The sequence below is a fragment of the Candidatus Omnitrophota bacterium genome (assembly GCA_003598025.1).
Lineage (GTDB): Bacteria > Omnitrophota > Gorgyraeia > Gygaellales > Profunditerraquicolaceae > Profunditerraquicola.
The window spans coordinates 1-48,932 of record QZKH01000004.1; the positions used below are offsets into that span (position 1 = coordinate 1).

Annotated in this window: 1 protein-coding gene; it reads left to right on the top strand. The window is 41.3% G+C overall.

What is annotated here, in order from left to right:
* Positions 1-2,631: 2,631 nt before the first annotated feature.
* A partial coding sequence (locus C4533_05255; protein ID RJP28373.1) for a response regulator occupies positions 2,632-48,932 on the top strand: 46,301 nt, incomplete at its 3' end.

Sequence of the window (48,932 nt, forward strand, 5' to 3'; positions counted from 1 at the left end):
ATAGACTCAAACATATATTTTGATAAGAGCGGCCAGCTTGATTACTTTACAGGTACAAATTATGTTAAGAATATTGATGGTAAGGGACAGTTTATAACTTTAAATTCAACAGATAATGATGGTCAGAGGCGCATAGGTGGTTACAGATTCTCAGGAGTTCTTAAATTACAGCATAGCTTAGACAGCGAAAACAATGTTCGTCTTGATGTCGCAAATATATATGATCCGGTTGCACAGCAGTATAAAGACCTTACAATTTATAATACTTATTATAGTACACTTGACGGTGTAAATATTCAGAAAGCCGATATCAACACATTTTCAATAACTCCAAGGATTGATAATAAGGGTAAGACAATAACAGGTCAGGGAGATATACAGCTTACCATGGGTGGTATACCTGAAATGAATGCCCTGAATTCCGATAGGGGGGTATTTCAAACAGCGCTTAATTCTCCTTTTAGCGGCAGCCTCAAACAATTGATTAGAGAGCAAAGTACATTGGTGACGGACAAAGGGTTTACTCTTGTTACTCCCGATGGGCTTGTTATCAATATTGATAAGAATGATCCGAGAGTAAAAGATTTAATCAAGAGGCTTGATAAAAAAGCTATCTTGATAACATTAGATGATGGCACTCAAGTAGTTGCAAGCGAAGACTGGCTAAGCAGACCACGTTGGTGGAAACCTCATACTTGGGGTGATTATAAAGGAGAAGCTGCTGATGGTGAAAGGGTATCATTGGATAATAGCCGTCTCATGGAGGCATATTTAGAATTAAGAAATGGCGGGCAAGGAGAAATAGGTGAAGATTTAGATAAGCTTTTGCAGGGGGTGCCTGTAAAGGGGTTTATTGATGGGGTAGAGGTTATAGTAGATAGCGCAAGTTTAACCAGGACTGCCGGCGCTGGCTTCTGGAATTTATCTCTTGACGACAAGGTATTTATTGATACCAGGGGAAATCAGTATTATATAGACGAAGATAGAGTAATAAAGGCCCCATGGCTTGGAAAAGATGAGCTCGCATCGTATGGATATAGAGGAGATGATATTTTAAATGAAAGTAGCAATGATTGGCAACTAATAGCAAGAGATGATTATGGCGTGCCAAAAACAGTTTTTATAGATGGTAATCAGGCACAAGACTTAGTAGGTACTTATATTGACGATTTCCCTGATTTGTACGGCGCATGGAAAACAGCGACTAGGCAAAATATAGTTACAGGCATAGAGGGAACAGTTGATGGCGTATTTGCAGCGTGGACTGTGGTAGATGGGATTCTTATTATTGGTGGTGCGTTGACATCAGAAGTTGGTGTGGGTATCCCTGTTGCTGCTGGTGGCGTAGCTTTGGAAGGAGTAAAACAGGCATCTAGAGCAGGGATAACAAAAATATTGACCGGGACCGGCAGGCAGATAGGGACTAAGTTAGCAGAGAGATATTTGTTTTCACAAGGTATAGGCAAAGGAAGTTTGTATTTAGGCGGTTATGTTCTAGGGCAGGTCGGATTAGCCAATGCTGTCTCTATAGGTTTTAGCGGTGATCCTTTGCCATTGAAGGATAATTTGCGTATTGGCTGGGGAGCCGTATTAACTAGAGGGCCTTCAGCAGGCCTATTAAGTGGGGCATTAAGAAGTTCTATCCCGCAATTAAAAACGCTTGCTCAGATACACCCTGTTCTTTATAATGCTGGGATTTTCGGTGCAGGAGCTGGCGTGGGTGTTACTTCGGATTATGTTGCTACCAGTTTAACAGGCCAGGAATATAGTTTTACGAGGGGCACTGCGGCTGCATTAACTGGCGGTTTAATCTTTACTGGCGGCAGTAAAATAGGAAGTTTAGGAGCTTTGAAGAGTGTAGGTTCTGGCTATAAATATGCCGCTTTAGGCGCGCTGACTGGTATAGCAAGTAATTATTCAGCATATAAATTAGCAAGTATAGGTGGCCAAAGTTATAACTATGATTGGCGGTCGCCAGTTATAAGTGGTTTGACCGGATTGGGAATTACTAGTCTGGGTGGTAAATATTTAAATAAATGGAATGGTATAAGCCTAAGCGAAGTGTCTAGTCAGCAGGAAATGCAGGCAATCAAGAATTTTGGCCGCGATTTATTAAGAAGGACAGTCTATATAGGTATACCTGGAACAGCGGCTTATAATTATATCAAATATGATCCCGCCGGATTAGTTTCGGAATACCTCTTGCCTTCCCAAAAAGATATGTTAATGAATGGGATTAAAATTGCTACAGTTTTAGGTATGACAGTAGGGTTAGGCGGCATAGGCAGAGATAATAGCCAGGGGATAAAGGCGTTATTCAGTAAGCAGAATATGGTTAATTTAAGTAAGGATTTAGGTAAATCTATTTGGTCTAAATCCGGAGCATATTGGGGAGGAACCACTGCTTTTGTTTGGGGAGGAGATGCCGCGATAAGAAAATTTGATCTCGAACAGTATAGGCAAGCGCATACAGTAATAAGTATGGGATTATTAGCAGGCGGAATACTCGGGCCAGGAATAAAGAACTTCAAGTCTATATATTCACAAGCAGTGGGCAATGTCCATCCAATTATGTTAGCTTATCGCATTGCCAATACAACAGCCCATATAATGCCATCTGTTACATTGATGATGGGCGTTATGCCTGAAGTTGGTAATGTGTTATCTAAATACAAGGGCAAGGGAGGCGTGTTGGATTATATAGGCAGGGAGATATTAGGGAATAGTTCTTTTGTAGAACTTAAACAACAAATGTTAAGTGGTTTAAAATCCCAGCTGGCTCAAAACCCAAATAATCCAGAAATATTAAAGCGAATAGAAGAAATTGAAGTAATGGATCCGGGTGGGCTAAAATTCAGGTCTTTGATCGGTATTGGTTCTGGCGCTGATAGCGTATGGCAGAGTTTATTTTTTGGCGCAACTATGTATTTTGTCGGGCCAGTATTACATAAAGGATTAATGAATATGCCAATATTGGGTCCATCCCAGAAATTCCTTGCTCAAAAGATGGGGGACCGCTTTATAAGCTTCGGAAGTTTGGCTGACAGAAAAGGAATTATTGGCGGGTTAGCCAAAGTCGCAGGCAGAGCACAGGATTTCATATTTGAAGAGTATTTCAGGGAATGGATGTCAGGCAAAATTATACAATCTTTATTTATGAGTGCAGGTATTACAAGGAATAAAGTTTTTGGTGACGATGTGACAATTAAGGACGGTAGCCTACCGAATTTGGGTACAGAAGAAGGGAGAATAAAATACTCCCGTTTAATGGGTTACATGGAGTGGTTCCAGGAAGCATTTGATAATTTTGGTACAGGGAGAGCATATTCAAGAAAATATGTCCCTGCCAGCACAATGTATGATTGGTTAGGTAACGGCTTTGATGGTTCCGGAAGTTTAAGGCAGCGTTTGTATAGAGCCGCAGATAACAACGAAGAAATATTCTGGGATTCTGTTGATATGGCTTATGCGCGGGCAACTCGCCTGGATGTAGATAATTATATTGATTCTTTGACTACAATGGGAAGAATCGATGATTCCGGTAATCATACATTTGATGGGATAAAAGCAGTTAGGGTGGGTAGAGATTTGGAGGTTAAGGGTTCAGTGCCTGTTTTTGCTGCTGATGGAGCAAAAGGCTTAACTAGCAGCAAGGTGAAGCACAAAGTTGATACTAGAACAGAAGAATTAAGGGGGCAGGGAGTTGCTCCTGTTGTTTGGGGAAGAACCTTTGATGGGCAGAGGATCTCCAGCCAGGAAGAATATGATAATGCAGTCTCTTCTGGCAGGAAAGTAGACTATGTCCATTTTGAATATGTGGATAGAAATGCCAGCCAGACATTGGGGAGAAATGGCCTGGGTTATAGTGGTGTAGGCAGAAATGGAGAAAGAGTCACAGTGCTTGTTTACAACGGAGAACAATCTGTGCGTTTGCATGAATTAGGAGAGATGCGTCTAACTAGGCAGCAACAACTTATGCGGGTAGGTAGGCTTATACCAAGCTCTCCAGAGCTAAGACAAGCTTTGGGTACCATGACAGCACATAATATAACCGAGGAATTTCTTGGTTACGCAGGCCAAAGCAAAAATAGGGTTGCGCGGCCTTCAACAATTCCTGCAGCAGAAGCTTTAAGAATAGAGGGAGATGGTCATATCGTTTGGTTGGTTGATGCGAAAGGCAATCAGCTTGCTCAAGCAGAGATTGAACCATTTAGAGATGGCATTGCTATAAGGCTTATGGAGGCAAAGGTCAGGGGTTTTGGATACGGGCAACAGCTTTTAGACAAACTGATGGAGAGGTATAGGGTTATATATACAGGTAAGGATGGCGATCCAATCAGCGCTGATGCCCAGAGAATGATTTACCGTATGGCTGATAGCAGCCGCTATGCAGTTGAGGGGACAGGAGATTTTGTACGTAGGAGCCTTGCAGGTACACACAGGTTTTTAGATAAAAAACCAGCAGAGCATGTTAGGATTTCTTTAGCTCCTATGGGAGCAGTTCCTACTAATTTCAGGTGGGGACAGACTCCTAGAGAGAAACCAATTTCGATCGATATTAGTTTATGGACACAGAAGACCGGAAGAGTCTTCTTCCCTCGTCATACGTCAGTAAACGCTGATCAAACATATGCAAGTGATGGTTTGGTAGGAGAAGACATGTCTACACTGGAATCAAATCGAACTGTGGAAGTTCCGGCAGCACAGGCAGCTGAGGTTAATGCCAATAGCCCATATAAAATAGTCCGCGAGGCTTTTACCAAGCAGATCGGTCGCATTGATGATATGGTCGATGAACTGCGCGCCAGGCGCGAATTATTGCCGTCATTAGGTGGCGGAATTATAAAGACATTCCTGGGTTCCATGATGCTGAAGAATAGAATATCCAAGCTAAATGTAGTCAAGTCTTCATACGAGGATGCAATATCTGACTTAAATGAAGAATCTGCCAGCCAGCATCTTGTCGGTTGGTTAATGGGGAATCCTTTGATGTTCTCGGAAGATTTCCAGGAGGCTGCGAGGTTTAAACCTGAGGATTTTGTTGGAAGAAGGTCATGGGAAATAAGAGGTTCGCAATTTTTGAGTTATGCAGCTTCCGCTTTAAGAGGTTACGAGCTGAAAGAGAAAGAAGTAGAAAAATTGATAGGAGCGTTAAAGGGAAGAGTCGGTTCTGGAGTGATATCGCCGGAGAATGTCAAGTTTGCTTTTAGTAGGGCTTATGGCCTTTTATCTAGGCAAAGGATGTTTAATAAAGAGCAAGCATTAGGTATGATTGACACTTATGAAAGGGATTTGATGGCACGAGGAGTAAACGTAGATAGTTTACGCCAGCAAGTCTTAGAAACAAAAGGATACTCTTTTGAACCTTTGGTAAAAATAATGAATCCATTATTACAGATGGCAGCAGAAAGGCGCAAAGAACAAGAGTTTGTAATAGGTGGTAAAACTTTGTTAGGCCAGAATGCGGGAATAATTCCGGTAGAAGTCGTTGATGGCGAAACGCTTTCCAATACAGCAACGGGTGAAACAGTCAGTTCACAAGCGCAGCAAGATGGAGTTAAAATAAGCAGAACGGCAAATCATATGTATATACCTGACGAAAACGGAAATCTGTCAATCGGCTATGATTTAACCGGTGAATTTAATTTATGGTCAGGCAACCACGAGTTTTACCATCCTATACTTGCCAAACTTGCTAATGGCGAGGGCAAGGTTGACTTGGATAAAGTCGCTCAGCTTCCGGATGCTGATAAGCAGAGAATCATGCGTTTACTCAGGAAGGTTTCAGAATTAACAGGAATACGCGTTGAGGACCTAGATATATCTATGAGAGAGATGGGGGTAAATGAGCTTATTGATAGGACCATAAGTACCATGGATGCACTGGAAGCCTTAAAAAGCAATCCCGGATTAAGATTTCTGGACGGTGACATTTATTCCGATAGGCCAGAGTTTGGCTCGTTCTTTTATTATTTGCGTAATAAGGTATTAGGAGTAAGCACTCGAAATGTAAATACGCTTATAAAGAGAGCCTCGGCTTTAAGCGATGAGGAGATGCTTGAACGGATATTTAATAATGATAGTTTTGCCAGGCAGTTTGCTTTATCAAGAAAAAAGACGGAAACTCCAATACAGCACCACCCAGGGTTAGCCACTCAACCTGCTATGTCAGCACCTACGGGTTCTGTGAATGATGATGGGAAAACTATGGGAGAAGACCTGTTGAAATCTCGTAAGGTAGAAAATTCTTCACCCGTAGTTTTACCACAAGGTAAGATTAGTTTACCTGGATTGCTACGAGCTGGTGAAGTCGCAACTTTTAACGTGCCAAACATAAGTTCGCCGATTACTAATGAAACCGGAGCGCGTGCTCCTCCGGTTGCTGTACCGGAGATTGGAAATATCAACGCTATAACTACCCCTATCGAAGCTGCTAATATCCAGAATATACTTCCTACAACAATCGCTTTACCTATAAATAAAGCAGAGAAAGTCTTATTACCTCATGTTTCTACCGAAAAAGAATTAACTGGCTGGAAGAAAGCTGTTACAAGTTTAGCCGGGCCGCTGGCAAGCCTTGGTATGGCAGCTGGTTTAGGGTACGTGGCTTATAAAGGTCTGCCAGTAAACAGTGTTACAGATTATTATGCAATAACTCTTGCTGCTATATCCGGCTTACAGGCTGTCGTTGATACAATGCCGCGGGAAGCTACTGTCAGCAGTGTGGGAGTGAGTAACAGCAGATATGCCCAGGCAGTAACTGCCTTGATAGCACCTGTTTTGTTTGCCCATGAAGGAGCGCATTATTTAGCTAACCGTTTGCTTGGTAACCCCGCAAGAATGCATTTGTTCATGAAGACAGATGCCGGATTAGATCCAGATGTAAAGTTAGCTAATGATGGCTTGGCTGCGATTAGGGCAATAAGAGGTTTGGACCAGGAGAAAGTTTCTTCTCCTGTTAACCGATCAGAGATACTCGCCGCAGCATTGGGCGCTATAGCTAAGACAGAAGACATTCCTTCAGCAACTGAAGTCTCCTCACCGATAAAATTCCAGCAAGACACAGAAGATGGCCTGGAGATAACTGAGATTGTTGATAAGAGATATAGCACTGGTTTAATTACCCCGGATCAATATACATTCACAGTAATAAACCACGTGCAGAGATTGACGCAAGATAATATTGGTCTTAAGGAATTAACCGGTTATACGCTGCATGGAACATCTGTTGTTAATTTACGCAACATAGCAAGAGAAGGCAAGCTTAAGACTCATCCAGGATTCTCGGGTGCTGAGGCACCAGGAGTATTTGTTACCGTCGTAGATAGGAACACCAGACCAAGCCAGTTGTATTTAGGTAGAGGCAGGGATTACGGCTCAGTACCGGCATTATTAAGGATCCGCCATCAGGATGTAATGGATTATTTTGCCAATAGAGGAATTGAAAAAGTATTCATACCCGGAGGCGCGAATGCTTCTCAATATACCATAGATATACCTGCCCAGTTTATAGATTATTATGATTTTACAAGGGACAAGTGGATACCTGTACAGAATCATCTGTTGGGTAACATGGATACCTATACTTTAGCAGGTTATGATTATCAGGTTGAAGCTATTGAGGCTTTTGAGGGAGCCGGCCAGCAGGGTATAGCTGATAAGTTAAAGACCCTGCCTCCTTACGCAGAAAACAGCTATAACAGAGTAAGGGCAAGATTACAGGAAACAGGCTTAAAGGGCGATAGAGTAGATATACTGGCTCTTGCTAAGACTCTTGAAGTAGTAGCCGGCAACCAGCAAAAACAGGCTGCTGAAGCTGTTTCATCTCCGATAGACGCAAATATATTTGATTATGCAAAGAAAGTCAGAGAGGTAGCTAATTTAAGAGAACAAGTGAGAGTTTCTGGCGCCTTGCTTGAGAGCTTAGAATCTCATCATAGGGATCCTGCGGAGATAGAGCGTACCAAGGAAGTTTTGGCTGATTTTTCAACGCAGTTAGCTGATGCAGAAGCTGTTCTTTTAGCTGAGGCTGTTCCGAATCTTTCTATAGATATGGCTTCGCTTTCACCGGTAACAGTTGAGCAGATAGCAGTATTAAAGTCACTTAGCAATGAATACCAACAGATAGTATCAGCAAAGCCTCAAGGCTGGCAGGAACAGGCTATAAATGTTACAGATTCATTGTTAGCTATCGTTGATCCTTGGATTACAAATAGTGACAACCCCGAACTTAATATTATAGGTGATAGCATAGGCACAGGCGGTGATCTTGCGGTAATCGATATACGCAACAAAGCAGCCGCACTTAAGGCAACCAGCGAGAATATGGGTAAGGCTGGCAGAGATACTAAGGATTATGAGTTTGCTCAACGTATGTTTGATGCTAGCGTAGAAGCGCTTAGTTCCGTATTGAACAAAACAGATGTATTATTAAATAGCCAAATATCTGTACCGCTCAAGATTCAAAATGATGGCAGAGTTGCTTTTGACCCTGCTTTTGTGACTAGAGTTTTAGTGGGTATTGCAGAAGCTACCCCGAATATTACAGGCGCATCAGTCAGCAGCCCGTTAATCAAAACTAATATTGCTTTGGATTTGCCACAAACCCCAGCAGTCAATATCCAAGCCATACCTGCAGCTAAGGGAATTTCCTTAGACAGCCTTTTGGCATCAAGTGTCCCGGCTGAGTTAATAAAGACCCCAGTCATAGCTCCAATAGCAGTCAGCCCTATTGAAGAAGCGCCATTTAATCCTAATACTGCAGGTACATTAGGCTTTGGCATGGGCAAGACCCAGGCCTTACCTATAAATGTAGCAGGTGGTAGTGGTTCTGGAAATGGCGGCTCCGGGTTTGGCACAGGCTCAAACGGTTCTGGTAATGGCAATGGCAACGGCACAGGTACAGGTAATGGAGCCGGCGGCAGGCTCATAATAGAAGTAATGCCGGTTATACCTAAAGATTTGGGTTCGGTTGTAGGAGGCCTTTTAACCTCATCAGCCATTGGAATGGCAGCGGATGCGAATAATCAGGACATGAGCACGTTCGGTGTCCAGATGCTTGGCCAGGCCGGTGGTATTAACGTGGCGGCTGCGAATCTCCCATTCGCAGGTCGTGGTAGTGAAATAAGCGGGAGAGACAATCAATATAGCAGCGCAATTAGTATCGTCAATGGTTTATCCAGAGATGATACAAGGTTTGCCCAAGGCTTGAATGCCGAAGGCAAAGGTTCAATAGTTGTAACAACAACTAAACAGGAACAAACGAATGCATCACCTGCAGCAAAAGATGTTGCAAACGTAACAGGTTTTGGTAGCAAAACCAGTGGTTGGGCGAGTGCTACCTTAAAAGGTAAAGTAAGTTTAATAAAACCCGCATTAAATAACAGAATCCATGAATGGCTTCATGGATTATTCCTTATAAATCCAGTTGAAACCATAAGTGCTAGAGGTCCGCCATATCAAGTCACAAGGTCACAAGGTCACAAGGTCACAAATAATGTAAATTCCGCTTTAATCTCACCTATTGAGTTAGGAGCAGTGGATTTTGCTGCTTCGTCCGCTATTCAAGATATTAACAGGGAATCAACAGATAGATTAGTTCGGCCGCAGATTCCTTCCGTGGCAGGAGAAGATGCGGCTATTAACCCTCGTTACGCTCAGGATAATCCCGAGCGCAGTCGAGGGATTGTTGTTAATGAGGGCTCTTTGACGAGAGCCCCCCTCCAGGGAATGACCCCTCTTGCTGGAGCCCTCGTAACAACTACACCCCAAGTCACAAGGACACAAGGACACAAGAACACAAAATTATTAACCAAGCCGCTGTCTGTTCCTACCGTGGCAGGTGAAACAGAAAAAGCGGCATTGTTGTTATCAGAGGCTGTAGAGCCCCATAACCTCCAGGGGACTGACCCCTCTGTGGCCTCTGATACAACTGTAACAGGAGGTGCAAAATGGTTCAGCTCAATTTTAACGAGATTGAATTTGACCACCTTGTTGAGTTCATCAAAGATAGGACAGTATTTGCAGCAGCTAGGCAGAACATTACAGGCCATATGCGCTTATTCCTCATCTTCGAAGATAATGGCAACATCTACACCCGTAACGGTAGAGCAGACAGCTGGGAACAGCTATATGGCGAGGATGCAAGCATCATCGCAGGTAAGATCGAAGCAGCAAAACATAACCACATCCCGGTATACAGAATCAACGGCTCGCATAATTAATGGTGGTTCGGCAGAAGCCAATGAAGAACTCGCCACAGGAGGTTTACGAGCCGTTGCTTCTTCCCCTATACCGTTATTTAAGGATCAATATTCTCAAGGAGATCTTATTGATCCTCTGTATTGGGGGACAATTGAAAGATTTGTTTTACCGCTTCTGGATAGAGCTAAGCAGGGCAGGATTTCTTCTCAAGAGATAAAAGATACAGCAGCGCAGGCTGTAAATACTCTTCATGACCTTTTAGCAGGAAGGACCGAAGAAGAGGGCGAGCGCCAGAAATTAGCCAAAGCAAGAGATTCTATCATTGCTGATATTCAAAATGGCTCTGACCAGCAATCGTTTGCAAAGGTAATGGCTGCTTTTATAGGTGAACAGGCTAAAGCAAACGGTAATGGAGGGTACGCCAATGTTTATTTCCCGAGAGATATGGCTCTGTGTTTCCCTGCAGACGCTGTTGTAGATTTGCTCAATGACGATATGCCTAGCGCAGGGCTCTATTATATAAGCAGAAATAATTTTGCATATTATTCATGGATGAGCAGCACAATAGATTCATTAAATCATACCTCTCATGGCACAAAAGAACTATTAGAAGGTTTTATCAGAGCCATAAAGGAAAAGATGGAGAGCGATGCCGGATTTAAGGCAGCGATTAATAAGATAAAAGAAGAATTAGATGCATTAGGCTATGGGAAAATGAAAAAAGTGCGCTTCATCGATTCCGGTTTTAAGACATTCCCTCTGATGATGCAGGCACTTTTTGGTATATTCTACCCGCACATTGAAACCAAAGGCTTAGTATTAGCTAGTTCGGTTCCAAATTTCTTACCTCAACTGGATAAGAAAGATTGGCGCCAGAAAGTCCGAGCTGCTATTGAATCCAATCCTTCATTAGCAAAGCACGCTGTTCCTAATCTTGGTACAATGGAAAGCGCAGAAGATTTCTTTAAGCATCCATTTAAATATGACGGCGGCATGGTTCCTACTTCTGCGGCAGACCAGTTATTGTCATTCTGGTATCAGTTTGCTTTTGTGGCAGGTGCCATATTCTACGACAGGTTGGTAAAAGGATTAATTGATGACTTGGAGAAGCATGGCGTTGAAGAAGAACAGGCAAAAGAATTAGCCCACAACGCTGTTAAGGATACCTTAGGTGTAGTAGATATTGAAGATGAGCAAACCGGTGTAGAAACTGCGGTATTAGCCGTGTCTACAACCGAAGATGATAGTGAAGAAAGTACGGCTGATGATTTAGTAGCCCAGGTTGAAGCAAAATTAGCAGAAGAGGTGCCTGGGTTTAGCCTCTCAGAGGACACCAAAGAAGATTTGGCTGGTTTGGCTAAGGATAAAGCCACGGCAGATTCTACTATTGTTAAGGCAGAAAAGGCCAGGGATGATAAAAAAGACGATGATCAGAACAAAAAGCAAAGGTCGTTGTTAGCTTATATTGGCAAGATATTAAGGAATAAATATTTCAGAGTAATTGCCATAACCGTTCTCTTATTAGTAATCTTCCTTAAATCATGCCTGCCAATGACAGTAGATAGAAATAATGGTAAGGCTACCGTAGAACCTAAGGCACCACCTGCGGTTGTATCAGTTTTACCTGAACCTGTTACGCCTGTCCAGGTAACACGCACAGTCCCTATTTCTTATGAAGATAAGGTTGATGAATACGGACATGTGTATCATTATGATCCGATAAGTGGAAGATATTATACGGATATCGATGCCACATGGACAAGCAAGAACCCTGCTAAATTTACCACTGGAGGTATTGCCAGGGGTTCCAGAAACGCTGGCGTGGGAAATGAATACCCTGCGTTGTATTTTGATGGTGTAAATCAGGTGGTGAACGATACGGCGAATATTGATAATAATTCGGTTCCTCCGCAGTATATCACTCATGTTGGAAACAGATTTTATGTTGGCGAGGTTTTACCAAGCACAAAGACAGAAACCGTTATTGAAGAAGGTAATGCCCCATCTTCAGAAGAACCGTCAGTAATCCCGCCATCCGAACCTCAGCCGGAAGATGGCACAACAAATACAAATCCTGAGACTGATTCGGAAACACCAGTTCATGAGAATACCAATAATTATTTATTACCTATATTATTAGCCGGTGCAGGCGCTGCACTTCTTGGGTTGGCTGCTATACGTAGGGTATTTAAGAATAAATCTGCTCCAAAGGCAGCTGAAAAAGGCCAAGAAGAAGCTGCAGCCAAAGGACCAGCTGTGACTTCTACAACTGCAGCTACAGCTGATTCAGCCTCAACAGATGATTCCGCAAAAGAGTCCCCGGTTACAACCGCAGCCGAAGGCGATATTACCAGTGAAGAAGCCGCTGAAGAAGAAGCCATAAAAGCAGAACAGGCAGCAATTAAGGCTGTTGCCGATAGAGAGTTAGCCGAAGAAAGAGCTATGCAGGATGCGCTTGAAGCAGGCCCTGTAAGCTTGCCAAAAGCCAATGTTCCTAACGCCGTTAAGAAAAGTTTAGATAAGATTAGGAGAGCTAGGACAGAGGAAGAAGTAGAAAACGCCAGAAAAGCAGCATTGCAGTATATTAACGGCAGAAAAGGACAGGGAGTAAGCGCAAAGAATAAAGCTTTGACTGAGGCAGTGGTTAACGAGGAAGCAGATAACGCCATTTTAAGATTAAGGGCTAAAGCCAACGGTATAAAGACCAGGGCTGAAGAAGCAAAGGCAAATGCCGCCATATCTGAAATAGCAAATAGAGCCAGGGATTTTGCAGCAGCAATAAGCATCGATGAGCTCATTAGATTGCATACTGAAGCCATAGAAGCAGTAGGGGCAGCTTACTTAAGAGGTGATATTGATGAGGCAACAAGAAGCAACCTCTTAGCAATGCTTAAAAATGAAAAGAAGGCCGTTGAGAAATCATTAAAGCAGGAATTAAAAGATAAGAAGGCTGCCGAAGAAACAACGACTGCCAAACAGCCGGAAGAGGAAGCCGTAGAGCCTCAAGAACAGAAATCCGCAGAAGAAATAGCTAAGATTAAGAAAGCAGCTGCCAAGAGGCAGAAGAAAGCCCAAAAACAGGAAATAAACAACTGGATCAATGAGCTGAATAATTTTGAACCCGAAGTAGTCAATGATGAAAACAGACCTGAGTTACAGGCTGAAATAGATGATGTCCGTAGCGTAGCCTTAGCTGCTATAGAAGAAACAAGCTTAAGCGCGGAAGATAAAGCTCAGTTACAGGAATCAGTAGAGGATGCTTATGCTCGCGCACAGGAAAGGTTAAATAGCGTAGATTTGGTATATGCTTCAGATGCATCAAGTGAGCCGTTCAATGGTATTAATTTAGGCCAGGTAGCAGCAGAGCAGGGCCAACACGAAGAAGAAACAGCCCCTGGAGCCGGAAACAATAGCCAGAAGAAAAACATTGGAAAAGCAATTTCTGCCTTAGAGGAAGTAGTCAATACCGAAGAATTAGAGGAAACTGTTGCAGGGATAATGCAAGATATAGACGGGTCAACTTTAAAGGATAACACCAAGGATGCATTATTAAATAAATTACAGAGAGCTTATACTGCTGCTCAAGAAAGAATTAGGCAGTCAGCTGTTGATGAAGCTAATGCTAAGGCAGAAGCAGCCAAGGCCCAACAGGAGGCGATGGAAGAAGAAGCCAGAGAAGACAGAGCCCTTAGAAGAGCAGTAGAGCTAGATGTTGAAAAGAACATCTCACTTTTTGCCGCTGCAGAAAACATAGCCGAAGTAAATAATTTAGCTGTTGATGTTGAAAATGAAATTAGTAATTCCGGGCTATCGGGACAAGCAAAAGATAAATTAATGGCCAAGCTAGAAAAAGCCAAAGCCAAGGCAATAGCAAGGTTAGAATATGAGGCAAGGAAAGCTTTAGAAGAAGCCAATCCGCTATTATCAATCTTGCCTAGAGAGCAGGCAGAAGCACTTTTGAATTTAAAGGATAGGTTATCCGATAGCAGGGAGGCTGTAGAAGATGCATTAGTCGAAGCCCAAAGAGGCAATGATGAAGTATCAAGATTGGCAGAGGCGCAAGAAATAATAGCTGCAGAAAGAGCCTTAAGGCAGCATGAAGCCGAAGTTTCTCAGGCTCCAGTTGTAAAGGCAGGACAGCCAAGAGGCTTATTCGGTTGGGTCAAGAGAATGTTTGGCTTTAAGGGTAGCTCCAGCCCGATAAGAGAAGATAAGCAAGATGGGGCGTCGTCACCGGTAAAATTAGCCAAAGATACAGCTATAACATACAGTCATGGAACCTCAAGCCCTATCGAAGTCAATTTTGACGACAAGGTTGATGAACAAGAAGCAAAGGTTATCAAAGGCCTGCTTGCCAGGGACGGATTCCTTACCGAAACGATAAGAAGGATATTCACTGTTATGAGAGCCCAAGAAGATATTAGCTTTGTCTACGTAAAGAAGCATGAGCGTGGCAGCCAGAAGCAGGTTTATTATGTGGAAGTTCACACAAAACAAGAAGAAACATTTAGTTTCGCCCTTAAGAAAGAACTAAGGCCGGGCGGCTTTAGGGAAGAAGAGATTAAGAGGTTGATTGATTTAAGCGCGCGCGCTTCGGTAACTCCCAGATTCGGAATTTATATTGGAGTAGAACAGTCAGACATAGAAGGCGAATTACTTGAGTATAAAGTTTATAGTGAGGAATTCATTGACGGCGTAACCGCAGCCCACAGGATTGTAAGGGATGGTATTACTGGAGACGTTATCAGGGATATAATTAAAACATGGATGACTATTGTTGTTATGTTAAGCAAGATGAATGGTAAAGGCGCTTATTATACGGTTATGGATATGCAGCGCCAGAACATACTCTTTAGGATTAAAGACAAAGAAATAAGAGGGCCTCCTGTTGTTGTAGATATCGGGCTTGTAATTAAAACCAGCCCTTACGCTATCTTTACAGAATTATTCAGGCATTATAATTATGATTATCAAGATGCTATTAACATTATAGCCTTAGCTATAGTAGAAGTTTTAGGCGTAACACACGCAAGAGAATTCTTTAGCAGCATAACCCACCATATCAATAATAGAAAAGCCCATGCTATCACTGCCCAGGATGTTCTTATTAAGAAGGCATTAGAAGGTATTATAACCTCTCTTAGCCAAACCGATTCTTCAGAAGAGCAGTCATCCAGCCCGATTACAGAAACTCAGCATGAAAAACTCGTAGCTTTATATCAGAATTTAATAGCCGAACGTGAAATGCCTATAGATTGGCCCAGGGGCTCGATATATAGAAGGACAATCGCAGAGCATTTTAGGTATAGTTTAGTTGACAATGAGCATGCGCAATTTTCTACTGCAGTTGTATTGATCAAAAGCGGCATAAGTGTTTATGAGGTATTTGAAAACTGGAAGATATTTATTAATGGTATCAAAGATAGTGAAGTAACCGGTACTTATGATTGTTATGCCTGTGTTGGTTATGCAGTATCTGCTTTAGATAATAGTGGCAATAGGGTTTTGGTGCTTGGCCATGCAAGGCCGAAAGATTTTGCAAAAGCGATAAATCATGATATAGAGCAAGTTGCGAAGGTTGCGAGAGGCAAAATCACAGTAGTTGTTTCTTATAACGAAGCAAATAAAGGTAATCCAAATGTTGGTGCTGAAGAGCTGTTCGAAAACTTAAACGCAAGTGAAAATATAGATTTACATGTCCTTCCAAGAGCAAAAGATACGGTTGCTGCATTAATTGCTACAGGCGCAGGTGTAAGCCATATAGTTGTGCCTGGGGATTTGCATAATTCTTCAGCACCTAAGGTTGAGGCTTACGGTAAAGTTGCTATAGCAGAGACAGTATTATTTAATATTTCTTCTTCGCCGGTTAAGCAAATAAAAATACAGGTGAAAGTCCAGACAGCTTGGGAAATCATGAAGGCCAAGGTCAGTTTAAGCAGGATTACCGATAATAGCCCAGCTACAAAATATTCGTTGAATGTTTATAGAAGCAATAGGCCTCAGGCATATGCAGTTAGAGACATAAAGAGGAATATCGTTGAGGTGAATTTGTCTACGGGGTTAATAGATATGTTAGATGAAGCTGAAATTGCTTTTGTTATTGGCCACGAGATGTACCATGCCTTGACATCAGCTAATGAGGGTTTATTGGTTAAAATATATAGTGTATTAAAAACTATATTGTCGTCTGGTTACCGCAGAGGGTTAATAGCAGATGAATTTAGCGCAGACATATTTAGTTTCAATTTAACAATCCATCCATATGGAGAGATAAAGGCAGCTTATGCGCCAGAAGCAGTCTTAGGGATATTCGAAAAGGCAAAGACGGTTAAGACACCTATTTTCCATGATATTCTTAATCCCCATCCGCCGGTTGAAAAAAGAGCCCAGATACTTAGGGCATTAGCAGGGCTGCCGGAAAGTGAAACAAGAGGAAGTGTTGTTACCGAGCATGAAACTAAACAGTCAACCATAACAAGAAGGGACATCCTTTTAGACATATTAGGCGGGCTGCTGTTTGTTTCTGCTGTAGGACATATGGTCGGGCCATGTTTTAGAAGCAATAACGAGCCTGAACAGCCAACCCGTTTGACTGTTGCTGTTGAACCTGAGCCTTCGGCAGAGTTCGTATATGACCCCAGCAGGTATTATAGTCTGTGGTATGCATATGGCCAGGATGAAAGCGCGTTCCTCGATTTTGGCAAGAGAGACAGCTTGCCAGCTGCTATAAAGGATGAATTATTCGGTGGAAATAGGACAGGTAAATATCTTTTGAATGAATTGTATTATGTTGTGGTGTTTGCGTTATTTGCTGACGTTGATCCAATTTTTGCTCTTGCTCACTATATTAAAGAAGGCCGTGCAGATTTCGGCATGAACTTTGCTTTTGCTAATACTGGAGACGGATCATTACACCAAGATTTCTGGGAGAAGACAGTACAGCCTCGGTTCAGAGAGATTTATGGAGAAGAGATATCCTATGGATTCTCTAATTGGGAGCAAATGCTTTATGATCCTTGGATAGGGCCCTATGTCTACAGAAGCTTGTTAGAAGATAAATTAATTGGTTACGCAGAAGAATTGGCAGGCAAGGGGAACAAATTCAAGATTATAACCAATTGCCAGATATTAGAGGAAGCAGCTAAGACCTTGCAGCTTTATCAGGGCTGGGGTAGCGTAAGAACGAAAGGAAGTAGTGTTAATTATACCAGCAGAAATTCATCATATAGATATGAATACGGATATTCTATTTTGGCAATTATGTTGTTATTGCAGATGCCAGAAAACAAAGCTGTTATAGATGGTGTTATCGAGAAAGCCAAGCAGAATACAATGAGTTTTAGGTCAGAATTCAACTCCGGATTTTCCACTATATTCGGAATTGATGTTAACAAATTAGCCTCTAGCCCGATTAAAGAATCAGGAGAAGCTTCTTCGCCAATATCTCGTGAAGAAGCAATCGAGGTCAGATTGTCTGAATTAGTTGAATTAAAGATTACGCCTCTATTCAGGGATTCCAAAAGATCCCGCATGTTAAACAAATTGGTGGCTATTGCTGCAACAGATATTTTAGACAGAGTTCTAGATGAATTTGAAGTTACTCTGGATGATATAGAGATAGCTTACAAATTGCAGGTTATGTTGAATAATATAGGAATAGGAGATTTTAAGGTCGTCAAGCCCACCATAAAACACAGGCCTTATTTTGTCGAATATAAATCAGGAGCATCGTCCCCTATTAAACTCGATGAATTAAGCGGAGAGCACCGTCAGGCAGTACTTGAGTTGTTTACCCAAAAGTTCATCGCCGCTGCCACAGAAGATCGTTCCAGCGTTCCTGCCAGAGAAGCTGCCAAGCAGCTCTTTGATACAATGTGGGAGCAGGAAGATTTTGTTTCTGAAAATAAAACAGCTATAAGTGATGAATTAATAGATAAAGTATTTACCTTAGATACTTACAACAGGGCGCAGCAGGCAAAAATAACCAGGGAATTTATGGCAGCGCTTAAGACTGTTGTTTTTGCAGAAGGCACACCAATAAGAGAAGGCGCAGAAAATGTATTTGAGGAGATGTGGGGTAATTGGGAATTTAACGCTTCAGAGGAACTTAAAGCAGAATTAAAAGCAGATTTTGTAATTGATGTAGTCGGCCTTGACGCCCTAAGGGAAGAGGCGCGAAATCAGGACTATTATTTATACCAGATGATCGCAGCAGGCAAAGGCACATATATAGGTAAGATATTTAAGGCGATAGGCTGGAATGTCCCTGTTTGTTACAATGATGCACACGGGCTCATTCTCATCGGAGATATCAGAGAATATGAGTCAGGTAAAGGCGGATTAAGCCATGGTTCATGCCCTGAGTGTTTATTTGATCATCTGCTAAGCATTAAAAAGGACTTAATAAGATCCGGACATTCAAAGGGTTTCAGCGAGGAAGATATTGCAGAATTAAATGAGCTCTTGCATAAGATTACCGAGCAGTTAAGGATTACAAAAGCCGCTATTCAAATACCAGTTGCAATAATTGCAGAAGGCGAAGCTTCAAGCCCCGTAGGGCCGGATAATGCTTATTTCTATCTTGCTTTATTAGAGATGTTACCGGGTATGATTATGTCCGGAATTAGGGCAGAAGAGGAAGCGCAGGCTGCAGAGTATAATTATAATTTAAGCTTACTGCTTGATTTATTAATTGAATTTTATTCTTTAAGAGATTTCGGAGTAGCAGTATTTGGTAATTTAACCATGACTTTAGGTACACAATCTACCGTGATTATTATTTCCTCCAGCCCGATCAGAATCCTTGTGGTTGACGATGAAGAACCTCTTAGGGAATTTATGGGCACGACTTTAAAAAGAGGTTTTAGAGCTATGGTTGAGGATGTTGTTGTTGCCAAAGAAGGCAGAGAGGCGCTTGATTTGTTTGTGGCTGCAAGAAATGAAAACAGACCGTTTAATTTGATTGTTACTGATGACAGCATGCGCGGGGAATATGAAGAAGAACTTATGAATGGACATGAATTAGCGCGCGCTGTTAAAGAGGTCAGCCCGACAACACCAATTATAATGGTTAGCGTGCAGACGGTTGATGAACGCGGGCCTGATTACTATCTTGCGGAAAAAATAATAGATAGATTCCTTAGAAAGTCACCCGATTTTTATGATGATTTGTTAGTTATAGCTAAAGAACTGATTGGCGTTTCTCTCCAAAGTGAAACTAGTCACGCCTCAGACGAAGAGGCATCCAGCAGCCCGATTTCGCATAATCAATACAGGGTTTTGGTTGTTGATGACCATGCTGATACTTTGATGATGCTGCCTGTAATGTTAAAAGGCATGGAGGATGATTTAAAGGTTAGATTTGAAGTAATTACTGCAAGTAATGGTATATCGGCTTTAAGTAAATTCAAGGAAGCATTAACTCAAGGCGGGGTAGATTTTATAATTACCGATATCGGGTTACCGGATATAAGCGGTAACGAACTCACAGCCAGAATCAAATCTGAGGCACCTGTTTATGTTATCAAGATTACTGCTTACGAGGAAGACGCAGCCTTAGGCCAAATGGATGATTTTATCCAGAAGCCATTCAGGTTCTCCAAGCTTGAAGAAGCCGTAAGGAAGGCTATAGAAGCAGTAAATGAGAGAGGCGCTTCAAGCCCGATTGATAAAAAGGCGGCCTATGATAGATATGATAAAATACGTGGCAAGATACGTACGTATGAGCGTAAAGTTACTGAAAAGAGCGGATTAATTGATGATGCTGCTGTAGGATTAAGTGAGGCGATAGCAGGATTAGAGACAGTTATAGAATCGGCTTTTGAGAGGATAAACAGTTCTCTGCGCGAGAATTCTTCTTTAAATATATTTGATATTATGGAAGACTTAGGTGTAGAGGGTGAGAATATCTATTCAGTTCAAACTTTAGATAAGATTTATCAGCATATCGAAGATGCTCCAGATGTTGCATTCACCAATACAAATTACCGATACACAATTCTTAACGATCTAAAAGAAATAGCTCCTGTGTTCTGGAAGAGGGCGGAGAAAGTAGCCAAGCTTAATAAGAGGCAAGAAGCTTTTGAAAGCATAGCTGCAGAATACTTACCATCAAGAAGCGAATTATCATTCTATACTATAATCTCAAAGTTTAGGAGAATTATTAAAGATAGGAAATATGTCTTAACTGCCAGGGAGCGTTTGGATTTGTTAATTTCGTTATTAAGAGATGAAGTAAGAGATGAAGTAAGAGATGATATAGAAAAGATATTTGCAGATGCCCAGGAATATTTAAAACAGAGTGCAGGAACTATGAAAACGATGAGAGGGTGGGCTAACTTAATCGAGGAAGTTAGGATGGTTACAGCTGATAAGATAAAACAAGCTATAAAGACCAAGCTTCCGAGTCTTTTCTCGCACCAGGATATCATTTATATTATCCTTCTTACCATTTTAGAAAGAAATAGTGAACTTACTGACAAAACTATATTGGGTGTTATAAAAGCCAATAATATTGAAGATATAGTTACAGATGGTGTTTTAAGAGACTACGGTTTATTGAATACAAAACGTGATGTAAATAGTCGGCTTATTAGAGTGCTTGATGCAGTATTACCAAAGATAACTCGAAAAGAATATTTTTATCATAGAGTATTACCAGCTGTTGGCGTGGCGTTAGTAGCTGTCGTTGCTGGAGTAGTCGCTTTCTTATTATTGCCTATGAAGGGAGCATATGCGGCTACCACAAGCGGACAAGCTTATTTACCTCTATATAACTTTGGCTCTGATGTTTCTGATTTTGGTTATGGTATGCCCGCTCCTGAAACTATCACCGACTTTACTCAATTTGAAGATTATTTAAACACTTGGGCACAGCAGCAGTTAGTTACGTTAGCTCCGGAGGTTGCAGAAGCTGAAGATGCAGCTCCAGCTGTTGATGCAACTATATCCGGCAATGCTACAGAGCCTGCGAACGTTAAATACACGGTAGTTTCAGGTGATAATCTCTCTAAGATTGCGAAGAGGCATTTGGGTAAAGCAAGCCTTTGGCCGCAGATATATGCAGCTAATAAAAAGGTAATCGGCAATAATCCTGATTTAATTATGCCAGGGCAGGAGCTTACTATAGAAAATATAGGTCACAAAGTCACAAAGTCACAAAGTCACAGTGAAGAAGCTCCGGCTAATGCAGCTCCAGTAACGACAGATAGGACTGAGGCGGTAGCGTCGGTTAAAGTAGAACCGCAGCCTGCGCAGGATGCAGAGCCGGTAGTAGCAGCAACTCAGCCTCAAGTAACTCCAGAGCCGGTTGCGGTTGATAGAGAAGAAGATCATAGTAAAGACGCAGTAGCCCAACAGGAAATAAGGGCTCCTCCTGCAGGTTTCACAGCTGAAAGCCTCTTAGCAAAGATCCTATTCTCTGATCCGCGCATTAAAGCTGATACAAAAGGTAACTATGCAGTTCCCGAAGGCCTTGCCGCCGCAGTAATCGCCGAACACCTCAAAGATGCATTAAATTTAGAATATTACGAAGTCCCGGCAAATATAGCCGGCAGGCTATATTTTGAGAAAGTCGCTAAAGGAATACAAGCTCAATATCCAGGCTCAGCAGTTGTCGAAGTGCACCTTAATTCAGATGAATATATCGGTTTATTCTATCATAACGCAAATGGTGATACCCGCTTGTTAACAGTCCAGGAAGGAAGAGTTGTTGACCTTCCTTGGAGCGCTAACGTTTCCGATATCTTAAAGAAAGATAATGTAGCTTTACTGGAATTTGGTTCAGCGGCAAAATTACCTAAACTTACCACAGAGCAATTTAATGATCAGGTTGAACAAGCAAGAAAGTTGGTTGACTATTACAAAACGGAAGTTTTAGGCTTGGATGAGAAAACGGAAGTGGTTTTGGCTGCCGGACACGGCGGAAGGAATTATGATACTTCATGTGCACAGAGGCATAAATTGTTCAAGATAGTCAGAAGTACAGGCGGACCGGTTGAAGTAACCGCAGAAAGAGCAGGAGAAATAAAGAATATCGCTGAAGGTAATGTGGCAGATACAGAAGAAGAGCCGGTTGTTGAACAGAAGCCTCTGGTCGTTGTTGAACCTTTACCTGTACCTGCTCCTGCAAAGCCCGTAGAGGCAGCAGCTACTGAGGCATCTACAACAGAGGCTACGGCTGAAAGACCAGCAGTAGGGATAGATAGAGAGGATTACGTTGAAGATAAGGCACGATTAAGTGTATTCGAGTTAAAACAAGCCAGAGAGGTCAAATCAGATAAGATTGAACCGGTCTTAATAAATATCGATTCCATCCCCATAGCTATAAGAGACCTTATTAATTTAGGTGCCTCTAATCTTTATGAGGGAAACTATGAAGAAGCGGTATCTCAATTAACCAAGGCAATTGTTATATCGCCGGAATATTCACAGGCTTATTATTTAAGAGGAATTGCTCTTTTTGCTACTAATCAGTTAGACGCCGCGATCGGGGATTTGGAAAATGCGCTTAGGTTTAATCCAACGCCATATATTAAGAAAACAGTAGAAATAAACTTGCCGATTTTGAAAGATTTAATGGCAATACCAGAAACTGAATCTACAATTCAAGAAGGTATGGTGGTTTCCTTCGTGTTTAATTCAGGAGTGAACAAAGAGCTTGTCGAAGGAGATGTTTCTGGCGATTTAGAAAATAGGCTTACACATGGAAGTTTGGCAGCGCGTGTATTAAGAAATGTTTCTCCGGATGTGGAAATTGTTTCTATATGCGTTGAGGATAACGGTAGGAAATTTGATTATAAGTTAACCGAAGGGTTGTTTAAGGTTTTGATTTATATGCGGCAACATCCGGAAGTAAGAGCTGGGGTGGTTAATTTCAGCGCTGGGAATAATGTTCCAGATCCTTTTCAACAGGCAATAATAAGAGAATTGCATAGTAGAGGAGTGGTGATTGTTGCTTCTGTAGGTAATGATAATAGTATGGAGATGACTTATCCTGCTGCTTTTGATGAGGTTGTTGCTGTTGCTGCGGTAGATAGGTTGAATAACAAAGCTGAATATTCAAACTATGGTAGATATGTAGATATTTGTGCTCTTGGAGATATCCAGGGAATTTATAACGGCTATTACCTTAAAGCGCAAGGAACTTCAGTAGCTGCGCCTCGTGTTGCTGCTCTAATTGTCCAGATGTTGCAAGCTAATCCAGAATTAACTCCCCAGCAAGCTTTTAGAATTATTAGAGATACAGCAGTACCTATAGACGACAAGCACTTCAGGGAAAATTTGTTAGGTTCAGGCGTAGTTGATCCTAATAGGGCTCTAGCTAAAGCAGGAGATTTTGATAATAACGTAAATAGAGAGAACACATTTCCCATAAATCAAGAGTCTATGTGTCCCAGATTAGATGTAGAAAAATATTTTATAGGCTTAGTCAATAACCAGACAAACGACAGTTTTGCAGAACCAGCTAACTCAACAATAAGTACCCATGGAAGAAGCTTTAGCGAATTAGTTAATATCTTGCAAGATCCTTGGTCGCGGCAGTTCAAGGATAGCGCATGTATTTCGGCCATATCCGAACTTACTAAATATAACGATCATAGAGTAGTAGAAGTGCTTAGTAGCATTTTGTTAGAAAAGGATTACGACTGGGATCTAGGTACTAGATATGCAATTATAGATGCATTAGGTAAGTCTAACGATCCGCGCGCAATAAGTGTTTTACTCAAGAAAGTGAACAGTGAATTTGATGGCATATGTGCCGCGTCGATATGTGCCTTAGGTAATTTGATAAACGATGAAAAATGCAATGCTGAATTTATGAGATTGGCAATAGACAATTTTGATTTATTTTCTAGAATTCTGGAGAAAAGAACATCTCCTTCTATAAGAACAGAGGTGACTGAAGAAAATTTGGTAAGAATATTAGATGCTTTAAGGTGGTCTCCAAAAGGTATTAATGAGGAAGTGTTGTATCTTATTGCGAAAAAAGATTGGGGAAGAATCGTTGAAGTAGGAAAACCAGCAGTTGAATACTTGATTAGAGAATTAGCCAATGAATATAGTCTAGGAATTTGGGAGGATGTTGCCGCTACGCTCAGTAAAATAGGTGATAATAGAGCAGTGGAGCCTATTAGTAAATTATTAATTAGTTCTAACTTAAAAGGTAAATTTAGTTTACAAATAGCCATAATTAAAGCTTTAGGTGACTTCAAGGATTCGCGTGCCATTGATTCTTTAATTGGAATCCTTCAAATCTATAAATATCAACCAGACGTAAATCCTTATATATATCCGGGGGTAGTACGTGCTGTGCACGTAGATTATAAAGTTCATATAGCAGCTATAGAAGCCCTGAGTAACTTTAATAATGAGCGAGTTATTAAAATCCTTACTACCATTTTAAACAATACCCAGAAAAAAGTTGACTCTTTTGATGCCTATAGGCGTGAAGCAGCAGCTTTGGCTCTAGGAAATATTAGAAATGATTCTGCTATTAATTCGCTCTTGAAAGCAGTAGAGAACAAGGATGAGGAATTCTTTGTACGAACAGCCGCTATTCAGGCTTTGGGTAAGATAGATAATGATAGTGTGCTTGAGGCGCTTAAATTGATTACTGAAGATAAAAATGAAGATTTCCATGTAAAAGAAGAAGCAAGAAGAGTAATTGAATTATTCAAAAAAAGAACTATTAGGTTGCAGCATGACATTAATGAGAATAGCTCGCATCTCGATACTTTTATAGTTACTAATAATTATGCAGAAGCTATCAGTTTGGCAGAAAAATATGCTGAAGACGGTCGAAGATTATTATTTGAAGGTAGGGAGAAAGAATCAAAAGCAAAATATGAATTAGCTGCTGAGTGGTTTATAGCTGCAGAATCGTTAATGGATAGAGAAGCTGGAGTAGTTAAAGAAAGAAAAGAAGAAACGAGTAGCTTGATGGTTAAGAAAGCAGAGTTAGAAAAGATTGTTTTCTTGCAAGTCAGAGATGAGATTAATCCGAGAATCCAGAAATCTCAAGACGGCGAGTACGCAGCGAAATTGAGATTGGCTCAACGTTGGTTAGAAGAACTGTATAATTCTAGTTTACTCCAGATAGATTCTATACATAGAAGTGTTGAATCACAGAGTAATTATAATACTGTTGAAATGAAGATTACCCAATCAAATACTCACGAAGAAGCAACAAAGCCAACCGGACTCTGGGTAAGCCACGTTGGCGGAGCAATAGAGAATAACCAGGCATTCACTTATGATCAGGCAGCAAGAATAATTCTTTCAGTGAATAATCCTCAGCCGGCATTCAGTGCAGAAGGATTAGATGAGAATTTAGGTCTTTATTACAGCTTAAACGTAGAATCAGCTAAGGCCGCGCTCGATTTTTATCTAAGAGAATATACGAGATTAACAGCGGATGGGAAAGAATTCCACGGTTTTGCATGTGCTTATGATGCCGGAAACGGCAAGGAAGCAGAGTTTGTTGTAAGGGCCGGCCCTAATGCCTGGCTTGCGATGGCAATACTTACTTATACGGCAAGGACTAATGACAATACATATTTACCTGTAGCTATTGCAATTGCCGATGCATTAATAAAAATCCAGGATGAAGACGGCGGTATAGAGCTTGGCTACAATATAAGCGCAAATAAAGAAGCGACAGCTTATTCATTATTTACCGGCCATGCGACAGAAGAGAATATTGATGCTTATGCGTTATTTAATATGCTTTCTCAGATGCCGGGGATTACGAACCCTGAAAAATATTCAGCAGCAAAAGAGAAAATTGCCAACTGGCTGGCAACATCTGCTTATGACAAGAAAGAGCACAGGTTCTACCGCGGATTAAAATTAGACGGAAATGGCGACCATTGCTTTGCTACGGACACAGCTTCCTGGGCGATAATCGCTCTGGGCAGGGATAAATTGGCAAGTATGGGCATTGACCCAGAGGCATTATTAAGAGCCGCGGAAAAAGAAACAAAAGTTAAGGACGAATACTTAATTCCAGGTGAAAAAGAAGGGACAAAGGTCGAAGGTTTTGATTTTGCCAATCCAAAAGATGCAGGCAGGAAACGCAATCCTACCGTAACCCCTGAATGGACTGCCGGGATGGTTTCTGCATATCAGGCAATGGGCATGCAGGATAAGGCAGATTATTACCTTGGCCAGCTTGATAGTATCAGGCGTGAAGGCGTGCTTCCTTACGCAACAGATAATAATATACCTACCGGCCATGGATGGAACACACCGGATGCTAGAGCTTCGGTTGCAGGCACTATCTGGTTCTACATTGCAAAATCAGGGGATAATCCTTTTACTATCGCTAATGAAGGTAAGGCAACAGACATACCGGATGACATCGGCTTGACTTTTGTTTCCAGAGAACAGAGATATTTAAGCATCGGGCAACTTGAAGCAAGCATAGATAATGCCCGCCAGAACACAGTCAACCAATTAAAAAGGCTGCAGGAAGTAATCGCACAGCGCAATGAAGACAGGGAAAAGGATATTATGCAGATATTGCTTACCTTAAATACCCAGACTTCTAATTCATTGTTAAGCTTTAAGGCAGGCAATAACCTGTTTATTGGTTTAGGCGTTGGCGGTAAAGGCTATGATTACGTAAATGCAATAAATATCCTGACCGGCTTATTTGAAGCCGGCAGCATTGATGTTTTTGGCGGCTTGTCCTTAGTCGATAGTTTATTAAATATAATCCAGCAGCCAAGGGTTGCTAAGGCAGAGCGTGACGGCGCAGTATTGTTTATTAAAGAGCCTCCTTCATTAGATCTTAAAATAATCGATATCGGCCTTGGAAAATTGTCGCTCTTCGGAGGCCGCCTTACACTGTTGAATTTACAGCGTAACGAATTTGCCTACTTCCCGCTGATTGACTTAGAAAATGAGCAGGTGGTTGAACAGCATAGCAAAAAAGGCGTAAACTTAACCATACCCGGCGAAGACCTCGGTAATTTCTTTAAGAGCATATTTAAAGGCGAGAAACACAAAGAATATCCGGCAATAGTAATCTTCTCAGCAAGGCAGAAAGCCGCCCTTGAAGAAGCAATGTTAAATACCGATCCTTCTTATATATATTGGATTGAAAGAAAAGGGAATAACCAGATTATTATAAGGAATAATATTGATACCGGCGAGCGCACAACGCTCTCGGTCGCCAATATGTACCATGATTTTACAAAGGATTTCTTGGTTGACCAGGGCGCGTGGATGGAAGAGGGCGCTTACAGGATCCCGTCACTGGTAGATTACATGAGAAACGGCCAGTATATGAGCGCGTTACTCGGGTTTGGCGGAGAAGTTAATTTGAGAGACAGGGAAATAATAGTCTATCAGTCAGAGCAGGAGATACCTGTTGCGGCTGATGGTATTGCCCCTGTTGAAATATTCAACACCTATTTCTATAATCCCGATGGTTCTGTAAAAACAACGCCATTAAACGTGCCTATCAATCCATATACAGGCAACATAATTATTCCTTCACTGCATATAGCTAAGCTTGAATATTTGGCATTAACCAGGGGCCTTGTAGGTAAGCAGTTTGTCGTTAATCCGGATAACGCAAGGGGCACATTAAACGTTGTTGATCCTGCTAACAGGCCGGAAGTTATAACTCTTCCGCAGGGCACAGAGATACAGGTTAACACCGGTAAGAAGATAAAGGCCCAGACTTTAGAAAATGACTGGCAGATAACCTATGATGCAAGATTTACTGAAGGCACAAAATACAGTATTGATGGAAGGCCTTTTGCCAAAGTTAAAGCTGAAGAGCTCGATGTGCCTTATGCCATAATCAGGACATTTAGAGCAGATGTTCCCAGGACTGTATTTATCCATGATTCTTCGGTGTTAAGAGGCATACCTGTAGATGTGCTGGCTGATGAAGTAACGATTAGTTTTGGTAATGGCTTAAAGATCACATTAAAACCCGGCACAGTGGTGACATATCACAGCCAGTTAACAGCCAAAGGCGCAAACGGCAGCTTAATACCTGCTATAGTTGAATACGCGGTTGACCAGGAAGCAAAAGGCAAATACGCAGTATTGATAGATGAGAACGGAAACAGAAGGTATCTGGACGCTCCTCCCGCCGGATTAATCGAAAGAAGAGATATAGAGGAAGCAAGAATTAATATTGAGAGAAGGCGCGGCACAGGCGAAATCAAGCTGGAAAGAAATGGAGCGCCGCTGGATTTTGAATATACTCCGGCATCGCAGGAAGATTACGAGGCATATGTAAAAGGCGTATTGGAATATGTAAGAAAAGTAGCTTATTGGAGGGCTGGTAAGACATACAACGAATGGTTAAGAGGCGTTTATCAGGAACTGCCCCGCTCAATGGAATCTGCCCGTATTGATTTAGATAATAAAATGTATATGGAATATATTATCAAGCAGTTTGAGGTAGAGCAGAGAGAAAGGATAATCTTCCTTACTAAGCAGTTATTGCAGGCACAGGTTAACCTCAATGATGCAATGGGCTTCTACAATAACGAGCTTGGCAGGGCAAGAGAAGGAGTCGATTTCTTAACAGAACAAATCAGCAGGGTTAATGGCAACATTTCCAACTTCACTGATTTGATCGCTCAGTATGTTTCAGAAGGAAATGACGGCTTGGCGGATTATTACCGTGAATTACTGGAATCAGCGTACAATGAACTTGAGTATTATAACGGCGAACTTGAGATCTCCCAGAATTGGTTAGGCAGGCTTACCGCCTTAGAAGACGAGTCTATTGACGCGGTATATAATGTGCTTACCGGAAGAAGAAATGTAGCTATGTATAGCGGTCAGTTAATACGCGCCTCTGCTTTAGCTAATGTCAATTGGTATGGTTCACCGGATAACGCCAGGCGCGCTTTAGAGGCCTATACCGCTGAGTCAAACCTGCAGATAGCGGAATCAATATTGAATGCCCAGAGAGGCGTAGCATATTATGAGCATCTCCTTGAGATAAGCGAAAACGATATGGAAGATTTAGCAGCAAGAATAGAAGAATCAGAAGCGGCAAGGAATGCTTTGATTGAAGAACTTAACGCATTAAACGGAAGCGCAGATACAGAATGGAGCAGGGAGTGGATAAGGGCCCAGCTTGAAGCAGCCAGAGGAGATTTGGATGATGTTACAAATGGAGAATGGGGAATTTCAGGTTTACAGCAAAGGCTTGAAGAAGCTAATCAGGAATTAACCGCACTTCTAAACCCTGATACAACAAGCTGGGGTATTGCAGGCCTTATGGCAAGGTTAGACCAGGCAAGAGATGACCTTTCTTCAGTAGAAACCGGAGATTGGGGTATACCGGGCCTGGAGGCTAATTTATCAGAATCACAAAGCGCATTGAATAGCCTCTTAACAGATACAGAATGGGGCATACCCGGATTAGAAGCGCAGCTTTTAGATGCCCAGCAGAACGGCTCAGAAGATGATGTTGAATACTGGCAGGGAAGGGTCAATGAGGCTTACGAATATAGAGACCAGCTTGTTAATGAAGATATACCTTACTGGGAAGGAAGATTGACCACAGCTACTGAATACAGGGATGGCTTAAGAACAGTAGATGTGCCTTACTGGGAAGGCCGCCTTCAGGATGCAATTAATTACAGAGATGAATTGGTAAACGAAGGTATACCTTACTGGGAAGGCCGTATTGATGAGGCAGAAGCTTACCGCGACTCATTAGTTGATGGAGACGGTGTTGAGTATTGGCAGGAGAGGTTTGACGCAGCAAACGCAAGGTTAGAAGACCTTACTTTTAACTTAATACCTGCTGCTTCCGAATATAATGTCTGGTTAGACGACCAGATGGCCAATTGGTTAAGATACAATAGGCAGCTGCAGGAAGACTTAGCTAACGCGCAGGAATACTTAAGAGAGCAAATAGCAAATGCAGTAGAGGCCAGAGAATTTGTACAACAGAGAAATGACAGAATAGCTGCAGCGATTGATATGCTTGAGAAATTTATACCTGCAAGGGAAGAGCTGCTTGATAACTTAGACAGGATTATGGAATCAGGCCTCGGCACAGAAGCCCAGCGCCAGGAATTAATCAGGACAGAGGATGAGCTAGTAAGACAAGGCGAAAGCTTAAGAAAACAGATACCACACGGCTTCTTCCTTAGCAAAAAAGATTTTAAAGAAATAAGAGAATCCAGAAGGCCGCAAGGTTCAATTGGCTCGTTCTTTACTCAAGGCCTCTTAGGTAATCAGGCAGTGGCAACAGATGTGTTTATGCTCGGAAATTCCGCAGTTGACCTGGCAGTAAATGCTATGCAGCTTGATGAGGGCGCTCCTCAGACGAAGGCAGTTGCATTAGGTATACGCACGCCGATAGGCGAGACCGGAACAAACCTCTTTAAGATAGAAAGGGCCGAAAGAAGCGGGTATCGTGAAACAGAACCCGGTGAATATGAGCCTTATAAAGAAACCCACTGGGTAATATTTGACAATGCCAATTTCGTATTTGACACAGAGCACCATATAATAAAATTAGCAATTGCCGGTGTAATCGATGTTCAGGAAGGCGATGACGGCCAGATTTATGCGGTAGGATTCCACTTTGATGATGAATTTAAGAAAGAAGTCTTTAATAATTTCAGGGCATTCATTGAGGCAAAGGGCGGAATCGCAGGGTACAGCGATACAGATACAGTCCAGATTGCGATGCATGAGCCTTTTACTGGCCAGCAATTTTATGTCCCGCAGGATATATTCGTGCGCGAAGGGTTTAGTTTCGGCCAGGTAGGATTCGGTTTAAGAGACAGGGAAAATGACAGGGAATTTAAAGTATTTGTCCGCGCTGAGCATGACACAAGCAGATGGTCACCCGGAGATTTTGCTTATATAGGCGCGGCATTTAAAGGTAAGATTTACGGGCCTGTTTCAGCTTATGCTGAAGTTATGAGTGGAAGCGCAACCAAAGCCAAAGGCTGGGTTGAGGTTCAATTACCTAAGGATGCAGCTATTAGATTAGGAGGTATGTATAACGAAAGATACAATTTAAGCGCGCTTCAGGCAAGCCTGTTATTGCCTCTGCCCGGTAAATCAGATTCAAGGATGGAGATAGGGTATGAAAAAAGGATGATTAATGGCCGTGATTTCGACAACTTCAGTATTAATTTCCCGATACTTTCATTCGGCGGCAAGACTTATGAAGTCCCAAGAGACGAAGCCGGCAGGATCAAAGGCATACCTACACAAGACACAAATATCGGCAGGATACAGGAAGCTGTTTACGAACCTATGCGCGCGATTGAAGCGGCAGGTTTACCTGAGACACGCGCTCCTCCAAAGGCCAAGGCTGATTATGTCACCTTAGACGGCAGGAGCTATTTGGTAGTCTGGGGAGATGAAGCAATAAAAGACGCTAAATTATTGGAAGGTTTTGGAGTGAAGCATTATCTTGATGGAACACGGCCTGAAGCACTCACCGAAGCAGAATGGAAACACACCAAAGCAGTAGGATATATGAGCGAAGAAGAGCTTCGTTCAGTCGGAATTATACATGAAGGAAATGACTACTATATTATTATAAACGGCAATAAAGTTTCCTTGGGTAAATATGCAAGAGACATAATCGTATTAAACCAGGCACGCAACGGTTTACCTGTAATTATAGATTTAGGCCGCAGAGCTTTAGAGGTTGCTCAGGCAGATATTGAAGGAGTCGGCCCAGTATATGACAGGAATGCCGGAAGAGTAGATTTAAGCGCTGAGCAGGTTAAGCAAGCAATAGATACAGGCCACTTATTTACAGTCCCTGCAACCGATGAAAACGGGGCAGTAAAGAAGACACCTTACGGTATAGTTTACAGGTTCCAGATAAGAGGTTTTGAAGGTATCAGCAATGGTGATTGGGTTCCCGGTAGAGCAGGCTATGCTTTATTGAAAAGTATGTCCGAAGGTAAATTCGCCTTAACAGATCCTAAGACAGGTGCTTCTCGTTACTACAGCGAAGCAGAATTAGCTAGGAACTTCGATTCATTAGGCCTGACTGCAGTAATTGTTACAAGAGATGGAGTAGAAGAGATATTGCTGGCAGTCCCAGATGCTGATGGTAAATATCAGCCTGAGTTAGGCGATGTCAAACATAAAGGCAAGCCTTATCGTCCTATTCTTATACCTGTCAGCATAATTGAAAGAGATATAGCGCTTGCAGAAGAAAGATTATTCTTTGATGAGAAGACAGGCTTCAATACTGATGGTGAAGGTGCTAAAGTATTTATGTTAGCAGACTCACCGGATGTAAAGAGAGGATACTTAAATACACCGTTAACCGAAGATACATTAAAAGAACAGTGGGATGAGCTTATTTCTCAATATGTCGGTACACCAGATAATGATGTAGAAGGACAGTTTTCTGTTGATACTAAAACAGATGCTCCGGCAAATGAGGCGCCAGCAGTAACTCAGCCTGCACCTAAAAAAGAATCAGTTGAAGCTGTCCCAGAAGCTGCTCAGTCGGCTGAAGCTACCAATCCATCAGAGAATAAACAGGCAAGCTTAGAAACATCCGATGATCATAGAGAAGAAGGACTGCTCGCTAGAATCGGTGATGTGATCTTAGACCTTATATTCGGCGGAGAGAAAGCCTACGCTGAAGCAATAGAGGACACAAGCATAACTGAATTACCTTTATCCATGAACCAGGCAAGTGGTGAAAGATGGGCATCTGAATGGATTACCGGGCCATTTGACGTCCAGGGTAAACAGAAATTAACCTTTACCGTTAGCGGAGAAGGCAAATTTATGCTCCAGCTATTACCTAAATCAGCAAATGAAAACAGCCCGACAGGATTACAAGGGCTTTATACATTAACTAAAGAACCAAAAACAATAGTTGTTGAGGCAGTAGATTTAAGTAATATTAAGCGCATAGCTTTCCATACCGGAGAAGAGGCTTTTGGCAGGAAGATTAATCCTTCAGGAAGAGCCGTCTTAAATGTTGATAGTATTACTGCCGAGGGTAATGGAAGGGCTTCCGAAACACAAAAAGCAACTCCAGCTGTAAGGGATATGCCGAAAGTAACAGGCGCAGAAGGTAATGTTAAAGCCACAGATGAAACTATACCTGCTCAGCAGTCTGTTGCTCAAGCTGATATACGCGCTCCTCCGCAAGGAGAAATAGAACTCGTAAATGTCAGCAACCTTGGCTGGGCATTTGTTGAGAAAGATGAACAGGGTAAGCCAAGATTGTTATTCGCTCTTGGCTCAGCAGAACAGAATACAGGTAACAGCCATATTTCAAGCTATCATACAGATTTCATGCCCGTAGTTGAACCTATAGAGGCAGTTGCCGAAATGCTTGCCGGCCAAGGCAACAACGTTTATAAGGTCTACCTGCCTCCGAATAATCCTACAAATAGTGATTTCAAATCCTTAAAAGATTTAATTACAAGAGTCCATGCAAAGACTAACGGCAGGATGCATGCGGTAGTATTGCATTTTGCCGGGCTTTATGCTGGCAGTAATAATAATTTCTACCTCGCAGATCCTACAGCAGAAAACCTGAAGCAAGTCAGAAAGAGTGTTGAGCGTCTGGCAACTGAAATGAAAGGATTAGGGGATGCAGTATTATTCGTACAACTTGGCAATGAGAATGACTATTATGTCCCGGGTGCAGGCACAACTCAGTTTGGAAGCGGAGCATGGGATACAGTGAACATGAGCGCCGAAGAATATTACAGGTTTATGAATAGCCTGGCAGCAGCTTATAAAGCAAAAGACTCAAACCATCTGGTGTTTTTAGGGCATGGCGGGATGAGTGAGAATATTGCTGAGATGATGAGGCCGAATGTTTCTAATTTTGACGGTATTGCATTGAACTTATATCCTAACTGGAATGAAGGCAGGCCGGCAAAAAGAGTAATGGGCGCCGATGAATTAGCGGCTGAATTCGGTTATCACATCAGATTAGCAGCCGGTTTAGGTAAGCCAGTAGCAATAGGTGAGTTCGGTGAATCGTCTTATGGTTCAATAGGCAAAGAAGGCCAGGCAGAATTTGCCAGGAACGCAACCGAAGCTTTATCAAGATTTATGGCCGGCAACAACGATCCTCAATATAAAGATTATCCTAAGGTTTTGGTAGGAATGATCTGGCATGAAAGAAGAGGCGAAAGTTGGAAGAATAGAGATATCAATCCTTCCGAAGAAGACCTGGAGTTATTTGATGATAGCGGCAGAGCTAAACCGGTATTTAACGCACTTTCAAAAGGCTATCAGGATGCAACTAAAGGGTTAACGGGTGTCTCAGCCCAGCAAGAAGTTTCAAAGCCAGTTGCCCAGACTCCAGAGGTTGAGCTAGCCCAAGCACAAGAGGCTGTCGCTCCTGTAGAATTAGAGCCAGTCCAGCCAGCTTCAGGCGTAACCTCAGATACAGCTGTAAGCCCAGAGCTGAAAGCCAGGGAAGAAGCATTAGTTAAAGCCGCAATAGGATCTGCAGAGAGCAGATATTTTGTACAGGTTTATACTCCTGAAGGCGCAACGGATAAAGAAGTAATTATGGGCTTTATGGTTGATAGAAACGGAGAGTTATTCATTGCTCCGCATTTTAATAGTAGTAAGCCGGTAGAAAGCGCATGGACATGGTTAGGCGTAAATTTAGGCGATAATCCGGTTGAAGAGTTAAGGAATCGCATTGCCGGGTCCGAAGCAAAGGGTGAATTGGTTGAAGTCGGCAGAGAACAAGAAGAGGCGGTTGAGGCAGAGCCAGTAGTTGTTGCTACTAAGCCTGTTGAAACAAAACCGGCCGGAGTAAAAGCAGTGGGAGTTGCTGATACTACAGCAGCAAAACCTGCGGAAGCACCGGCACCAACAGAAGAAACACGGGCCGAAGAAGAACCTGTCAAAGTTACTGAAGAAGAAACTCCAGCTTCCGAAACTCCTGTCGTTCCGGCAGCAAAGCCTGCACAGCCAGAAACCCCAGCAGTAACCCCGAGGTTTGAAGGCAAAGGTCCGTATGTATGGTATTTTGATGCCAATGAGAACGGAAGATATGATAAAGGTGAGAAGAAAGTCAAAGGACTCAACCCAGACGAAAGAATACCGGAAGTAGAAGATGCATTATTGGAGGGATGGAGGCCGTTAGTTGAATTAGGTATAAAGATTAATGGCAAGTTCTGCACTGTTAAGATGAACCAACTCGGAAAAGATTTCTTAGAGGCGAGATACCAGGAAAACTTATTATTAGCATATTCTGATGGCACATCCAGATGGATTCCTAACAGCGACTTACTTGATAGGGCAAAACGCATTGCTTTAGCCCAGGAGATATATGATGGCGCCAGCTTAATGCGTTTAACCACAAGAGAAGACAAGCCCACCGAATACTATTATCCTTCAGCAAACTTAGATGAGTCTTATGTCATGGTTGTTGCACCGGCTGAAAGAGGAGTTCCTGTTTATAGAATGAATGCAGATGCAACCGGATTTACCGGTGAACCTGCTCATTATGCTCAGGAAATTGGTATAAGAGAGATCAGATATAAAGCCGGGACCGAAGATAAAGTTAAGAGAGTCATAATCGTTCAGAACGTTGATGAAGAAGGTAATCTTATTGATTATCTTGGCTATGATGCCTGGGGTGTAGTTAGGGTAGATCCCTATATGAGTAATGGGGATGTCAGGAGAGTAAGTGTTCGTATCGATGGAGAGACTTCAGACTTGATTGGAGGAGAAGCCGCAAAGAGAGGGCTAACAGGAAAAGAGCCAGTAGCGCGCACTTATTCTGATTTTGATCGTAATGCAGATGATGAATATACATTTAACTTAAGTCAACAGACCGGTTGGGTAGTAGATTTAGGGGAAAATATTCTGAGAATTAATCAGGGTAACGATCAGCATATAGATATTTCATTCAACATAAAAAAAGAATTCAGCCAAGATGGTAAATTCATAAGAGAATTCGGTATAGCTGGGGGAGAAGAGATAAAACTTAAGTTTAGCAAAGGATTATTTATAATACCAGGCAAGGTGCTTGGCATAGATAGAGATGTCGCGTATATAACAAAGATTGTCGATGGTATTTTTGTTGCTGAGACGGCAATATCAGAGTCAGTAAATGTCAATTATGAGGATCTTCCGAATGGATGGGCTGATAAAATAGGTGTCATTTTGGGGAACCTTAATTCACATCCTGAACTAGGAATAGTTAATCCCAGTGATTTAAAATGGGCTAAAATCTTATTTATAAATCCTAAAACAGAAGTCCGTTTTAATCCCTCTTATCAAGCGTTTGAAGAAAGAGGTGTATTAAGCGATGATCCGGTAATAAAGATATCTGATGAGGGCTTAGCGGATATTGAGTTTAATTATGTCCATAACGGTCAAGAGCATATAATAAGTTTGCGTTTTGATTTAACAGGTGATTCGAAAGAACCAGTGGCTTTAAGTTACCGTATAGATGAAAACCAAAAGCTAGTTGTTGATCTGTACAAGCATCTTTTATTCATTGATGTTCGTGATGAACATGAGGGTTACTGGAAATATAGACTTCACCTTACGAAGAACGGGCTGTTTGGCAAGACTTGGGGAGAGATGTTGGCAGAGTTGCCTGACATAGCAAAATATAAGATTGAAAGAACAGAGCAGTTTAATTATGAAAATAATTTGTTCAATCCCGCATTGCTTAAGGCGCTGGATGTTAGCTACGAGACCAACACATCCTATCATATTTACAATAGTCACAATTACGCAGTAGAAATAGGTCATGGAACTTTAGATAGGATTGATTGGGATAATAATATAATAATATCAAGCAACTCGGTAATATTTTATGCAGATCAGGCTGGAGATAAGGAGGCTTTCAGGATTTGGTATAGGGCATATAGAGATTTTGATGGAAATGTAAGACTGCAGGAGTTTTATGGTAGAGATGATAAAGGCTTCGTTGATTTCAATAGACCTATATTGGCTATATATGTATTTGATTTTGATAATCAAGGCATAGGTAGAGAATCGGTTGTTATTGTTAGAGACCAGAAAGGTGGTTGGTATCCTTTAACAACAGCTTCATTTGATCAAGCCACTGAAGCTGTTGTTAAAAACGCTAAAGGGCATAGTTATACTGATCGTCTGTTTATTTTTGATGTTACTACTATAAACAGGCGCATGAATATTGACGTTGATATTAATAATCCTATAGAAGGTTATGTTGATGCGCAAAGGCTGACTGAGACTCTTAAAGCCCCTGAATATATCAGGGAGAAATACAGACTAGGTAAAAGTGGCGAAGGCAAGATTGCGTTGAGAGCGGATGGTTATGACATTGATCCTGATACCGGTGAACTAATTGGCGATCCGCTTTGGATTACCTTAGGTTCTTTCAACACAGATATATTCAACGCAACAGAGGCTGGACCATTACATTTTGGATATGGTAAACAAGGGTATACATATAGATATAGTAGGGAAAATGGTTTTGATGCTGACAAGTATGTTACAAAGACTTGGGAAGATAGTAATTGGGTTGCTAGAGTTTTTAATCTTAGAGCTGAAAATGAGAAATTTGTCTATGAAAATCAAGACAAGAGAGAGAATAAAAGGGATATTGTTGAAATAACTCTTTATCCGGACGGCAGGCTTTATAGCCAGCTTTCTATGGATAGAGATCCATCCTTAGGTTTAAGAAGGCCAGGTGTTTATTATGAAAAAGAGGTATTCTTCGATGAATTTGGTGTTGCTAAAGAAACCAAGGTCGCTGACAACGATTGGAATCATGTTACTGATATAGCCCATGTGAGATTCGGCCAGAGCGCAATGACCGGCAGGACAATTAATCATACTACGATAGTATTGCCGGATCACCCAGGTTATATGCTTGTTGCTGATAATGATAATGGCGAAGGGACTATTGATTATTTAGGTAATTATGTTGACGGTAATTATGGTCCGTATTTTGGGGAAGATCGCAAGTTGTTATTAGCCAGGGCGGGCCAGGATCCTGATGAGGTGTTGTTATCCGGGAAGATCGTCCTTGAAGATGGCCAGGATTATAAGTTTGAAAAAGGAGTTCAACTGTTCTTCCAGGGAGAAATCATAAAAGAACATAGTAATAGGTTCAGACCGGTAATGCACAGACAGTATAATGAAGAGGGGTTAGTTGACAAAGCGAATGAATTCTCTGAAATACATATATCCGAACACTCTAAAAATAATTTAATCCATAATCTTTTCTTAGACAGAAACGAGCGTCAAACAGTAAAGCCTTTGTTGATTATTGTAGGCGTAGGTTTTGCTATCGTGACAGTAGTTCTTCCTATAGCGTTAATACTCTTTACCAAATTCCTATACATAGTTAGTTTCTTCGGTAATCTTAAGAATTTGTTCTCTTCGCCTAAGAAGAGAAAAGGGCAATTAGCTGATTTAGCTCTCGAGCCCGCTGATGATGCAGAAGCGAGAATAAGCGATGTCAATAAGATGCTTTATCAGAAGATAAGAGCAAGGCTTGCCGATATCGATAGACACTTGTATCTTATTGGCCACTTATCCCACTATCTTAAGAAATTCTATTTAATAGCTGATAAGGCTACTTTAGAAGTTACAGTTAAAGGCGATGTTAATAGCGATAAGAAGGGCTTCTATCCACAAGGCCATCCTAAACACGATGAAGTTGTTGCTGACCTAGGTGCGCTTAATTTCGATGATATAGACGCCCGTTATCTGTTTATAGAGCAATGGTTTATCAAACCAATTTCATACTTGTTATTTGCTTTAATTCTTACTCAGCATGATAAGTGGGAAAATTATAATAAGGGAAAAGTCGAGAAAGGTAAAGAAGGATATTTACCTTTTAGGGATCAGGATTTAAGAAGGTTAGCTGAGTTCCTTGATGATCTGATATTGGATTTAGGGTTGCAGGATTACTTACTGCTGGGAAAGGAAGACAATATCAAACAATACGTAGAAAAGATAATGAAGATTGCCGAGCAGGAAATATTAGGTTCTTTGGATGTAGAAGAGGCAATCACCGATTACCTTATGCAGATACACAACTTAAAAGCAGAGGTGATTTCCTCAAGCAGCCCTATATCAGAATTGGATTATAGAATCTCAAGGATGGAGAATATAGTAGCCGGTATAGACCCCATGCTTCTTAGTGACCCCAATATATCTGTGGCAGTAGGCGAAATCAATAAGGCTAAGGCAGAGAAGACAACAAAAGTAGCAGAATTAGAGGCTTTAATCAAAAAGTCTGGGGATAAGCTTGAAGAAATAGAGGAGAAGAAAAAGGAAATAGCAAAAATAGATAAAGAAATCGAAACGCTGGTAAAACAAGTTAAAACAAGAGTCATAGGTTCGCTAAAGAATATTGGATCTGATAGCGATAGACTTGTAGTTAATCTCAGGCTGCGTCTAGCCAAAGAATATAAAGATAGAAACTTATCTTATCCCAGGTATCCGCTTAAGATCCGTATGCCCGGTAAAGTTTTTAAGGCCATTGTCTCTACCTTCGCAGTTGCTTTTGCCCTGTTTATGGGTGTGCCACTTCTCGGTAAAGTTGGATTAATCTGGTCCAGCCAGCTTCCTACAACAGCCTTAGCAATGAAAATTATATGTACAGCTTGGCTTGCTCTATTCACCAGTCATTTTGTAGCGCTTGTTTTTGGAGTCTCGATCGCCGTATTAATAATTAAGGAGGCTCAGCACACAGGAAAATATGTGGATTTCCATCTTATAGATTGGACAAAAGGCATTTGGAAAATAATGACATCCAAGAATACCCAGGAATACAAAGAACGTTATCAGAATGATCCGAATTTCAAGGATAAGATGGATACCAAGAAAGCATTTTTTCATAGGTATTTTTTCTGGGTTGCCGCTTCCAATATTGTTATGTGGTTATTTACTATGTATTTTGGCGCAGGTTTAATTCCAGCGGTTGTTACCACTTTAGGCATCTCGGTTTTGGTTACAGGTGTTTGGGCATTAGCCAGGGCTACTACTATAGACAATGATTTTGTGCGTAGAACAGCCATTGTTGTGGCTGTGACAGTTATAACTCTCAGTGTTATTATCACCGGATTAGGTGTGGCAAGCGTATTCTTGAGTCAAGGGGTATTCCCGTGGTTTGGTTGGTTAGTAGCATTTCCTATTCTTATTATGACTGCCAGAGAGTCGACAAGAACTTGGTGGTATCTTATGGTTGAAGCAAAAGCTATACAGTTAGAAAAAGAAGGCAGATGGGATACTATTAGTGCTTATCAGGAGATAACCGTTGGTTTCTTGGATAGAATAAGAATGTTGCCTGGTGATGAGAGTGACCCAGTAGTCTGGGCAGAAAAAGAATATTTGCAGAGGATTTTCTTACATAATGTTATAGAGGGGTCGTTATTTAGGCATTTCCTTATAGATGATGCAGAGCGCACAGCTTTAAAGAATATTCTTAAGGGCAAAGGGCTTCCTTATCTTGCTGATCCGCGCGCACGCAGGGAATTAATTATGTTCTTTAATCTTATCGTTATGTTTGAGAAAGGAGAAATAGGTACTTATATAGCGGCATTAAATTTAGATCTGCTGCCTCCGTGGATTTATAAGGGCACGGGTAAGAAAGACATAGTTCGTCCTGATCTCCTGGACATCAAGGAGGCCAAGATGTCCGGAACAACTGAACGCATACCAGTATTAAAATCTCAATTCCAGATTATTAAAGAAAACTTTATGCATTCTTGGAGAGAATATTTGACTAGGTTATTAAAAGAATTTTCTGCATTTGATAATAATCTCCTAAACGAATTATCTAATATAGAGTTGCCTTTCTCTGCGACTATTGATCGCATCGCAGCTAAAGTAAGCCAAGATAAAGAGAGTGCTTTCCGGGCTATAAAAGAGCATTCCATGGACTCATGGGTTGAGTATTTAAGCCGGCTATTAAGCCAGCTCGGCATTTCTGATGAGGAATTTTTGGTTGAATTATCAGATGTGAATCTTCCTTTTTCAGCTACCATCGATCGCTTGGTAGAGAAAACAGGGCAGAAGAGGAACGAGATTGAAAAGAAAATCATTCGTGATTTAATTGAGATAAAGGTTATGTATGACTTCATTATTTTCCGCGCAGATGGTTTCTTAAAGACGCAGATTTTTGCTGAAGAAGCTGCTCTGGCAGCATACAGGAGTTTCCTCGGAGCTAAATTCTTAATTGATGCCAGGAAAGAGTTTATTAAGGCTCGTGGTGAAAGGATTCCTACTGATGAAGAGTTAAAGACTTTACGCGCCAATGCCGAGATAAGAGCAGGCCAGGAGCTTTATAAGTATTTAATGCTGGTTACTTGCCATGAGGATATAGATCCGGATAAACCTGAAGATAGTCCTATCGATGTCTTGATGACGCACTTAGTAAGAGCGCGTGGTTGGGAATTGAATCAAAGAACTCGAACAAGCGACGGAGTTTATAAGGTTTTAGTTTCTAAGAATGATAGCGATGATACGGAAAATCCCGCTTACTATTCATTCCCGGTTAAGGCAGGCAAAGGCTGGAAAGTTAAGACCAACACCTGGAGCGTTACTGCAAGATTTATTGAGGATTACCTATTAAGGATTGCTGAGGAAGATGGCGCAGTTATAAAGGATGACGCGGTTATCTGGAATGTTGATAGAGACCATTTCTTCCATCCATCAACTACATTCCTGATGCCGTTTATTGCCGCAAGATTTGGTAGTGATAAAAAATTAGGGTGGTTATGTACCCGTTTGGAAGTATTTGTAGATGGATTTATGCCTGCAGCATCTGATCACCGTGTTGCCGAAGATAATTGGAATACAAGGGTTATTCCTGTTGAAGCCGATTCCGGTATGCAGGCTTTCTATGGGCCAGGAGTTGTGCGTTGGGCAGTAATGCGCGGTTGGGCTTCTTATATGGATAATATTGAAGATACCGGCGGTGCAATTGAAGCGCTAAAAATGCCATGGGAAGGTGATGATGTCTCAGAGGCCAAGAAAATGGGTTGGGGGGATGGCCATATTCCTGATACACAGAGAATGGGTTGGAAGGGTGGTTATACTCCTTGGATGAGATGGTTCAGGCCAAGAGAGATGGTTATGGGATCTCTTCCGGCATTCCAGGCTAGGTATGCAGGCCTTGTAACTGATACATTCTTACAACCGCATTTCCAACAGCTTTTAGCAAGTGATAGATTGGACTGGACGGAGAAGCTTACTCTCTTTGAGAACTTCGATTTCTATTTTAATAAGCCGATTGTCCCGCGCTATAACTTAGCAATATTCCTTTTTGCGATGTTCTTGACTTTTACGCCTTTCGCTTTCTTAGCTGCTCCTTTATTCTTTATCAGCTTACAGTATGTTTTCTCTCAGGCAATTACAGCTGGAGGTGTAAGATTATTTATTAATCAGCCTAAGCCTAATATGCCTAAATGGATGCCGAGAATTTTAGTAGGCCCGTTGAACTGGTTAATAGGATATGCATTGTATCTAAAGAGATTATGGAGTTTAGTATTTACCTTCCTGCCGTTTATTACTATGCATGATGAAAAGATGCTCAATGCCTTTGAAGGTAAAGCCGGTTTATTTACTTCCGGTATCAAGGATATTTATTATCCGATGATCAGTTTCTCAGAGCTATATGAAGTATTCGGCTTGGCGGTGAAGTTTGCGGTTATATTGGGTGCGATTACGCTTTTCTCGCCAATTCACCCGTTTGGGGTACTTGGCGCATTCTTCTTCTATATGTTTATTATTGCTTCTATATTCGGTCCGTTTATGAAGAACGGTTACACCAATAAGGCAACTATTGCAAGCCTTATTGCATCAATTGCGCTTATGGTTGTAGGTTTATTCATTCCTGTTGTTATGTTTACAGTACCGGTACCTTGGATTATTACGGCTATTTACATGTTCGTCGCGAACAAAGGCAGCATTAGTACAACCTACAATTATTTTGCTACTGACAGGATAGTAAGGGGTCTGGTACAGGGAGTTTTAGCAGCAGGTTATGCCGTATTAGAATTGATTCTAAAGGTGGATATCTTTGCATGGTTTATAAGGACGGTTGCTTCTACCAGCGAAGATAAAAAGAAGAAAGAAGACCCGGCGCATTCTGTCTTGACTTTGAAAGACTTTTTCAGTGATAAGTCCAGGTTTGCCAAGAAAAGCCACTATGCTATTGGTTCAGACAAAAAGATTAAGCTGTGGTTTGCAAAGAGGACCAGCGATAACGGCCTTGCGGAAAGGAATTTGAATAAAGTGCAATTAGCCAATGCCATAGTTGATAGCGTATTAATTACGGCATTAGGCATAGGGATACTTACTTCATTGCTGCCGGTAAGCCCGCTTTTGATTACAATAGCAATAATAGGCGTAAATACAGTATTTGCATTTATATATATGCCGCGGTTTACCGGCGCTATGGATGCCAGCGGCAAAAAAACGCAAAAATGGGAAGCATTTAGATTAGCTTTGATTTGGAGTTTTGTTGTGCCAGCATACTGGTTATCCGCAGGCCTCTGGATTGGAACTCCTGTTGCTAAGGCTAAGACTTCCGACAAGCCCAAAGATAAAGCGAGTTCACCGGTTAAAAATGATATTAATAATGATAGTTTAGCGTTGAAGAATAGTTCTTCACCAATAGCTATTTTATTGGCTGCTCTTAGAACAATTAGCTATAGCGTTATCTTAACAAATTATCAGGTTGCCAATGAATCAGCACGTACAAATGCTCCTCCAATAGTAAATGGCAATGTTTTATCTCCAATGTTAACTACTTTAGTTTTAGCTGGTGTTGTAGTTTTAGGGTTAAGTGTTATTTCGTTCTTAGCCATTTGGCGCTTTGCATTTCCAGTGAGTTGGTTTGAACATAAATTAAGAAGAGCTTACGAGAATCAAGAGGCTAAGGAAGCCGTGATGGCTTTAGGCAGGATTGGAGATGACAAAGCTATTGGCATATTGATAGATACTTTAAGTTCTAGCTATTGCGGATTAGCAGCTGAAGTACTCCAGAAGATAGAAGTTGAGAGAGAACGAGTATTTGAGGGTTATATAAAGGCGTTAGAAAGTCTAGATGATGTGCCGAGACGGCATGCATGTGAAATGTTGGGTGGATTTGGTGATGAAAGGGCAGTCATACCTTTTGACGGTGAGATTAATGAAGCCGCTTGGAACACAAGAATGGTTCCTTCCCAGCCGGTCATAATCAACGGTTCTGTATTGTACGGTTCAACTGTAGCAGAATTTAACGAAGCTGCTTGGAACAAGAGATTTGTATCTCCTCAGGCCACCATTGTGGAAACTGTTTGCTATGGGCCAAAACCAATTTTAATTAACGAAGCTGCTTGGAATAATAGAATTAATTTAAAACGGGATCAAGATAGTGATTCATCTTCTCCAATCTTTCTCAATTCCCCATTATCTTTGGTGCCGTCTGCTTCATCAGTGCATGAGAAAAATCTTGTAGTAATTACTGGGTATTCTGGCGCTGGCAAAAGCACTATTTATCGTTTACTCAAGATATTGTATAGCGGGGAAATAGTAAGGATACCTTTATATATGGATAGAAAGCCTCGCCTTGGAGAGGTACAAGGGCGCGATATGGTTTCTGTCAATGCAAATGAAATCAACGTTATTTCTCGCAACCAAAAAGATTTTATATCTGCAATGCTCAAGGATGGTAGATTCTATTCTGTTTCGAAAAATGAAATAAACAAGGTACTCAAGATGGGCAAGATAGCCTATATCGAAGTGCCTATTGAAATTTCTAGCCAAATGAAGCAATCGCATTATAGGCAAGCAAATTACATTTTTGTTTCGCCGCTCTCTACCGAAGAAATTAAGGCAGCAAGACAACAAGGTAAGAGCGAAATAGAGGCCATAAGAGAGGAATTGAGATTTAGGTTATGGCTTAGGGCATCTGATAGTGGTAGCGCCATAGGATCTAGGCTGAAGAGGGTTGAGGAAGAATTAGAGGAATCTCGTAACGGTTATAAAGTTATTGCAATGACAAGATGGGGAATGCAAGAAGCTGTTAGAAAATTGATGGATAGTATAGGAAGGTCCGCTGCCGTTGTTTCGCTAGATAAAGTGACTGGTGAGCTTGAGCAAAATTATCAGATAGTAAATACTAATGATAGAAATAATTTGGTACGTTTATATGAAGAATTTGACAAATTAGCTGGTAAAAGAATTGGGATAGTATTAGATGCCGAGATAATTTTTACAGTCCAAGGAGTAAAACATATCTTAGCTAGGCTAAAATATGCAGGTTGTGTTATCCTAGTTCGAGCGCATAACGAATCACAGTTAGATTATCTGAAAAAGGTGTTTGCGAATAACGATAGTAGTTTAATTTCCGGGATGATGGTTAACCCTCGCGAAGCCAGTATCATTGATTACTACGAAGAAAAGGGAGTTAGCTTTAATTATATTGGAGTAGTTGGTGTACCGTTTTCAAACAAGTTTTATGCAGTAGAGATTGGATTCAATCAGCAGTTTTCTTTAAATGGAGTTTTAGCTGATTTATTCATGGCAATAAGAAAAACAGAGAATAACCGCAGAGTTGAGGTTGCTAGAGAATCATTACGTACAGGAATGAAACTGGCAAGAGACGATATAAGAGAGGGATATGTTTTGTCTGTTGCCAAAGGGGGCGCATTTAATATAACCTTGTTCATAATGAAAGACAATGGGGGTATTATAGTTAGAAAAGAAGTAGATAGAAGTCTTCCCTCGGGAATGCAGCGTATTGCGGGAATCCGTCTCGCAGGAGAAATTGAATGGTTGTTAAACAACAGAAATACATATCCATGCATTGATGTGATTGCGTATGAACAGAGGGAAGATTGCTTATTTTATGAAATGCATTTTTGGGGTAGTTCATTGCAAGATTCTATTTTAAGCGGTTCACTTGACTTTGATAATGCACTGATGTTATTTAGGGGAATTATAGATACACATTTTGGTTTATTGCAGGCGCAGTCTGATAAGGTTGAGTCACCATGTAATTTTGTTTACGATTATAGCATAGGAAAATATGAGACAAGAGAGGGCGTTGAGCTTGAAGATAGGAATATTTTGTTAAAGCAGATAAGGGAATCCGAGTTTATAGTAATAAATGGTGTTAGATATAGAGGATTTGAAGCTTTGATTAGGGAAATAAAGGAGCGCCGAAACTGGTTAGCGATGCTTTGCCCTCCATTCTTATATAGAGTACACAATGATTTATTAGCGAGTAATATTCTTGTTAGGGGCGGTGAGTTTAGATATATAGATCCTCGTGGGAATGTATATGGCGATATCGCAAATGAATATGCAAGATTATGGTTCGGTTCATTTGAAGGGAATGAGATGGAATTATACGCGCACAGATACAGATTCGCTGTTGATGCAGAAGGTGCCGTAACCGCATCTTTTGGATTTTATAATGATCCTGTGCACGAAAATATTGAGGTGCTTAAGAAGACCTTACCAGGAATTTTTAACGAAGCAGTTAAAATCTTTATCAGTGGAGATGAGTATTTTTACCAACGCTCCCTTCTTTACATGGCGACTTCTTTTGCTTCATGGGCGTCAAAAAGAACAGAAGAAGATGGAAGCATAGGGGATTGGGCTACCATGTATTATATTCAGGGAACTATTCTTTTGAATAGGTTTGTAGACGAAATGGGTAGAATGACTTCCGGAAATATTCCTTCCGAGACATATGCAGATATGGGAGCTATAATATTTGATTTGGATCAAACGTTGTATTCTTCTGATGAACTCTATGCTGTACTTCAAAAATCCTACATAGAAGTCTTGGCGCAAAGGAGAGGGATTCCTTTTTTAGAAGCGGAAAAGTTATTTTTTAGCCGTCATGGAGAAATTGGTTCTCTTTCTTATGGTAAGACGATAGCTTCATTTACTGATTGCACACTTCAGGATGTCTGGGATCATTGGGAGAAAAACGTAGATATTAGAAGATTTCTGGTTCCTGATTTAAGATTGCAGGTGCAAATGGAGCAATTATCTAGGTCATATAAATTGATAGTAGTCACTAATTCTTCTCATTCTTGGGCGGAAAGAATCTTGTCTGCGCTCGGTATCCGAGATTATTTTAGCTTTGTATTCGGCCAAGATGATGTAGGGGAAGGAAAGCCAAGCTCAAAACCTTTTGGGGTCGCTCTTTTAAGAAGCAATAGCTTACCCGAAAGGACAATATCCATTGGTGACCGTTTTGAAATAGACATTGCACCTGCAGCACAATTAGGTATTCGGGGCATCCTATTATCTGATTCGAATAAATTAGAAAGTGTTTTAAATGATTTATTAGTTAGTGGTTTTTCTTCTCAATTATCCGATACCCAGGCTCAAGCTAATCCTTTTCCAATTGTTGAAGGTGTACGTTCTCAGGCTCACCCAGAAAGCAAAAATCAATCTTCTTCCCCGGTTGATCTTGGCGAAGAGATTAAGAAACTAGGTTTATCTAATTATAATACCCCGGATAAATTTGTATGCGATCATTTACAAGAGAGTATGATCGTATATTCAAAAACAAATTACGCTAGTTCACCTATTAAATATGAGCATCATATAGGTTTAGTGCCTGCAACTGGCTCCGTAGATGTATTGGCTAGTTTTATTTATACAGAATATGTATCTCGCACCGGGTTAATCCGCGCCGGCCCAGCCATAGTTTCTTCCCCTATAACCACGCAAGAAAGAACCATGATGACAAGAGATATTAAGGCTATCTTGGATTGGACAGTGGAAAGAGAAGAGATCCCCGCGCAGTATGATTTATTGTGGGTTATGGGATCGCGTTTTGTGCGAGTGGCGTTTGAAGCGGCCAAGCAATGGCGCCATAGGCATACGAATATAATCGTCACAGGAGGGGTAGGAAGAGAGACTACAACGATAAATACATTCATAGAAGATAATGGTATAGACAATAAGGTTGTGTCTATACTTGACAATATCTTTGATCGGTTGTTGGACTTAAGAGAGAGCTTTGGCGTTGAGCATCTGTGGAAAGAAATCGCTAAATTGTTCAATATCTATAGAGGAAGAGATTCAGAAAAGATATCCAATCCGCAGAGAGATAGTGAATTTAAGACCTGGAGACAATTTTATCAGAATTTTACAGGTTCGGATTTCAGTAACGCGGATTTAGAAGAGGAAACCATAGAGGAGCTGGTTATAGGCAGATTATTAAATAAAGCCTCCCGTTATTCCGTAAAGATCCCCGAAGGCATCCTATTTTATGCGGTTCTTCTTTCTGAAGGCGTTGAGCCAAATATGATCTTTGTTGACGCCCAGTCTACAACATCAGTAGAAAATATTGCTTATGGCGCGAAGGTCTTATTGGATAACAATATTAAGGCAGAGAAAATATTGCTCATGCAGATGCCTTATTCGCAAAGACGGGCGCGCGCCACATTACAAAAACAATTACCTAAATATTATCCACTATGGGCTGTTAATAGAGGAGCGGTCGTTATTAGCTACGCGCCGTATTTATATGATGGCGATGCTGCTATTGAGTCGTTAAGTGATACAGGTTTGGCGCATATGGCTGTATTAGCGGCAGGGGAGATAAGAAGATTCTTAGAATATCCATTTCCTCCTAAAGAAGCGATAGTTTATGAGGCCGTGCCTGATAATGTTATGTCGGCATACGAGAAATTAGGGTCTCGTTCCTCCTCCCCCATCTCTACCACCTCTAATACCCTGCTTTTTGTCAACACCGATCCCCAAACCCAGCTCTTGTGTTTGAAGATCGCCGAAAAGCACTT